This is a genomic window from Sandaracinaceae bacterium (assembly GCA_016706685.1).
GTDB lineage: Bacteria > Myxococcota_A > Polyangia > Polyangiales > Houyiibacteriaceae > JADJJE01.
In genome coordinates, this window is sequence record JADJJE010000036.1 from 1 (window position 1) to 56,851 (window position 56,851).

At 70.0% G+C, this 56,851-nt stretch carries 52 protein-coding genes (1 of these 52 cut by a window edge); 21 read left to right on the forward strand and 31 right to left on the reverse strand.

Features of this window, described 5'->3' with window-relative positions:
- The 3 genes from IPI43_28185 to IPI43_28195 form a co-directional block, all read right to left on the reverse strand.
- Window positions 1-363: hypothetical protein (locus tag IPI43_28185; GenBank protein ID MBK7777947.1), on the reverse strand; the 363-nt coding region annotated here is incomplete at its 3' end.
- A gap of 910 nt (window positions 364-1,273) precedes the next feature.
- Window positions 1,274-1,591 carry a hypothetical protein gene (locus IPI43_28190; GenBank protein MBK7777948.1) on the reverse strand — a complete coding sequence of 106 codons (318 nt, stop codon included), beginning with the start codon at window positions 1,589-1,591 and terminating at the stop codon, window positions 1,274-1,276.
- On the reverse strand, window positions 1,575-2,378 hold the full coding sequence (locus tag IPI43_28195; protein ID MBK7777949.1) for a hypothetical protein: 804 nt from the start codon (window positions 2,376-2,378) through the stop codon (window positions 1,575-1,577). The genes IPI43_28190 and IPI43_28195 overlap by 17 nt, the downstream gene beginning before the upstream one ends.
- Before the next feature lie 618 nt (window positions 2,379-2,996).
- Here IPI43_28195 and IPI43_28200 point away from each other — a divergent pair.
- The 6 genes from IPI43_28200 (at window position 2,997) to IPI43_28225 (ending at window position 7,676) form a co-directional block, all read left to right on the forward strand.
- On the forward strand, window positions 2,997-3,353 hold the full coding sequence (locus IPI43_28200; protein ID MBK7777950.1) for a helix-turn-helix transcriptional regulator: 357 nt from the start codon (window positions 2,997-2,999) through the stop codon (window positions 3,351-3,353).
- Window positions 3,354-3,543: 190 nt separating this feature from the next.
- The gene (locus IPI43_28205; GenBank protein ID MBK7777951.1) at window positions 3,544-4,713 is read left to right on the forward strand and encodes a putative metal-binding motif-containing protein; all 1,170 of its coding nucleotides are present in this window, start codon (window positions 3,544-3,546) and stop codon (window positions 4,711-4,713) included.
- Between the two features lie 306 nt (window positions 4,714-5,019).
- The gene (locus IPI43_28210; protein MBK7777952.1) at window positions 5,020-5,352 is read left to right on the forward strand and encodes a hypothetical protein; all 333 of its coding nucleotides are present in this window, start codon (window positions 5,020-5,022) and stop codon (window positions 5,350-5,352) included.
- A gap of 930 nt (window positions 5,353-6,282) precedes the next feature.
- Window positions 6,283-6,741 (forward strand): hypothetical protein, encoded by a 459-nt coding sequence (locus tag IPI43_28215; protein ID MBK7777953.1) that lies wholly within the window; start codon window positions 6,283-6,285, stop codon window positions 6,739-6,741.
- A complete protein-coding gene (locus IPI43_28220; protein ID MBK7777954.1) occupies window positions 6,738-7,046 on the forward strand; it encodes a hypothetical protein in 309 nt (102 codons plus the stop codon). The genes IPI43_28215 and IPI43_28220 overlap by 4 nt, the downstream gene beginning before the upstream one ends.
- Before the next feature lie 195 nt (window positions 7,047-7,241).
- Window positions 7,242-7,676: a helix-turn-helix transcriptional regulator gene (locus tag IPI43_28225; GenBank protein MBK7777955.1), complete on the forward strand. Its 435-nt coding sequence runs from the start codon at window positions 7,242-7,244 to the stop codon at window positions 7,674-7,676.
- Between the two features lie 91 nt (window positions 7,677-7,767).
- Here IPI43_28225 and IPI43_28230 read toward each other — a convergent pair whose 3' ends face one another.
- The 3 genes from IPI43_28230 to IPI43_28240 form a co-directional block, all read right to left on the reverse strand.
- Complete coding sequence (locus tag IPI43_28230; GenBank protein ID MBK7777956.1) at window positions 7,768-9,090, reverse strand: PEGA domain-containing protein; 1,323 nt, start codon at window positions 9,088-9,090, stop codon at window positions 7,768-7,770.
- Window positions 9,091-11,908: 2,818 nt separating this feature from the next.
- Complete coding sequence (locus IPI43_28235) at window positions 11,909-12,811, reverse strand: hypothetical protein (GenBank protein MBK7777957.1); 903 nt, start codon at window positions 12,809-12,811, stop codon at window positions 11,909-11,911.
- A 29-nt stretch (window positions 12,812-12,840) separates the two neighbouring features.
- Window positions 12,841-13,698 carry a hypothetical protein gene (locus IPI43_28240; GenBank protein ID MBK7777958.1) on the reverse strand — a complete coding sequence of 286 codons (858 nt, stop codon included), beginning with the start codon at window positions 13,696-13,698 and terminating at the stop codon, window positions 12,841-12,843.
- Between the two features lie 465 nt (window positions 13,699-14,163).
- On the opposite strand from IPI43_28240, the gene IPI43_28245 reads away from it, so the two are divergent.
- Entirely contained in the window at window positions 14,164-15,696 is a 1,533-nt protein-coding gene (locus IPI43_28245) for a sigma-54-dependent Fis family transcriptional regulator (protein MBK7777959.1), read from the forward strand.
- Here the strand turns inward: IPI43_28245 and IPI43_28250 are convergent.
- From IPI43_28250 to IPI43_28260, 3 genes are read right to left on the reverse strand one after another with little or no spacing between them, the layout of a single operon-like run.
- Window positions 15,659-16,666, reverse strand: a complete 1,008-nt coding sequence (locus IPI43_28250; protein ID MBK7777960.1) for a PEGA domain-containing protein — start codon at window positions 16,664-16,666, stop codon at window positions 15,659-15,661. The two genes, IPI43_28245 and IPI43_28250, sit on opposite strands and share 38 nt — an antisense overlap.
- 5 nt (window positions 16,667-16,671) lie before the next feature.
- Window positions 16,672-17,979, reverse strand: a complete 1,308-nt coding sequence (locus IPI43_28255) for a PEGA domain-containing protein (GenBank protein ID MBK7777961.1) — start codon at window positions 17,977-17,979, stop codon at window positions 16,672-16,674.
- Window positions 17,976-19,346, reverse strand: a complete 1,371-nt coding sequence (locus IPI43_28260; GenBank protein ID MBK7777962.1) for a serine/threonine protein kinase — start codon at window positions 19,344-19,346, stop codon at window positions 17,976-17,978. The genes IPI43_28255 and IPI43_28260 overlap by 4 nt, the downstream gene beginning before the upstream one ends.
- A gap of 240 nt (window positions 19,347-19,586) precedes the next feature.
- Here IPI43_28260 and IPI43_28265 point away from each other — a divergent pair, with 240 nt between their 5' ends.
- From IPI43_28265 to IPI43_28280, 4 genes are all read left to right on the forward strand, one after another.
- Window positions 19,587-21,329, forward strand: a complete 1,743-nt coding sequence (locus tag IPI43_28265; GenBank protein MBK7777963.1) for a hypothetical protein — start codon at window positions 19,587-19,589, stop codon at window positions 21,327-21,329.
- Window positions 21,330-21,343: 14 nt separating this feature from the next.
- On the forward strand, window positions 21,344-22,654 hold the full coding sequence (locus IPI43_28270; GenBank protein ID MBK7777964.1) for a DUF4215 domain-containing protein: 1,311 nt from the start codon (window positions 21,344-21,346) through the stop codon (window positions 22,652-22,654).
- A gap of 721 nt (window positions 22,655-23,375) precedes the next feature.
- A complete protein-coding gene (locus tag IPI43_28275; protein ID MBK7777965.1) occupies window positions 23,376-23,666 on the forward strand; it encodes a hypothetical protein in 291 nt (96 codons plus the stop codon).
- Window positions 23,667-23,827: 161 nt separating this feature from the next.
- Window positions 23,828-24,031 carry a hypothetical protein gene (locus tag IPI43_28280; protein MBK7777966.1) on the forward strand — a complete coding sequence of 68 codons (204 nt, stop codon included), beginning with the start codon at window positions 23,828-23,830 and terminating at the stop codon, window positions 24,029-24,031.
- Window positions 24,032-24,468: 437 nt separating this feature from the next.
- Here the strand turns inward: IPI43_28280 and IPI43_28285 are convergent, their stop codons facing one another.
- The 8 genes from IPI43_28285 to IPI43_28320 all read right to left on the reverse strand — a co-directional run bounded on the left by IPI43_28285 (window position 24,469) and on the right by IPI43_28320 (window position 34,089).
- Complete coding sequence (locus tag IPI43_28285; protein ID MBK7777967.1) at window positions 24,469-25,890, reverse strand: putative metal-binding motif-containing protein; 1,422 nt, start codon at window positions 25,888-25,890, stop codon at window positions 24,469-24,471.
- Entirely contained in the window at window positions 25,853-26,092 is a 240-nt protein-coding gene (locus IPI43_28290; protein ID MBK7777968.1) for a putative metal-binding motif-containing protein, read from the reverse strand. Before IPI43_28290 ends, IPI43_28285 begins: the two co-directional genes overlap by 38 nt.
- Window positions 26,055-26,474 (reverse strand): hypothetical protein, encoded by a 420-nt coding sequence (locus IPI43_28295; GenBank protein ID MBK7777969.1) that lies wholly within the window; start codon window positions 26,472-26,474, stop codon window positions 26,055-26,057. The genes IPI43_28290 and IPI43_28295 overlap by 38 nt, the downstream gene beginning before the upstream one ends.
- 314 nt (window positions 26,475-26,788) lie before the next feature.
- Entirely contained in the window at window positions 26,789-28,564 is a 1,776-nt protein-coding gene (locus IPI43_28300) for a HEAT repeat domain-containing protein (protein MBK7777970.1), read from the reverse strand.
- A complete protein-coding gene (locus IPI43_28305) occupies window positions 28,564-30,114 on the reverse strand; it encodes a hypothetical protein (protein ID MBK7777971.1) in 1,551 nt (516 codons plus the stop codon). The genes IPI43_28300 and IPI43_28305 overlap by 1 nt, the downstream gene beginning before the upstream one ends.
- A gap of 9 nt (window positions 30,115-30,123) precedes the next feature.
- Window positions 30,124-31,308, reverse strand: a complete 1,185-nt coding sequence (locus IPI43_28310; protein MBK7777972.1) for an AAA family ATPase — start codon at window positions 31,306-31,308, stop codon at window positions 30,124-30,126.
- Window positions 31,293-32,522, reverse strand: a complete 1,230-nt coding sequence (locus IPI43_28315; protein ID MBK7777973.1) for a hypothetical protein — start codon at window positions 32,520-32,522, stop codon at window positions 31,293-31,295. The genes IPI43_28310 and IPI43_28315 overlap by 16 nt, the downstream gene beginning before the upstream one ends.
- 1 nt (window position 32,523) lies before the next feature.
- A complete protein-coding gene (locus tag IPI43_28320) occupies window positions 32,524-34,089 on the reverse strand; it encodes a hypothetical protein (protein ID MBK7777974.1) in 1,566 nt (521 codons plus the stop codon).
- A gap of 702 nt (window positions 34,090-34,791) precedes the next feature.
- Between IPI43_28320 and IPI43_28325 the strand changes: the two genes are divergently transcribed.
- Window positions 34,792-35,262 carry a hypothetical protein gene (locus tag IPI43_28325; protein ID MBK7777975.1) on the forward strand — a complete coding sequence of 157 codons (471 nt, stop codon included), beginning with the start codon at window positions 34,792-34,794 and terminating at the stop codon, window positions 35,260-35,262.
- Window positions 35,263-35,693: 431 nt separating this feature from the next.
- Here IPI43_28325 and IPI43_28330 read toward each other — a convergent pair whose 3' ends face one another.
- Together IPI43_28330 and IPI43_28335 are read right to left on the reverse strand one after the other, a co-directional pair.
- Complete coding sequence (locus IPI43_28330; GenBank protein MBK7777976.1) at window positions 35,694-36,131, reverse strand: hypothetical protein; 438 nt, start codon at window positions 36,129-36,131, stop codon at window positions 35,694-35,696.
- A gap of 77 nt (window positions 36,132-36,208) precedes the next feature.
- Window positions 36,209-36,649, reverse strand: a complete 441-nt coding sequence (locus tag IPI43_28335) for a DUF3592 domain-containing protein (GenBank protein ID MBK7777977.1) — start codon at window positions 36,647-36,649, stop codon at window positions 36,209-36,211.
- 46 nt (window positions 36,650-36,695) lie between these two features.
- Between IPI43_28335 and IPI43_28340 the strand changes: the two genes are divergently transcribed.
- Together IPI43_28340 and IPI43_28345 are read left to right on the forward strand one after the other, a co-directional pair.
- Window positions 36,696-37,397, forward strand: a complete 702-nt coding sequence (locus tag IPI43_28340) for a two pore domain potassium channel family protein (protein MBK7777978.1) — start codon at window positions 36,696-36,698, stop codon at window positions 37,395-37,397.
- Window positions 37,398-37,407: 10 nt separating this feature from the next.
- Window positions 37,408-39,006 (forward strand): hypothetical protein, encoded by a 1,599-nt coding sequence (locus IPI43_28345; GenBank protein ID MBK7777979.1) that lies wholly within the window; start codon window positions 37,408-37,410, stop codon window positions 39,004-39,006.
- A gap of 18 nt (window positions 39,007-39,024) precedes the next feature.
- Here the strand turns inward: IPI43_28345 and IPI43_28350 are convergent, their stop codons facing one another.
- Together IPI43_28350 and IPI43_28355 are read right to left on the reverse strand one after the other, a co-directional pair.
- Window positions 39,025-41,202 carry a hypothetical protein gene (locus IPI43_28350; protein MBK7777980.1) on the reverse strand — a complete coding sequence of 726 codons (2,178 nt, stop codon included), beginning with the start codon at window positions 41,200-41,202 and terminating at the stop codon, window positions 39,025-39,027.
- Window positions 41,199-41,615, reverse strand: coding sequence for a hypothetical protein (locus tag IPI43_28355; GenBank protein ID MBK7777981.1), 417 nt, complete (start codon window positions 41,613-41,615; stop codon window positions 41,199-41,201). The genes IPI43_28350 and IPI43_28355 overlap by 4 nt, the downstream gene beginning before the upstream one ends.
- Before the next feature lie 120 nt (window positions 41,616-41,735).
- On the opposite strand from IPI43_28355, the gene IPI43_28360 reads away from it, so the two are divergent.
- Complete coding sequence (locus IPI43_28360) at window positions 41,736-42,650, forward strand: hypothetical protein (GenBank protein MBK7777982.1); 915 nt, start codon at window positions 41,736-41,738, stop codon at window positions 42,648-42,650.
- A gap of 10 nt (window positions 42,651-42,660) precedes the next feature.
- Here IPI43_28360 and IPI43_28365 read toward each other — a convergent pair whose 3' ends face one another.
- Window positions 42,661-43,383 carry a metallophosphoesterase gene (locus IPI43_28365; protein MBK7777983.1) on the reverse strand — a complete coding sequence of 241 codons (723 nt, stop codon included), beginning with the start codon at window positions 43,381-43,383 and terminating at the stop codon, window positions 42,661-42,663.
- Complete coding sequence (locus tag IPI43_28370; GenBank protein MBK7777984.1) at window positions 43,380-43,634, reverse strand: hypothetical protein; 255 nt, start codon at window positions 43,632-43,634, stop codon at window positions 43,380-43,382. Before IPI43_28370 ends, IPI43_28365 begins: the two co-directional genes overlap by 4 nt.
- Before the next feature lie 174 nt (window positions 43,635-43,808).
- Here IPI43_28370 and IPI43_28375 point away from each other — a divergent pair, with 174 nt between their 5' ends.
- The 3 genes from IPI43_28375 to IPI43_28385 all read left to right on the forward strand — a co-directional run bounded on the left by IPI43_28375 (window position 43,809) and on the right by IPI43_28385 (window position 46,057).
- Window positions 43,809-44,483 (forward strand): hypothetical protein, encoded by a 675-nt coding sequence (locus IPI43_28375; GenBank protein MBK7777985.1) that lies wholly within the window; start codon window positions 43,809-43,811, stop codon window positions 44,481-44,483.
- A complete protein-coding gene (locus IPI43_28380) occupies window positions 44,480-45,571 on the forward strand; it encodes a hypothetical protein (GenBank protein MBK7777986.1) in 1,092 nt (363 codons plus the stop codon). Before IPI43_28375 ends, IPI43_28380 begins: the two co-directional genes overlap by 4 nt.
- Window positions 45,572-45,703: 132 nt before the next feature.
- A complete protein-coding gene (locus IPI43_28385) occupies window positions 45,704-46,057 on the forward strand; it encodes a 4Fe-4S dicluster domain-containing protein (GenBank protein MBK7777987.1) in 354 nt (117 codons plus the stop codon).
- Window positions 46,058-46,168: 111 nt separating this feature from the next.
- Here IPI43_28385 and IPI43_28390 read toward each other — a convergent pair whose 3' ends face one another.
- From IPI43_28390 to ruvB, 7 genes are all read right to left on the reverse strand, one after another.
- The gene (locus IPI43_28390) at window positions 46,169-46,639 is read right to left on the reverse strand and encodes a hypothetical protein (protein ID MBK7777988.1); all 471 of its coding nucleotides are present in this window, start codon (window positions 46,637-46,639) and stop codon (window positions 46,169-46,171) included.
- 287 nt (window positions 46,640-46,926) lie between these two features.
- The gene (locus IPI43_28395) at window positions 46,927-47,415 is read right to left on the reverse strand and encodes a GNAT family N-acetyltransferase (GenBank protein MBK7777989.1); all 489 of its coding nucleotides are present in this window, start codon (window positions 47,413-47,415) and stop codon (window positions 46,927-46,929) included.
- Window positions 47,416-47,465: 50 nt separating this feature from the next.
- Window positions 47,466-47,813 (reverse strand): helix-hairpin-helix domain-containing protein, encoded by a 348-nt coding sequence (locus tag IPI43_28400; protein ID MBK7777990.1) that lies wholly within the window; start codon window positions 47,811-47,813, stop codon window positions 47,466-47,468.
- On the reverse strand, window positions 47,810-48,130 hold the full coding sequence (locus IPI43_28405; protein MBK7777991.1) for a hypothetical protein: 321 nt from the start codon (window positions 48,128-48,130) through the stop codon (window positions 47,810-47,812). The genes IPI43_28400 and IPI43_28405 overlap by 4 nt, the downstream gene beginning before the upstream one ends.
- A 159-nt stretch (window positions 48,131-48,289) precedes the next feature.
- The gene (locus IPI43_28410) at window positions 48,290-51,055 is read right to left on the reverse strand and encodes a sulfatase-like hydrolase/transferase (GenBank protein MBK7777992.1); all 2,766 of its coding nucleotides are present in this window, start codon (window positions 51,053-51,055) and stop codon (window positions 48,290-48,292) included.
- A gap of 29 nt (window positions 51,056-51,084) precedes the next feature.
- On the reverse strand, window positions 51,085-51,771 hold the full coding sequence (locus IPI43_28415; protein ID MBK7777993.1) for a hypothetical protein: 687 nt from the start codon (window positions 51,769-51,771) through the stop codon (window positions 51,085-51,087).
- Window positions 51,771-52,856, reverse strand: coding sequence for a Holliday junction branch migration DNA helicase RuvB (gene ruvB / locus IPI43_28420; protein MBK7777994.1), 1,086 nt, complete (start codon window positions 52,854-52,856; stop codon window positions 51,771-51,773). The genes IPI43_28415 and ruvB overlap by 1 nt, the downstream gene beginning before the upstream one ends.
- A gap of 261 nt (window positions 52,857-53,117) precedes the next feature.
- On the opposite strand from ruvB, the gene IPI43_28425 reads away from it, so the two are divergent.
- The 3 genes from IPI43_28425 (at window position 53,118) to IPI43_28435 (ending at window position 56,692) form a co-directional block, all read left to right on the forward strand.
- On the forward strand, window positions 53,118-54,041 hold the full coding sequence (locus IPI43_28425) for a DUF481 domain-containing protein (GenBank protein MBK7777995.1): 924 nt from the start codon (window positions 53,118-53,120) through the stop codon (window positions 54,039-54,041).
- A 27-nt stretch (window positions 54,042-54,068) separates the two neighbouring features.
- Window positions 54,069-54,854: a mechanosensitive ion channel gene (locus IPI43_28430; GenBank protein MBK7777996.1), complete on the forward strand. Its 786-nt coding sequence runs from the start codon at window positions 54,069-54,071 to the stop codon at window positions 54,852-54,854.
- A gap of 155 nt (window positions 54,855-55,009) precedes the next feature.
- Window positions 55,010-56,692 (forward strand): CotH kinase family protein, encoded by a 1,683-nt coding sequence (locus tag IPI43_28435; protein ID MBK7777997.1) that lies wholly within the window; start codon window positions 55,010-55,012, stop codon window positions 56,690-56,692.
- 34 nt (window positions 56,693-56,726) lie between these two features.
- On the opposite strand, the gene IPI43_28440 is transcribed toward IPI43_28435, so the two are convergent.
- Window positions 56,727-56,851, reverse strand: partial view of a hypothetical protein gene (locus IPI43_28440; protein MBK7777998.1) — the 3' portion only. It continues 322 nt past the right edge of the window; the window shows 125 of its 447 coding nt (coding positions 323-447); the start codon falls outside the window, past its right edge — the gene reads right to left on this strand; it ends in the stop codon at window positions 56,727-56,729.

The window sequence follows — 56,851 nt, forward strand, 5'->3', positions numbered from 1 at the left end:
TTCAGCGACATCGAAGCAGGTTCCATCGCCGCAGAATCCGATGTCCAGCGTCGCTGGGTTGCAGTCGTCATCCACGTTGTTCCCTAGGTCCTCCTCCGCACCCGGATTCACCTGGTAGTTTGTCTGGTTCGCAGTCCCCCGACTGATCGCTGACGGCATCTCCCAGCCCGCAAGCGAGTACCGCCTCGGTAGCGCCGGTCCGTAAGAAACGTCAAAATCGGATCGAAAGTACAGGGTCATCGTATCGAGGCCCTCGTCAACGGCGCCGTTGCAGTCGTCGTCGATGCCGTTGCAAGCCTCCGCGCCTCCGGCTCGGTGGGTGATCGTCTCTGCGCAGGTGCCGTCGCGGTTGGTGTCGGGCACTCGTTGCCCTCGTCACGGAAGCTTCGCCAATCGGCGCCATTCGACACACTCCCCGGACGAGCAGGTGAACCCCGAGGAACGGTCATCGGCCGTCACACTCGATAGCCTCGCAATGAAGTTTGTCCGTCGCCACGGCGAGAATCCCAGGGGGGCAGTCCTGCCGTCCGCCCATCTCGTGCGCCACTTCAAGGACTGGTCTGGCCCCTCCATGCGTATCCGCGTAGCGGAAGGTAGGACGTCATGCTGACGGAGTGGGATTGCAGCTCGCCGCATCATTGCACCAGCCGTCGGACCCGTCGCGGGTCGCCCCCTGTGAGGCGCAGCGTCCGGCAAGTACCAGCGCCGAACAAGGACAATCCCGCCTACGACCACCACCTCCTCCGGAGTCTAGAGTCTGCCCCGACGCCACAGCCAGCCCGACCAGCTGGAGGCCCACGTGTGGCTCCGGGCATGATCACCGCTCGAAGAAGCGTTGACCCGGAGGCGATGGGAGCGGGAGGACTGCTCCTGACAGGCGTCGACGCCCGAGCCGTTCGGCGCGCAGACAACAAGCCTGTCAACACCGGGCGTTACAGCGAGTCCTCGTGTGCGTGACAGGGCGTGGCCGAACGGACCCCCGGCACCGCCCATGCAAGTTCCGCGACGGGGCGTCCCGTCCCGGGGGTTCACGCGGTGGAGACCGACCTCGCTTTCGCGATGTCGCGCGCTCCTCCCGACAGCAGAGGAGGATGTCGGGTCCCGGAACCGTGGAATTCCCCGCGGATTGCGCTACGCAGCGCGACGGAAAAACCCTCCAAGTTGGCCGCGCAGTCCAGGCCAGGCACGAGTCATCGAGGACGTGGTTGGCACGCTCGAGATCGGGCGCGGCGCCAACCCGCCGACACACGGTCTCTGTCGATGGCCTCGGAACCTACTGGTGGATGTCTTCAGCACCCGGTTGGTGGCGGCGGGAAAAACACGTGTTGTATTCATCCAAGACAAGCTGGGTGAAAGCGGTGATGAATTCGTCTCGGTTCGTGACCGGTCCAGCCTCGCACACCCTTTCTTCATCCACGAGCCAGTCGCAGTCGTTGTCCACGCTGTCGCAGGTCTCGGTAGAGGCCGTGCAGGTCTTCGTGACCACCACGTAGATGCCGCCGCTGTCGGCTCCGAAGAGCGCCTGTCCGCCCGTGAACGTGGCTTCGACCACCTCCCAGGTGGTGTCGTCTTCGTCATCCAGGCGGATCACGGCGAGGTTCTGGCCGGCAGCGGGCAGGGTCACGTTGGCGTCCACGGCGAACGCTTGCGCGCTGGGGCTGAGGACCACCGGACGCCCCACGAAGGACTCGCCGGCCCCAAGGTCGGGCAAGGAACGCGGATGGATCTCGCCGATGGCCAAGGGCGTGGTGACGCTCAGCGCGCCAGCGGGGATCTGGACGGTGATGGTGCCGCCGCCCGTGGCGGTGGTGGTGAGCGTGCCGCCCGCGGCGCCGATGAGCTGGACGACGTCGCAGATGGGCAGCTCGTCCACGGTGGTGTTGCAGTTGTTGTCCGTCAGGTCGCAGATATCGAGCTGCGCGGGGTGCTCCTGCGCGGTGCCGTCGTCGCAGTCGGTGGAGGCCAGGCTGTGGCCGGCGACGGGGAGTGCAGCTGATCATGGGCGTCGTCGCGCTGCCAAAGCCATCACCGTCGCTGTCGAGGTACCAGGGGACGTCCTGCGTCTGCTCGTCGGTCCGGCCGTCGTCGTTGTCGGTGCTGTCGCAGAACTCCACCTGACCCGAGCGGCGGCGGATGGTCGTGTCATCGCAGTCGGTGCCGCAGTTCGGGCCGCTCGTGCCCATGTTGCAGCAACCCGCGGCGACCTCTCCGTCCCCGTCGCGGTCCGTTGTACCGAACGTCGCGGGGTCGCAGTCCTCGTCGTGCTGCCCGCTCGAACCGTCGTCGCAGGTCTCCGGGTTCCCGGGGAAGCGGTCGGCGTCGGTGTCGTCGCAGTCGTCTCCGCCACAAGCCACGGCGTCATGGCCGTCTCCGTCCATGTCCCCAGCCGTGCAGGTCGTGCCGCACTCATCGGCGGTCTCGTCGCATCATGTTGTGCGTGGCGCCGTACTCCCGCAACCGTCTGCGTTGCTGCCCCACTGCTGGGGTGCACTGCTCAGACCCCGTTGCAGGACAAGGCCGTCGTCACACTCGGTATGGGCTGAGCACGGTCCCTCCGCCGTCATCCATGGTGACGGGTCCATCGCCCCCGCAACCGCACGACTTGCCGCTGATCAGCATCGATAGATGGAGTCCGACTCGTCCGAGTCGTGTGGATGGGGTCCTCATGGGTGCCTGCTCCCGTGCGTCCCGGTCTGCCGAAGGACCGCCCTCACTTCGCGTTGAAGTGTCGTGGTGGGGTGCCTGGACTGTGGCCTCGAACGCACGGCGCGGACCATCTCTAACGGGGAGGCGCGTCGCGACTTGCCGTGGTGATAGATGGCGGCCATGCCGAGACAGCGCGTCCTGCGCTACCCCGCCGAGCACGCGCTGCTCTTCTGCCCGATGGCACGCTCGGGCGCGCATCCGTGGATGCAGCGAGCGCGCTGCACGGCAGGGACGCAACGTGTCTGAGCGAGCTGGTGCACGCAGCGGCGACGGCCACACAGGAAGAGGCCGTGGGCATCCACATGCTCCGTCGGAACGGCTCCTGCACGGGGGTCGCACGGATGGATGGGCTTCTCGGCGTGCGCTACCTGGTCACGGTACGGCACGCAGACTCTGGTGTTGGCGGCGTTACGGTCGCCAACCTGAGCCCTCGCCAGCATGCCATCGCGCGCCTTGCCGCGGCTGGGGCCACGGCACGAGAGACGGCTCGAGAGCTGGGCATCTCGCCACACACCGTCCGCCAACACCTGAAGGTGGCGTATCGAGCGCTTGGTGTGTCGAATCGCGTCGAGCTAGCTCGCGCGATGGACTCCGATGGCGCCCATCCCCCGATCGGGGATAGATCGCTAAGCTGCCCCGTCCGATAATTCCAAAATTATCCGTTCACACGGACGGTCTGCTCTTCGTTCCCCCATCCTCCGGACCGACATCGTGGAGATCTGGCCAGCGCTCTGCGCAGCCGTGTGTGCGATGTTGTCGCTCTCATGCGCTCCCTCCGGCGATGACGAGTCGCTTGACGGTGGTGGCGACGCGAGCGGCGCGGACGCTGGGCCCATCGTGTACCCCGACCTCGGGGACTGCGATCGGGACAACGACGGCGTGGCGGCGGTGGCATGTGGAGGCGCCGACTGTGACGACGGTGACCCTGAGCGTTTTGCGGGGAATCGAGAGCGCTGCGCGGGCCTGCTGGGGGACGGCCGGAGCGCAGCCGATCACGACGAGGACTGTGACCCGTGCACCGTGACCGGCCGGGGCATCGATGGTGACAACGATGGCGACTTCTACCTCTCGACCAGCTGCACCAACAGCTGGATGGAGGGCAACCCGCCGAGCGGCTGCGACCCCAACTACACCTTTGTGGATTCGGCTTACCAGGAAAGGTATCGAGGACGGACTGCAACGATGGGGACAGCAACGTTCATCCCAATCAGGCCGAGGTGTGTGGGGACGACGTCGACAACAATTGCTGACGGCGACTCCGACGTTGGCGTGTTGTTCCGCGACCTGGACCACGATGGACGAGGTGATCCCACGACCACCCGAACGGGGGACTGCGCCATCGGATGGGTCACCAACAGCGACGACTGCGATGACACCACCCCATGGACGTACGTGGGTGCGGCCGAGGTCTGCGACAACCGCGACAACGATTGCTCACTTCCGGGCACACTGGGCGGAGGTTTCGAGGTCGAAGATGGCGACGGCGACGGGGCGGTGGGCGCGCTCGCCACGTGCATCGCCAGAGGAGAGCCCGGGGTTCTGCCGTTCTGGCCCGTGATGCCGCGCACGGACTGCGACGATGACGACCCGGACGTGGGCCCGCACGGCGTCGAGACGTGCGGGAACGCCGTGGACGACGCTACAATGGCGTGGTGGACGACCAGATGCAGAGCTGGTGCCGCGACAGCGACAGTTGGCGGGGCCGGCAGCGCGAACGACCGGATAGCGATCGTGAACTGCGTTCCGGTGCCGGGGTACGTGCCGGACTGTGGCGACTGCGACGACACCAATCCAACCCGCTACCCCGAAACACCGGTGGTGCGACGGGTCGACAACAACTGCGACTTCATGTCGCCGCTGGCAGAGGACGTGGACCTCGGCAGGCACAGCAGCCCGAACAGCCCTTGTGTCGGCAGCGAAGCGTCAGGGGCGCCAGCTGGCGTGTATCCGAGGACGGTGCAACGACGCCGCGCAGAGCATCTACCCCGGCGCTCGAGAGCTGTGTGACGGGGTGGACTCCGACTGCTCGGAGAGCGGCAATGGGAACGAGAGCCGGATCGAGGACGCGGACGGCGACTTCCACTCACCCACGTCGGCCAGCTGCACCGGCGGCTTTCCACGCACCGACTGCGATGACTCGTCGAGCGCCGTCAACGCAGGAGTGACCGCCGTACAGGACACGAACGACTGCAACGGGATGGACAACGACTGCAACCCGGCCACGTCCGAGCTTCGGAACTGGTGCCCGACAGGGGAGGCTACTGTAGTGAGGCGGCGGTGTGCCGGCGGGGTCCCGCGATCATCGCCACGACAGTGGGCCGGTACCACACGTGCGCGCTGCTGGCGGAGGGCACCGTGCAGTGCTGGGGCGGCAACTCATGGGGCCAGCTCGGGGTCGGCCACACAACGCCCAGCGCTCGGCCCCTCGATGTGGTCGGACTCACGCGGGTTCGCGCCATCAGCGCCGGTGAAGCACACACCTGCGCGCTCATCAACGATGGCTCGGTGCTCTGCTGGGGCGGCAACAACAGCCGGCAGCTGGGTGACGGAACCGTCACCAGTCGCCTCACGCCCACGCCCGTCGTCGGCGTGTCGGGCGTAGTTGCGCTCGCCACGGGCGACATTGCGCCCTGCCCTGCGAAGTGACGGGACAGCCCGCTGTTGGGGAAGACCCCTCTGGACAACTCGGCGCAAGGAACGGCAACGTGCAGGTGGTTCCTGCCGCTGTCGTTGGCCTGACGCAGGCGGCATCCCTCTCCGCGGCGGGACGCGCACGTTGCGCCATCCACGGACCGCACGGTGTGGTGCTGAGGCAGCTCGCGGGGAAATCTGTTCAGGCTGTGCCGATCGGACACCACGGTACTTCCCCCCAGCTGGTGGGTCTGAACGTCGACGCCATCGCGCGCTCACGGCTTCGGCCTGCGTCCTGTTCAGGGCAGCGTCTGATGCTGGGGCCACTGCCTGGTCAGCTGGGGACGGCACCACCACGGACCGGTCACCCCAGCGCCGGTACGGCGTGTCGAACTCGCGCCATCACTGCCAGGGCTATCACGCTCCAGCACACTGGCGCCGGTCTCCTGTTGGAGAGCAATGGCGATGGGCAGGGGCGACGGCACGAACCGCACCTCGCCGGTCTCCCCATCCGGCTCCACGTGCGCCACAATCAGGCTGGGATCAGCCATACTTACTTCCACCGCTGGAGAACGGGTCCGTGCAATGCTGGGAGTGCAACTACCGGAGAGCTGGGTGATGGCACCACGACGCGCAGCAGCGTGCGCCAAGCCCGGTGCGAGACCTGGCTGGTGCCAGCCTGATCGCAACAGACCTCTTGTACTCCTGCGCCGTCGTGGGCGATGGCGAAAGGTGGTGCTGGGACGCCAACGTTTACCGGCTGGGAAACGGGACGAACACGCCTGCATGCACCCCGACACAGATCGTGGGACTCTGGGGGCATCCGTTCGCTGTCGACGTCGGAAGAATACGCCTGCGCCGCTCGCCGATGGGACGGCCTGGTGCTTAGGGAACCAACGGTGCGGGACATCTGAACATCGGCACGGCAGTCTCAGGCCCCCTGCCGTGCTCGTACCGGGACTGAGCGATGTGCGCGCCGTGGTCTGCGGCAGCCAACACTCATGCGCCCTGCGCGGCGACGGAGCGGTCTGGTGTTGGGGAGGGAACCCGAACGGCGAGGTCGGAAACGGCACGACCGACAACGCGCTGCTACCTACGAGCGTGTTGGGCGCGGGCAGCGCTGTCGCCATTGCCGCCGGCGCGAGCTCCACCTGTGCGCTCGGGATGGATGGCCGAGTTTGGTGCTGGGGAGAGAACCTCGGGAACGGCACCACGAACAAGAGCTCGACGCCCGTCCTCGTGGCCGGACTGCAAGACGTCACGGACGTCGCCACCAGCGGGGCGCACACGTGCGCCCTGCGGGCAGACCAAAGCATGGTGTGCTGGGGGCGCGGCTCGAGCGGTGAGCTCGGCAACGGGTCGCTGCTGACCAGTCTGGTTCCCACTCTCCCGTGTCGAACATGAGTGATGCGGCGGCGATCTACATGGGCCCCTGGGGCCGCACCTGTGCCATTCGAGGCGACGGCACCGCATGGTGCTGGGGGCGGAACGCCGACGGCGAGCTCGGCGACGGAACACAAACAGCCCGAGCCGTGCCGACGAGGGTCGCAGACTTCGACGACGTGACGGCGCTGGCGATGGGCGCGAGTCACACGTGCGCGCTGCGGGCCTCTGACACCATCGAGTGCTGGGGGGACAACCAACGCGGCCAGCTCGGTGACGGGACGACCAACTCCTCCCTCACTCCCGTCTCCATGTGGAACCTCTAGGCGTCGCTCCACGTCTGTCCGTTGCACCGGACACGCCGTCCGGCCCGAGTCCGGAGAACCGGACACGCCTGCCCGCTATCACCGGAAAATTCGTGCGGCACACCACATGCACTGCGGCCGTACATGGCCGTCATACAGGAGCAGTTTTGGGTGGTGGACGAGTCAGGGCGCGCCCTGTTTGGCAATGGTCCGGAGGTGCACTTTCGGCCGGAGTGGGGCGTCGTCGCAGAGCAGGCCCTGCGCGATGGGAGCACTGGCTCGGTGTCGCTCACCCTGGAGGAGGTGGTGTTGACGGCTTGGCGCCTCGTCCCCCAAGACGTCACGCCGGCCCTCGGTGCTCCGGGGGCCATGGCACTTCGCGTGCGCCCCGTGGCGCGGGCTACGCGATTCGACCGGCGGCCGAGACCGGTTGTGGCCGCGGGAGAACTCACACCCCGGCAGCTCGAGGTTTGCGAATACGCGGCCAGCGGCGCGACGGTGGATGAGATCGCAGCGCAGCTCGGCATCAGCGCGGGCACGGTGCGGACGCACCTGAAGACGGTCTACCGCAACTTGGACGTGGCCAATCGGGTGGAGTTGGCGCGCGCGCTCGGGCTGCTCGGCTCACGGGCCATCGTCGCAGCGGAGTGACGTCCGCCACCCGCCTGCGCTCAACAGGAGCACTGAACCCTTGCCCGGATCGTTCAGAACACCCGTTGAGCGCAGGAAGCGCGCGCTCCCGTCAGAGTTGAATGGAGAACCCGGCGAGCGCCGTCCACTCGCCCTCGGTCCTCAGGCCGTCGGTCTGGCAGACGACCCCACCAACCATGACGTCATTGCCGCAGACCTCGCTGGGCATGATGAGTCGGTACTGTCCCAGTACATCGAACGCGAAGCCGCGAGACATATAGAAACTGAGACCCAGCTCGAAGGGAACGGCCATCGCATCGACGGCGTCGCTGTTCGTGGTCGAACGCATCCGTCGGAATGGCTCGAAGCCTGCCCCGAAGAAGAGATCCACCGGACCTGGGTCCGTCAGCGAGCGAGTGTGAAAGTCCACGAAGAGACCAACGCTGTATGTCGCGAAGTCGCCCGACGTGGTTCCCTCCGAGGACCGGCCGAAATTGGTCGAAGGCCAGCCCGAGTAGTGCTGCACCTGCGTCGTACTGGCGCCGACCTCGATGGCGAAGAAGCGATGTACTCGGTACCCGAGACGAAGTGCGGCGTTCACGCCGAAGTCCGGACCGTCACCGAGGTCGTACGCGTCGTCGCGAAAGAGCGTGCTGTCCTGGGTCACGTACTGGGTGACGCCGCCCCACATGGAGAGCCGAAACCCGTGCGAGCGATATGCCACCTGGCTTGGGAGATCGTCGCGCCACTCCATGCAACCGTCGGGTCCCGGACTGAGTGGCTCGGGGCAGCTTGGCTCCCCAACACACGTGCGCCGTTCGCTGGACCATGATTGTCCGGGCCAGCAACAGGCCTGGGCGTCACCCACGCGGACCATTCCGGCAGACTCGCATGCGATGGCTGTGAGCTGGATACGACGCTCGAGCCGTGTCCCTGGCGCGACTTCGAGGGCCTCTTCATGGACGGTGAATCCCTCCATGGAGACACGCAGCGCGTGAGTCCCCTGACCGAGGCGCACCGAGCGCGAGCCTTCACCGGCCACCACGTCACCGTCGACCTCCACCACCGCGCCCGCGGGGTCGACGTCGATCTGGAGGACGCTGAGCTCACGAGCGACGAGCCCCATGGCAGTGTTCAACGCCGTCCGATTCGCGGTGACCCACGGGTCTGGATCCCCATCGAGCGCCACCCGAAGCGCCGCTTCAGCCTCGACGAGGCGCCCGAGGCGCAGCAGCAACAGACCATGCTCGGCCGCCACACGTGGCGTCCCCAGCGTCCGAGCGGCACGCAACGTCTGCTCTGCCGCGTCGAGGTCGCCAGCGTCGATCAGCGTTCTTGCGCGCTCGAGCGTGCTCTCGTCTTGTGCGAGGAGCGGGGAGGTCCAAGCACCCACCGCTGCCAGGATCATGGGAACGAGGAATCGGGCGTGCTTCATTCGGTCACCGGCTGAGTCGGGCAGGCGCTTGCAACGCCAGCGGCGCAAGCGCCTGCGAGACCCTCGCATGCGTTGAGGCGCCCGCGGAGACAGAGGGTGGCGAGGCCCCGACAACCCTCCGTGGTCTCCGAGGTGCAAGCCATGCGGTAGTTCTGGATCGCGGCGTTCTCACGCGCGGGCTGAGAAACCAAGAGGTCGCCCAGCACTGCACAGGCAGGGCCGAGCCCGCCCACGCATGCTTGACCCAACCACCCCTCCGCTCGTTCCCGGTTCGGCGCTGGAGCGCTGACCTCGAGCGTGCCAGCGCTCGCGCACGCCACCAAGTCGCCGTCTGCGCACCCCTGTGCGAGTAGAGGCATGAGACGTGCGCGGTCCTCCGTGCCCTGGCGCCGCATCAGTTCGACCGCGATGGAGCAGACCGTTCGCTCTCCACCCAGGCAGGCACGCTCGAGCAGGTCGAGCGCGCGGACCTCGTCGCGTTCTATTCCGTCACTCCCCATCAGCGCGCGCCCATGACGAGCGCACGCCGACGCGTCCTGGTGCTCACAGCCCCACTGCTCGAGCCTGAGTCCCTCTGCAGTGACGACGCGGCTCGCGGGGTGCTGCTGCGTGAACTCGAAGCCCGCTCGGCACGCAGCCTCGTTCTCCGGCCCGCAAGCATTCGCGAAGAGGCCTGCAATGCGATGCAGCTGGTCCTCACCCGCAGCTGGCTGCGCGGACAAGAGCAGAGCGAGTTGATGCTGACTTGCCCCATCTCCGAGCGCCGCCCCTCGCTCCAAGACGTGTTGACGGACGAGGGCTGCGCGAGCGCCCTGAGCGCCAACCAACGCAGCCGCAGCCATCGAGCAGCTGACCGCCGAACCCGCTTCGCAGGCCCGAGCCAAGAAAGCACCACCCTCGCGCTGGCCCGATGCGCCGAGCGCCACCAGCGCACCTCCCAGCGAAGCGCACGCAACGGCATCGTTCGCATCACAAGCTCGCGAGAGGAATCTCCGCGCGCCACGCATGTCGTTCGCCTCGAGGGCGGCGTGACCCGCGACAACACACGCCGACATGTCCCCGCGACGCTGGCATGCCTGCGTCGGTGTCAGCTCGACCGGCGGCGGCGCCACGACCGCAGGCCGCGGCGGCTCAGCGTCCTGGCGCGGCGTCGTGGGTGTCGAGGGAGTCGTGGGTGTGGTGGCCACGGCCGTCGCTGCCGTGAGCACTTCGGGCTGTGCGGGAGGACCTACGACCAGCGGCGCGCTAGGCGGTGCGAGACGGCGCTGAATCTCGCCCCGGAGCTCACACCCGCGCCCATTGCCTGCGGAGCAGGCGTGCTCAGCGGCCGTCAGGGCGTCAGGGAGAGTCTCATCGCGAGTGCTCCGGTCGCCGAGCAGCAACGTTGCGAGCGCGACACAGACATCGGGGCGGCTCGGGGCGCATGCGCGCTCCAGCAACGGCCGGGCTCGCCCTGGGTCTCGTGGAGCACTGGCTATCCCGAGGACGCCACAGCTGTCCAGGTTCCCCAGCTCGCACGCGCGGGCGAAGAACACTTCGGACTGCCGTCCGCGAAGTGACCCCGCGAGCGCCGTGCACGACGCCGCGCTCCCGGCCTCGCAGGCGTCGGTGAGAATGCCCTGAGCAGCACGACGATCGTGAGGGAGCAAGGCCAGGGCAGCCGCCTCACACGTCTCGGTCCGGCCAGCGCGGCAAGCCGCGAGACGGTACCGCGCACCCGCCACCGGTTCTGGCGTACCAAGGCGTCCGGTCTCGTAGACGGTCGCCAAGTGCAGGCACGCGTCCGCGTCGCCTCCCTCGCAAGAGCGCTGCAGATGTGGAAGTGCCCCGCGCACGTCGCCTCGCGTCAGGAGGACGAGACCGAGTGACTCGCACGCGCGCAGGAGACCCCCCTCACATCCGCGCTGCAGGTTCGGTGGAATCGATTCATCGGTGGGTCTGCTGCGCATCAGGAGGAGCGCGAGCTGCCCACACGACGTCGAGGAGTTCGCCAGACACGCGAGGCGAAACGCCTCGGCCGCGCCACGCAAGTCCACGCTGCCCGTCAGCCCATTGAGGCGGCTGTTGCCAAGCGCCTCACACGCCGCGGCACGCCCTTCACCGCAGCCCGCCACGAGGTGAGGGAAGGCCGCGGCATGATCACCGGCTTCCGTCCGCCAGACCCCGATCATCCCGCAAGCCTCAGCGTCCTGGAGGCGGCAGCCGTACTCCGCGGCTTCCTCTGCGCGTGTACGGTCCGCTGCCCGTGGGCGCGCATGGAGCAGCCGCGCCAGGGCCGCGCACGCAGGACCCGACCGTAGACGGCAGGCACGCTGATACGTCGCCGCGGCGGTGGTCGCGTTGGCCCGCTCGCCAACGCCCTGCTCTTGCGCGTAGGCGAGCGCGAGGCAGCCGTCCGCTATGCCTTCGTTGCACGCGTGGTCGAGGGCGCTCCGCGCTTGGGGCTGAGCTCGTGCCGCGGTGCGGTCGTGCACGAAGTCGCCGGCGAAGATCTCACAGCTCGGCCGATAACCCGTGACGCATGACCGCACGAGAAGCTGGTTGATCTCGCCATGCTCCATCCCCAGCTCCGGGCGTAGGCGCCCGACCGCAGCTAGGCGACCGCAGCTCGATGCGATGTTGCCTGCACAGCCGCGCCGGAAGAATTCGGAGGCGGTGCGGTAGTCGCCCCGGGTGCGAATATGCCAATCGCCCACGGCCTCGCACGTCTCTATGCTTCCCGTTTCGCAGGTCTGAGCGCTGACGACACCCGCCGGAACCGTGGAGACGACCACCGAGAAAACGGCGAGGCCTGCCGCATGGAGTCCGCCGTATCGCATCAGAAGCGAATTCCCGCAGTCAGTGAGTAGAGGGGGCCGGTCCCGTAGACGTCACCAATGATCGCGCTGAACTTGACCATGGGCGAGAAGCGTCGCCGCAGGAACTGGGCGCCGACCTCGAGCGACAGACCGGCATCCTTTCCGCATGCCCCACCATCGTCGTCGTAGTCGGTGGACAAGCACACACGTGGTCCCCCCGCGATCCCAAGCGCTAGATGGGCCCGCAACCGATTCCATGAGAGGGCGGCGGTCGCCTGCCCCTGCAGGAAGATGTAGGCGAAGCCGTCAAGGTCGAAGGATGCATGCATGCCGACCATGCCGCCCACGGCGAGCCGTCCGCGTCCGACCTGAACCACGTGTCGTTCGAAGCCGAGCTCACCAAGCACGGAAATGCCGCGGGAGAATGGGAGGTGCCCGAAGCCGAAGCCGATGCCGGCGTAGAAGCCGATGTCCGGCGCTGGGACGTAGGCGTCTTGCTCTGGCGGGGGTAGTGCGATGGCTTCACGCGTCTGTGCCGCTCCTGTGGGGCGCAGGTCGCTGGCGGGCGACGGCGAGACCTCTACGGTCACGGTGCTGTTGGGTCCAGGGGCTGCAGCTGTGGCGGTGGAGGTCGCCGGTTGGGCGGGGGTGGCCGGCGTCGGTCGTCGTGTGCCGCTCCCCGGCGCGGTGTACCCGCCATAGCGATCGGGACGTGGCTCTCGCTCGAGCGGACGGTCGTAGCCCCCCGTCGACGGGGGAGACACGGTGTCACCCGGACGGGTCGGTACATCGTAGCCCATCGCCCGGAGCTGCATCTCGCGCTCGCTCGTCTGGCTGGCGGTCGGTGGCGTCGCAGCGCGCCGTCTCGCCGCGAAGCAGCCCGTGTCGGCGGCCAGCGCGATGTAGAGCGCGAGCAGCCCCATGGTGTGGGTGAGCGTCCTCATGCAACGCCTCACCGCATCCACTCAGGCGCGTCGCCCGATGGAGGGGGTGTGGTGCTCGGCGCGGTGCTCGGCGCCGTGGCCGCGCCGCTCGTGTCGCGACCGGTGGCTGTCCGCGTCGCCTCCGCGCGGCTGGCGGTGCCGGTGCGGAAGCTCAGCGCCACGTCGTCCATGAGCTGTCCCAGGATGCTTCGCCAGATGTACTCGCGGTTTTGTTCGTCACCGGCGTCGATCACCACCGTGTCCTCGCTGCCCGAGCGAGGAGGACGCCGGTCCTCGGCAGGCTGCGCTCGAGGCGTCTCGGCACGACAGCTCCAGAGGCGTCCTCCACCCACCACGGCACGCTCCCCACAGGAAACGAAGTAGCGTCGCTCGGCCTCCTCCGAGGTGGTCCAGGTGCGCGTCTCACGGTAGAAGAAGAAGCTCTCGTGGTCGTGCTGCTCGTTGTCGAGAAAGTGCGCCGTGATGTCGACCGAGACCGAGGGGAGTACTTGGCGCGAAATCTCGACTTCCTGACCACGCAGGAAGACGTCCATGGCGTCGGCCAGCGGGGCCTCGGCGTCGAGCGCTCCGAGCTCGGCTCCGCTTGGAGTGGCGCGGTAGTAGCTGCGCCGCCACACGGCACGAGCAGCCACTGTCGAAATGCCCCACTCGAGGGAGTTCACGGTAATGAGAGCCTGAACGCCCATCTCCGCCGCGACGGTCTCGAGCGTGTCCCCCTCTGAAGGCGTGTAGGTCACGGGACAGGCGCCCTCCGCGGTGCAGGCGACCTCCGGACGAGGTCTCCGCTGTTCGGCGCGACGTTCGATCGCGGACCAGTAGATGATGCGGTAGCCCTCTCTTGCGAACGCGCTCTCGAGAGCTGCCATGGGGACACCGCAGCGAAGGTGGAGAAGATGAGCGACCTCCTCCGACTCACCCGCGGCGGAGTTGTAGTCGCGGCACTCAGGGTCCGGACGAATCGCGATCGTCCGAATTCGTGCAAGATACTCGGCGCCAGTGGGCGACGAGACCGCGCGCGCCTGTCGTCCCGCGTCTCGCTCGACCTCGAACGCTGTGTGCAGGCTGAAGTAGTTGTTGGATGTTCCGCCACATCCGGCGACAAGCAGGACGAGTAGCGAAGCGTAACGCGTGGAAATGGTCACTAACGGTTTCTCCTATGTGGCGCAGCGCGCAGAGATTCGTGGAGCCGTTGGCGCACCACAATCCCCCGAACGGGGGAGTGGCCGTGGTGCGGACATGGAGGCCATTGATGCTCTTGATGACGGTGGTTGACCGAAAAGGCTGGCGCGCGGAGCTGCCCAGCACTCCGACCTCGGAGTACCCTCGCGCCGATGACCGACACCCCCGGGGACACCCACGTCACCGTCGAGCACACCGCACGGGAGCGCGACCTGTATCGTGCCCTGCTCGAGCTGGGCGAGGCCGAGCCGGACGTGCCCGCGTTGCTCCATGGCGTGCTGGACATCTTGCGCGGGCTCACCGGCGCGGAGCGTCTGTACGTGCAGGCGGGCAGTGACCTCCACGGCGCACCGCCCTACTGGGCCACACTGGGGTCCACCTCCACCGACCTCGATGAAGTACGCGCGCACCTCTCGCTCAGCATCCTGCGCGCAGCCCTGGACCAAGGCCAGACCGTGGAGACAGCGTGTGCGCTGCGTGACCAGCGCTTCGACACCGCGGGGAGCGTGCAGGCCAACCGCGTGGGCGCCGTGATCTGCGCGGCCATCGGCGGCCAAGCCGAGCACGGTGTGCTCTATGTTCAGGGGGAGCGTGGTGGCCAGGGCCTTCACCGCGACGCGGCCCGCATCGTGGGCACCACGGCGCGCGCCATCGCGCCAACGCTGGCCCGGGAGGTGGCCCGCGCCCGGCATCGCGCGCAGTCCCAGGCGACGGACGCCACGGCACGCATTCGAAGTCGCTTTCCCTGCCCCGAGCTGGTGGGCCGCTCGCCGGCGCTGGCCACCGTGCTGGAGCTGGCTTCGCTCGCGGCCCAAGCCGACAGCCCCGTGCTGCTCACGGGCCCGTCCGGTACGGGCAAGTCGCTGCTGGCGCGGGCGATCACGCGCGGGGGCACGCGTCGCAACGCGCCCTTCGTGGAGCTCAACTGCGCAGCGCTGCCCAGCGAGCTCATCGAGAGCGAGCTCTTTGGCGCAACCCGGGGGGCACACTCCACCGCGTCATCGGCACGCGCGGGCTTGGTGGCGGCGGCTGAGGGGGGCACGCTCTTTCTGGACGAGATCGCCGAGCTGCCCAGCGCGGCGCAGGCCAAGCTGTTGCACCTCACGCAGACGGGGTCCTACCGCCGCCTGGGAGACGACGCCCCGCAGCGCGCCAACATCCGCATCATGGCGGCCACCAACGTTGACGTCTCCGGAACGGCCGACCCGCAGAAGCTGCGGCGCGACCTCTACTACCGTCTGGCGGTGGTGGAGATCGAGATGCCGACGCTGGACGCACGCAGCGAGGACGTGCCGCTGCTGGCGCAGGCGCTGGTCACGGACATCGCCCACACCCTGGGTATTCGCGCGCCGGAGCTCACGCTGGGAGCCAGCGCGTTCCTCGAGCGGAGGCGCTGGCCTGGGAACGTGCGCGAGCTGCGCAACGCCATCGAGCTGGCCATGCTGCGCGCGCGCGCCGATGACTCCCGTGTGCTGCGCGAGGAACACTTCGCGGCCGGCGGCCAGCCGGGCTCAGCGCCCGAGTCGCTGCAAGACCGCACGCGTGCGTTCCAGCGTCGGGCTATCGAAGACGCTCTGAGCGAAGCGGGAGGCCGCGCCACGGCCGCGGCGTCTGCGCTGGGCATGTCGCGCTCGCACCTCTATCACCTCATTGCGTCGCTGGGGATCGAGCGCGCGGCAGAGTGACGTCCAGGCGTGTGGCCTGGTTGGCATGCACCTCCACCCAGCCCAGCCACGGCGCGTGCCCGCGCGCGCGCAGCTCCACGCGGTGCCGCCCCGCAGAAAGCCCCGTCAGCACCACGGGAGCACGCGCCCGCGGCGTGCCGTCTACGAAGAGCGTGGCGTCCGGGCCCGACCGCACCACCAAGCGACCTGTGGCCCTCTGTCGTTCGATGGGCACGAGCGGGAGGCGCACGGTGCCCCCCTCTGCCACGTGCAGCTCGACCGGCTCCTGCCGCCACCCCGCCGCGACCAGCGTGGCGCGGTAGGTCCCCACCAGCAGGGCATGTGCGCCGTCCATCAGGCTCTCCACCACGCCGCCATCGTCGCGCACCAGCGTCACGTGTCCGCCGGTGGGCACTCCCGAGATCACCACCGTGCCAACACGCGGGGTCAGCTCGACGTGAACCTGCGTAAGCCCTCCCGCGTTGCCTCCCACCGTGCGGGTCTCACCGATGTGGCGCTCGGCGTGCACCAAGAGGTGGTGGGCACCCGCCGCCACGGCGATGCGCAGCGGAGTGCGCCCGCCGTGCCCATGCTCCACGCGGTCCAAGAAGACCTCGGCGCCAATGGGAGAGCTCGTGATGTCCACCACGTGCACCGCCGCACCCAGGCGCTGCTGCCGAAGCGTGGCGTCGGCGCGCAGTCGGTGGTCCGACGGCGCCTCGGCCAAGAAGCCCTCGAAGGTGTTCCATGCCAAGAGCGGGCGGCCGGCCAGGTCCGCCGTGAGCGCCACGTTGTAGGCCGTGGCCAGCGAGGGGGCGATGGTGTGCGCGCGCAGGAACGCCCGCAGCGCAGCGTGAAAGTCCCCCTCCTGATACAGGGCGCGGCCACGCGCATCGAAGAAGCGTGCGTCGAGCGCGTCGTCCGCACGCACCCGGTGACCGGACGACGCCAGGCACATCCAGACCAACAGCCATGCCACCGAGCGCTTCATGACCGTCATCGCGGGCGGAACGAGACCGAGGCCTCGGAGGGATGGTCCCGCGGGTCATCCAACACGAACCAGAGCGTGATGCCGATGCCGAGCGCGCCGAGGCCCATCCCCAGCAGCGCGTCGCTGGTGCGGTTGAGCACGCGGCCCCGCGCCCGTGCGTTGGCGGCGCCGACCGCGTCTTGGTCCCGCAGCGCCTGGAAGTCTTGATGCGCACGGTACGCCATGGGCACCGTGACCACGAGGCTGAGCAGGGCCGCAGCACCGAGGGCGCCCACGATGTAGCCCGCCGGCGAGCGGCGCGGTGGCCCGCTCTCGCGCAGCGTGGCGGTCACCCAGGTGCGCTCGCGCTCGCGCACGTCCACATCGCCCTCCCACGCGTCGTGCCCGGGCACCTCGATGCGCAGCGTGCGCGTCCCGAGCGTGAGATTGGGGAGCAGCACGGGCGCGAAGCCGGCTTCCACACCGTCCACCAACACCAGAGCACCCTGCACGTTGGAGGTGATGGTGGCCTCTCCCGTGATGGCGGGTCGGGGCACGAGCGTGAGCTCGGCACGCGTGGTCTCACCCGCCGCCACGCGCACGATGGCGGACTCGACGCGGTGGCGCTCGTTCCCACCGGTCACGGTGTAGACCCCTGGAGGGAGGCGGTGCTCGCTGGGCGCGGTGGCCTCCAGCACCACCTGTTCTCGGACGTCACGCAGTACCAGCGGCGTGGGCGCGATGGCCTCGAAGCGCACGGTGCCGACGATCTGGGAGAGCACCGCGTGAACCTCCACGGAGCGGCCGCGCTCGAGCACCACCGTCTGGGTCACGCGCTCGTAGCCGCTGGCCACGAAGGTGAGCGTGTGCTCGCCCACGGGCAACGCCAGCGTGCGCGGCGAGAGGCCGTAGGCGCCGTGCTCCTCGGTGTCCACGTACAGCGTGGCCCCGGCGGGCTCGCTGCTCACCACCACCAGCGCCACCGCGCTGCGCATGTCGTTCAGATAGCGTGCGGCCTCGGTTCGCCGTTCCTCTGCACCCTCGGCGCTGTCGTCGCTGGTCATGTACTCGGAGAAGTACGAATAGGCGTTCTCGAGGTCACCCAGCTGCAGGAAGCACAGCGCCACGTTGAAGCCCACGCGGGGGTTGGGTGCGATGCGGTTGGACCAGAGGAACTCCTCGATGGCCTCGGCAAAGCGGCGCGCGCGGAAGTGGTCGCGCGCCTGCTCGTCATGGAAGCGAGCTTCGGTGGCCGTGTCGGCCGCGGCCGAGCGGGGAGACACCACAGTCAGCGCCAGGGCGCCAATGAGAGAGAGCGTTCGAAGACAGGTCATCGGGGGGCCAAGGCAGGAAGCGAAGTGGGCTCGCGCGTGCGACGCGTGGTCCGGACGGTGCTGCGCGGGAGCGTTACCTCCACCGTGGCAGGACCCGCCGCGCTCACCTCGAGCGAGGCGCTGTTGTGCCCCACCAAGCGCAGCTCGAGCGGCAACGGACGCGGCGACGCCGGCAGCAGCAGCGGGGTTACGCCGAGCGTGGCACCGTCTGCGCCCACCACGGTGGCACCCGACGGAATGGAGTGGATCATCTGCTGCAAGGGGTTAGCGGCGGGCGGCTGCGGTGGGGCTTCGGCCACCGCAGCGGCCTCCGTGCCCGCCGGGCGAGTGGGGGTGCCCACGCTCACCCGGGGCTCCGCGCGCTGGGGCGCGGTGGGCCGTGAGCCGAACCCGCCTAGCGACCATGCGAGCGCCACCGCGGCGACGCCCACCACGACCAGCACGCCCACCGGGCCGACGACGCCAGCGCGATGTGTGGAGGGCGGCTGCGCCACAGGCTCGTCCTTGTCCCAGACGCCGCTCGCCAGTGCCCCCTCGCGGTGTGTCGCCGCCGACGCCCAGGCGTCGCTCCACGCACGGCGCAGCTCGCGCGCGTCGGCAAAGCGATCCGCGGGGTCCTTGGCGAGGCACCGGTGGACCACGCGGACCACCGGGAGAGGAAGGTCTGCCCGGAGCTCCTCGAGCGGCGGCGGCGCCTGGAGCGCGTGACTCAGCACGCAGGCATAGAGCGTCTCCGCGGGAAACGGCACGCGCCCCGCGAGCATCTCGTAGGCCACCACGCCCAGCGAGTACACGTCCGAGCGCGCATCCACGCCGGCCTGCTTGCTCTGCTCCGGTGCCATGTAGAGCGGCGTGCCCACCAGCTCACCCGTGCGGGTGACGTGCACCTCGGCGTCGCGGCTGCGAGACATGCCGAAGTCCAGCACCTTGACCTCCACGCTGCCACGCCGCTCCGCCAAGAAGATGTTCGCGGGCTTCAGGTCGCGGTGGACGACGCCCGCCTCGTGAGCGGCTGCCACTCCGTCCAGCGCCGCCGCGAAGAGTGCCTGGGCCTCTTCGAACGGTAGACCCGTGCCCTCCACACGTTGGAGCCGCCCTTGCAGGTCCTCACCCGCCAATAGATCCATCACCACGAAGTGCCGGCCCGCTTCGTCGCGGCCGAGGTGCACCACGTCCACGATGTTGGGGTGGGCCAGCGACGACGCGATCTTGGCCTCTTGCACGAAGCGCCAGGCGGCATCGGGCTCGGCACCCGCGCGCAGCACCTTGACCGCGAACGCGCGCCCCAGCTCCACGTGGACGGCGCGGTAGACCACACCGCCGCCGCCTTCGCCCAGCAGGCCCTCGATGCGGTACGTGCCGGCCACGAACGAACCCATAGGCAGGTGCTGCCGCTCCACCCCCGAGGGATGCGCGTCTGCTCCCGTGGGCGCGTTGTCACGCGTCGTGCTCGTTCTCGCCATGCAGCTCCTGCGCGGACCCTACCACCCAGGCACGCAAACGTCAGTCTCCGTCTCACGGAGAGCATGAAGCGTGAGGCGCGGTGACACGGGCTGAGGTACTCTCCGGGCGCGATGACTCGAAGCTGTGGGAGGCCAGGACTTCTGATGACTCTGTTGGCCACGGTCGCCCCGTTGGGCGCGGGCTGCACGGCCATCTTCGGCTTCCCCGAGGCGGCTTCCGAGTCGTCCATCGCCCTCTGCTCGAATGGCGTGGACGACGACTTCGACGGGGTCTTCGACTGCGAGGACGAGTCCTGCGACGGGTCGTGCCCCGAGGCCGAACAGCAGTGCTCTGACGGACGCGACAACGACGGTGACTCGCCGGATGGGGTCGCACTGGTGGACGCGGCCGACGCCGAGTGCTGGGGCAGCCCCATGCTGGCGGAGCGCTGCGCGTTCGTGCCGGGCGGGCGCATCGAGTCGTGGCGGCGCACCGCCACCGAGGCGTTTCCGGGGCCCGACTGGGTGACCTCGGGCGATGTCGTCTTGTTCAGACCCTACTCGGAGTTCGCGGACTTGATCCGCCTCTTTCCCGGCGAGTTCATGGAGTCGCGGCTCCCGCTCCGCGGCACCATCGATGCCATGGGCATCAACGTGGCGGTAGAGCTGCGGGCCGGTGCCGAGCTGCGCATCAGCCTCGTCTCGGAGCGCCTGGGTGAGGTGGTGGCCGCCACACTCCGCACCCCAGTGTTCCGCGAGCTCGAGGCGTGGGTCGAGGCGGCCGACGGTGCCCGCACGCCGGTGCTGGAGATCACTCACCCCGACCAAGGCTACCAGGTGTGGGAGTACGACTTGGTGGGAGCGAACGGCGCGTGGCACCTCGAAGGCCTCGACGACCGGGCAACCGAGCGACTCCCGTTTTCGCCCACCCTGCCGCTCGACGAGCCGTTGTTCGTGCGCTTCGAGTCCCGTGGCGAGGGCTCCGCGTACCTTCGCCTCGGGCAGCTCTCGGCGGCGCGCGACTCGTTCGACACGTGCGGGCGGTCGTTCGCGTCACCGCTCATCAACTCGGCGGCTCTGCGCGCGGCGGCCGAAGGCAACGGCACGCGCTGCGTGGTGTTGGCCGAGCAAGCCTACCGCTCGAGGGACGGGTCTCGCTGGAGTGGGTCGCGCTCCCCCATTCGCGCCGGGACCGTGGGCATGGCGTGGGTGCCCACGTTCGAGCGCTTCGAGGGGGTCCGACTGGACGCGGACACGGGAGGCCTGCGGTTCTTCGCCTCGGACACGTGTGACGTGTTCCGCGAGTCGGAGCCCGTGAGCGTGTCTTCGCTGGTGGCGCTCTCAGCGGCGCAGGTGGTGGGCTTCGACTTCGTCCCTGGCGCTGAAGGTGGCGAGCGGCGCTTGTGGCTGCTGGGGTCGCCCGCTGCCGACTCGGACCAGCTGGAGCTGGTGGAGCTCGCGTCGGCCACCGGCCTGCCCGAGTCGTACCAGGTGGTGGCGCGCTTTGACTGGGAGCTGCCCACGTGGGCCACGAACGCACCCCTGAGTGCCACGCGGGTGGGTCACGAGGCCATCGTGCTGGGGCCCGGCGCGAACCCGGATGCCATCGCCGCGCATGTGCTGAGGGTCGCGGAGGGCGAGGGTGCGCGGGTGAACACCGTGGATCCGCTGGTGGAGCCCTCCGGCACCACGGGCACGTTCGACCGCTTCCGCGTGAGTCACGGGCTGATCGTTCCGCAGGCGCCTGCGCTCCCCGAGGGCGACGCTCCGGCGCTCGACATGGGCGGGCTTCCGCTGCGTGTCTACTACTTTGGCGAGCTGCTGCCCGGAGAGCCTGGGTACTCGAGCGCTCCCGTGCGTTCAGGCGCCGGCTGGGCCGACCTGGTGTTCGGGGGGAGCGCGCCATGAGGTGTGCACCGCGCATGCTCGCGTTCAGCGCAGCGCTCATGGTGCTCCTGCACGGCTGCAGCCGGGGCTCTGCCACGCCGGATGCGGGGCCACTCGACGCGGGGCCGCCGTTCGACTGGACGCTCGAGGGGCTGCCCCCGGAGGCCATGGGCTGCGGCGACGGCATCTTGGAGCAGGGCGAGAGCTGCGATGACGCCAACCACGAAGGCGCAGACGGCTGCGACGCGTGCCAGTGGGCCGCGCTGTGCGGCAACGGCGTCATCGAGGGGGAAGAAGCGTGCGACGACGGCAACCGGCGCAACGGCGATGGCTGCCGCGCGTCGTGCGAGGAGGAGGTGTGCGGAGACGGCGCGGTGGATGCCCCTGCCGAGGCCTGCGACGGTGACGGCGCCTGTGTTGCGTGTGCGCCCACGGTTGGGTGCGGCGACGGCGAGTTGGCCGCCAACGAGGGCTGCGATGATGGCAACGCGGCCTCGTGGGACGGGTGCTCGGGCGGGTGCACGCCCGAGTCAGTCTACCTGCTGGACGACCTCGAGTTCCTCACGCTGGCGTCCGCGGGCTGCGACTTCAACGCGGCCGGCGCGCCGCAGAACGCCATCGGGCGCGCGTTCACCACCACCGCGTTTGCATGGAACGCCTACCTGGATGACGAGTTCCGCGACGTGGAGCAGCGCCCCGTCTTCGCCCTGAGCGGGTTCGTCCCGGCCGCTGGCGGCAGTCCGTTCCGCGTTGGCCTGGTGGACGCCACGGTCACCGACCCGCTGCTGCGTCAGGTCACGCCCGCCGCGGGCGACTTCGACTACGCCCACGCGCGTGTGGTGGGCGACGTGATCGTGTCGGACCCCGCAGCCATCCGCCTCCAAGCGGGGGGGGCCGTGATCGTGGACCAGCCCCTCCAGCGCGCCCAGTTCCGCGTGCGAGCGTATCCCGACATCTTCGAGCCCACTCGCATCGAGGCGACCCTGTGTGGTGTGATCGAAGCGAGCGCGCTGGCCACTGCGCAAGACCTCTTCGCTTCGCCTGGCCCCGAGCAGGCCGTGCCGTGCGGTCCCATCGACCGCCTGATCAGCATGACCGACCTGGTCGCGGGCGGGCGCAGGCTCGGGTTCGTGGCCGTGCCGGTGGACGTGGACTTGGATGGCGACGGGCTCGAGTCGCTGGTCGTGGCGGGGGTCCCCACGGATCGATGCCTGCCGGTGGTGGTGGGCTGCGTGGAGGGCGACGGGACGGTGATCGAGGATCCGAACTGCGTGTTCGACTTCGATGACGGGTGGTCGGTGGCGTTCGGGTTCAGCGCGGACCGGGCGAGCTTTGCGGCGCCTTGAGCGGGTGCGACGGGCGTCGCACGCAGTTGACTCTGAGGGAGAAGTCGCTGCGAAGCCAGCGTTCGCAACTCGGCGTGCGGAGACCCATACACCTCAGCGACTGCTGGTCACGTGGGTCAACTCGGTCACGCCCCCCACGTCCCCCTTTCGGGGGATTTCGACTTTCGGCAAGCATCGCGATGATGTTGCTGAGTCGATCGTGATCACTGAGCGACTCAGAAAGGTGAAGATACAACGATGCCAACGATGCCAGACAACACGGCTGAGAACGAGTATTGGACAGACAGTGAGGACTTCGAACGCGACATGGTCGAGGAAGATCTTCCGGAAGGAACCATCACACAATCGCGTAGTGGGTCACGCACTCTACGCGTGGAGCGTGAGCTGAAGAGGGAGCTGGAGTGGAGTCAGCGGGTGCAACGACCCGGCGATCGCGAGGCGGGTTCTTCACCAGAACATCAAGCGTTCATGCGCGATGTGCTTCTTGAGTATCGTCATCTTCGCTACCTCAACAGTGCGGCGCATGCGACTGGTTACCGTGTCGAGCGTGGCTCTCGTGGGTTCCCAGACGACCGGCGCTGGTGCAGGGGACAGCTCGTCAGGGCAAGAGCGTGGGCAACGTTTGAGTACTAACGGCCCGTTTAAGAACTGAGCAGCGCGCCAGGGCAGTCTAGTCAGTCTAGTCTGGCGGCTCCATCGAGGGCCGTCGATCGAAGCGGCGGTGACGGATGCCCCGACACTGTTCGGAGCGGTCCACGACGTCGACCCCCTCCCTCGGCGATTGGGCGCTCCTGACACGAAAGTGGGGCAAGTGGGCAGCCGTGGGCTCGTCGCCGCGTTTCTTCACTTGGCCGAGGCCGACGTCGTCGACGACGCGGAGGTCTGCGCGTGCCCACCCCTTGAGGCGCTTCGGATAGGTGCCGTCGGCGAGGTCGGCGTGGAGGTCATCGAGCAGGTCGACGCAGCGCGCGTAGCGGACGACCGCCTAGGTGTTAGCGAGCACGTCTGCTGATGCCGATCCCCGCCCCTGCTGAGCAGTGGGCATGATGGCAGTGGCCTGCGCGAGTTCGCGATGGGTCTCGAGGCGTGTCGGTCATTTCACCCTCGCTCCGGGCTCGGGGTAGACGGCGTTGCAGGAGCCCCGAGGACACTGCGCAGTACATCGAGTACCGCGTGCGCGCCGTCGGCGGGGACGGTAGCCCCTTCTCGAGCGACGCCATCGCCATCCTCCACGAGGCCTCCTCCGGTCGCCTCCGCGACATCGACCGCCTCGCCACCAACGCCCTCCGCCACGCCGCCGCCCGCAAGGTCCGCATCGTCGACCGCTCCATCGTCGGCAAGGTCCTCGGGGACCACCTCAACGACCCCATCGCCTGACAGAATGCAGACCCGTGATGGCCATCATCCCGCCGCGCAAAGCGCGTCACCCAGATGGTGGCCATCACGCGTCGCGCGTCCATGCGCGACGACGCGATGGACATCGCCGGCGTGGCCGGCGGCGCGCATCACGCGTCGCCCATCAGACTCCGTGACGCGAGGCCCATCGCGGGGCGTGCTCGGTAACACTACGCCCTGCTCGCGGGCGCCTCGAGAACGTGGCTCTTGCCGTTGTTGGACTTGCCGGTGATGACGCGATCTACGTGACGCTCACCACCGGCAACGGGATGGACCTCTACAAAACTCGGCGGCATCGGTCTCGGTGTAGCGGCTCTTCACGGCAGGCAGCCTATTACTCGGGGTGCGTGCGCCCCAGCGCCAGCCACAGCTGGGTGGCGGTTCCCACCGTCGGCCACAGGAGGCAGGTCGCGACTGGGTCACTCGCAGTCTGAGGGGCAGGACGTTGAGTTCTCCGATCCGATGCACTGACCGTTGCCGCAGCAGTCCTCCATGCACGGCGCATCCCACACCTCCCACCAACTGCACGTCTGGTCGCCGCAGGTACCGCGGCAGTCCTCCTCACAGGCACCGTCTTCGGACCAATGGCAGGTGTCATCGCCGCAGACGACTTCTTCGCAGACCGTATCGCCGCCCGCGGGGTCGTCGCCGGCCGGGTTCATGGAGTCGACGTCACAGAAGACGCACTCCCCGTCGATGACATGCGAGTCCTGACGGCATCCGCACGCTGTATTCGCACCCGTCGGGTCATCTCCAGCTTCGTTCGTGGAGTTGGAGGGGCACAACACGCACGCGTTGCCGACCACGTGCCAGTCAGTGGCGCAGGGGGCACCGATGACCGGACCGCATTCAAACAGGTCTGGCACGTAGGGTGTGCCAGCACAGGAACTGGGTGGTGATGCTATGCGTCGGAGCACTTCGTATTCCGTCTCGGACCCGGACCCCCATACCAGGATCAGATACTCTTCGTCTGCGCCGTCGAAGTAGACGAGGGAGTACGTCTCGATCTGCGCGTTGGCGGTTCCCTCGCACTCGTGAAGGCTCACGGTCGACTCGGTCGGGGTCGACCACGGACCAAAGCCCCGGCACTCGCTGTTAGAGAAACCTCCGCTCGTGCCATCAGCAGCGAACCACATGAAGCTCTCTTCTGCGTTGGCGCAGGCCGACTGGATGAGCTGCGTGGTGGGCGCTTGCACCTCGAACTCGTCGCAGTAGTTCCACCAACCCACGATGCGTTCGGCAAGCGTCTCGCTGGAACTGCACACCCCCTCTTCATCCACGAGCCAGTCGCAGTCGTTGTCCACGCTGTCGCAGGTCTCGGTAGAGGCCGTGCAGGTCTTCGTGACCACCACGTAGATGCCGCCGCTGTCGGCTCCGAAGAGCGCCTGGCCGCCCGTGAACGTGGCCTCCACCACTTCCCAGGTGGTGTCGTCTTCGTCATCGAGCCGCAGCACCACGAGGTTCTGGCCTGCCGCCGGGAGCGTCACATTCGCTGGGATGGTGAAGACCTGTTCAACCGGGCTGATGACCACGGGGCGCCCCACGAAGGACGACCGCACCCAAGTCGGGCAACGTGCGCGGGTGAAGTTCACCGATGGAGTCGGTGAACTGCTGCCCAGCGCGCCTGCGGGGATCTCTACACGGATGGTGCCGCCGCCCGTGGCGGTGGCGGTCAGCGTGCCGCCCGCAGCACCGACGAACTGGACGACGTCGCAAATCGGGAGCTCGTCCACGGTGGTGTTGCAGTTGTTGTCGCTCAGGTCGCAGATATCGAGCTGCGCCGGGTGCTCCTGCGCGCTCGCGTCATCGCAGTCGGTCGCCGCCAGGCTGTGGCCCGCCACCGGCGTGCAGCTGACCGTGGCCGTGCCCGTCGAGCCGTCGCCATCGGTATGGGCTCGGGATACCAGGGCACGTCCTGCGTCTCTTCATCGGTCTGCCGTCGCAGTCGTTGTCGGTGCTGTCGCAGAACTCCACTTGCCCAGAGCGCCGGCGGATGGTGGTGTCGTCACAGTCCGTGCCGCAGTTCGGTCCGCTGGTGCCCATGTTGCAGCAGCTGGAGCCACCTCGCCGTCGCCGTCGCGGTCCGTAGTGCCGAACGTGGCGGCGTCGCGATCCTCGTCGTGCTGCCCGCCCGCGCGCCGTCATCGCAGGTCTCGGGGTTTCCCGGGAAGCGGTCCGCGTCCGTATCGTCGCAGTCGTCGCCACCGCAGGCCACGGCGTCGTGGCCATCACCGTCCATGTCGCCGTCGGTGCAGGCCGTGCCGCAGGTGTCGGCCGCCTCGTCACACGTCATGTTCGCGATGCACGGTGCCACACCCACCACGCAGCCATCTGCGCCCGCTGCCGTGCTGCTCGGCATGCAACGCTCGGCACCGTTGCAGAACACTCCGTCGTCGCAGTCCGTGTTCGCTGTGCACAGCGTCACCCCGCGTCGTCCGTCATCGGCGTGGCATCGCCGCCACAGCCGCGAACAGCGTGGCCAATGTCATGGAGGCGTAGAGTCCGACTCCAGCGAGTCGTGTGGATGGGGTCCTCATGCTGACTGCTCCCTTGCGTCCCGTGAGCGGGCACGCGCACCTCGCTCCGAAGTGGCACGGTGTGCGTGCCCGACTCTGGCTGCCTCGGGGGTGCCTGCGGTATCCCCCGAACGGAGGAACTCGGTGGAGGTGCGGTCCGAACGGTTGGGGGAGCGCCTCGGGACTCCCTCCCGCAAGGCCCCCAGTCAGGGATTCTTGGACTTCACCGCCCCCGCGCCTGCAGCACCTGCGCGATGCGCCCCTTCATCTCGCCCGTCTCGTCCCCGTGCGCGCGCTGCAGCATGGCCAGCACGTCGGGGTGGTCGGCGCGCTTGAGCAAGTCCCCCGCCTGCTGGCGCTCCGCCGGGGTCCCGTGCGAGAGCACCTCGAGCAGCAGCTCGGCGGCCTCGAGGTTCGGGATCTTGCCAATCGCCCCGAGCGCAGCGCTGCGCACGGCGGCGTCTTGCGAGTCTCGGAAGATGCGCTGCAGCGGATCGAACGCGTGCCCGAAGTGCAGCGTGCTCACCGCCGCCAGGGCCTCTTGGCGCACGCTCGCGTCGGGGTCCGCCAACCCGCGCATCACCAGCACGAACGAGCGCTTGAAGTACAGCTGGCGCACGGCGCGCAGCACCGCGGCGCGCACCGATGGGTCTTCGTGCTCCACCATGGTCTCGAGCGGTGCGAGGCACGCGTAGATGCCCACGCGGCCCAGGCTCTCGGCCAGCGCGATGAGGGCAGCCGGGGTGGCGCCATTCACCTCGCCCAGCTGCCGCAGCCGGCACAGCAGCGCGTGGCGCCGGATGTAGTCGGGCGTCTTCGGGTCTTCCAGCACCTGGCCCATGGTCTCGACGGCGTCGCCGGCCTGCTCCCACTCGATGACGTCCAAGCGCCAGATCTCGGGGTAGGCCGTGTCCATGCGCAGGTAGTCCGGGAAGCCCACCGCGTTGAGCGGCTCGTCGGGCATCCCGCTCAGCCGCTCGGCCAGGCGCGCATAGCGGGCGCGCCGCTTCTCGGGCAGCGGCAGCGCGGCCAGGCGCTGGTAGACCCCGCGCACGCTCGAGTAGAGGCCGAGGTCGTTGTAGCCGTCGATGGCCGCCGAGAACGCGTTCTCCGCCATCTCGGGCATGCCGCCGTCCTCGAGCAGCTTGGTGGCCGCCTGCTCTTGCGTTTGCGCGCCGCGCTGGCGGTAGTGCGCCTCGTACGGCAGGCGGTTGCGCCGGCAGAACTGCGCGGCCTCGCGCAGCAGGGTGGCCGCCGTGTGCAGCTCACCGCGCTCCACGGCCAGCTTGGCAAAATCTTCGAAGTACTGGAGCACGTAGTACTTGAGGTGGTCGGCCGTGAGGATGCGGATGCAGCCCAGGTAGCCCTCGGCCAGGTTCTCGAACGCGCCCTCCTTGCCGATGTTGAGCAGCACCTGGTAGCAGTCGAACGCGCGCTCGCGCTGCCCGATGGTCTCGAATCCGTCGGCCGCCGCCTCGATGGCCTGCATGCTGAGCACGCGCTCGCGGCGCGCGGCGGCGTGGTCCTCCAGCTGCTGACAGGCGCGGCTCAGGTTGAAGCGCACCAGGCCCAGGATGTAGAGGTTCTGCCGCAGCCGCGGGTCTTGCGTGAGCCGCTCCCACAGCAGGCGCGCCGTGCGCAGGTCGCCGGCGTTCTCTTGCTGGATGGCGGCGTGGCCCAGCCAGCCCGCCTCCTCGAAGGCGCGCGCGGCCTGCACAGGGTCCTTGCCCATCACGCGCAGGCGCGCTCGGTCGAGCGGCGCGTCCTGCACCAGGCTCTGGGCGCCGGCCAGGTCGCCCCGGAACATGCGCAGCGTGGCCACCGCGCGCTTGCGCCCGAGCGCCGTGTACGCGCGGTCCGCCAGCGCCAGCCCCGTGCGCAGCTCCTCGTCGCTCATGTGGCTGCGGCTCAGCAGCGCCCACAGCGGCACCAGCGCTCCCTGCGCGTTGCCCGCGTCCAGCTGCTCGGTGGTCCTGCGGTGCGCCTCGCGCGCGTCCATCAGCGCCGGCCTCCCGCGCGTGGGCTGGTCATCAGGCTGGTGGTGCTGGACCCGCCGCCGCCGCCGTGCGGGCCGCTGGGGGCACCCGGCACCAGGCTCTCGCGCGCGGCGTCCTCCACGATGTCGAGCGCCCGCTTGGCACGCTGATCCTTGAGGCGCAGCGCCTGCTCGTCCACCACCTGCACGGTGTGCAAGCGGTGCAGGTAGTCGAGCTCCAGCTTGCCCGTGGAGGGCAGCATGAACACGCCGTAGAGCTTCGCCACGCGCCGCATGTTCTCGATGGTCTCGAGCGGCACGTGGCACTCCGCGTGCGTGAGCAGGTACACCATGGGCGTGCGGCGCTCACGCCGCTCGAGGCGCGACAGCTCGTTGGCCAGCAGCCCGAAGACCTTCGCGTAGTTGCGCCCGTGCTCGCCCTTGAAGCGCAGCAGGTAGGGCACGCTGATGCCGCCGTGGTCGTCCGTGCGCCCGGGGCGCGTGCGCTGCACGTCGTACAGCCGCGAGTCGAAGAAGCGGAAGTAGACGTCCTCGCCGCGCAGCGAGAGCTTCTTGATGAGCGTGAGCGCCAGGCCCCGCGCAAACGTGGCGCGCTGCCCGCGCATGGAGGCGCTGGCGTCCACTAGGATGTAGTGCAGGCGCCGCTCCTGGTCGTTCTCCTTCTCGCGCGCGTAGTAGAAGACCTCGTTCTCCACGAAGCGGCGCACGAACAGGTCCGGGTCGAAGGCCAGCTCGGACAGCACCAAGGAGTCGATGGTGCCGCGGCGCTGCACGCCGGAGTAGCCGTCCACGCTGAAGCTCTGCGAGCCGGCCGCGCGCTTGGTCTCGAGCACGCTGGGCAAGAGATCCAGCGAGAAGTTCACCACGTCGTTGGCCTCGGGGCTCTCGAACACGCCCAGCAGGTCCAGCATGTTCTCGGTGCCGTTGGCCCCGCTGCCCGCGCCGAACATGCCCACCAGGCGCAGCGTGTCGAGGTCGATCTGCTCGAACGACGTGACCAGCCGCAGGCTGGAGCGGGCCAGGTACTCGAGGAACGCGAGGTCCACGCTGCGGTCCGCGCTGCGCCACAGGGCCGGCAGCTCCGGCTCGAGCGCGGCATACACCTCGGCGTCGAGCGGCAGCGCGGTGGGCTCACGCCGCTCGGTGGGCGTGGCGAAGCGCTCGAACAGCGGCGCCAGCACCTTCAGCAAGATGACCGCCAGCAGCGGGTCCTCGAGGCGCCACTGCCGCGCCTTCTCCATGACCTCGCACTCGCCGATCTCGCGCAGCGTGTTGGTGAGCGTGGTGAGCGCCGCCAGCTGCGGCTGGGTCAGCCCCATGGAGCCCAGCGCCGCGCGCGGCTCGATGAGCACGTCGGCGGGGGCCAGCAGCGCCAGCATGCCGATGTCGTGCACCGCCCAGAACGGCACCTCCACCCCCACGCGGCTGAGCGTGCGGTGCCACTGCGCCGCGCGCAGCGAGAGCATGGCGTTGTCGTGCCGCACGAGGCTCAGCAAGAGCCCCCCGAGCTGACGGCCCACGGGCCCTTCGCGATGCTGTGGCAAGAGGCTCACGCGGTGCCTTTACTGCGCGAACTTGCCGCTCTGGAACACGTGCCCCAGCAGCTGCTCCACCCGGGTGAGCGCGTCGCGCGCGGGCTTGGTGCCCAGGCTCTCGAGCGCGGCCTTGATCTCGTTGAGGGCCTTCAGGTGACTGAAGAGCTGGATGTCGCTCATGGGCCGGTCGGAGGTGAGCAGGTCGCGGATGCGGTTCAGCTCGGCGACCAGCGCGTCGATGCCCACGTCCGTGGCGCCGAAGCGGCGCGCCTCGGGGTGTTCGCGGTACCAGGCTTCGAGCACGGGGCCCACCACGCCGTCCAGGATCTCGGCCTGGTCCAGGTTGTTCCACGTGTGCTTGAGCACGAAGAAGTCGCTCGGGTCTGCCGTGGGGCGCCCGTCGAGCGCCGCGCTCGCCGCGAACAGCTTCAGCATCTTGATGGCGCGGCGGTCGGAGAGCGACACGCCCTCGCTGCGGATCTGGAAGACCAGCCCCTTGTAGGCCGCCAGGAAGTCCTCTGTGAAGTTCATGCGCGGCGCGAAGCCCGCGTGCAGCGCGTGCAGGTCGGCCGCGCTCAAGAGCGGCTGCAGGCGGTCGTAGCTGCCGTCGATCTTGCCCACCTCGTGCGCCACGCCCTTCAGCAACAGGTCGTGGAAGTGGTAGCTATCCAGGTTGTCGCTGTGTACGCGCAGCAGGAAGCGGTCGAACACCGCCATCAGGTTCTCGTCGTTGGGCACCTCGTTGGAGGCCGCGAACGCGCTCATGAGCGGCACCTTCACCACGTCGGCGCCCACGGTGTACACGCGCTCGTTCAGCACGCTCAGCAGCGAGTTGAGGATGGCGCTGTTGGCCTTGAAGACCTCGTCCAGGAACACGATCTCCGACTCCGGCATCATGCCCTCGGTGCGCCGCTTGTAGGCGCCGTCGCGGAAGGCCTGGATGTCGATGGGCCCGAAGATCTCGTTGGGCTCCGTGAAGCGCGTGAGCAGGTACTCGAAGTACTTGGCCTGAACCAGCTTCGCGAAGAGCCGGATGATGGCGCTCTTGGCGGTGCCGGGCGGGCCCACCAGCACCATGTGCTCACCGGCCACGATGGCGATGAGCATCAGGCGGATGGTCTCGCTCTTGCCGAGGAAGGTGGCCTCGAGGCGCTGGGCGACTTGGGTGAGGCGGCGGAGAGTCTGGGCGTCTTGGGTCACGAGGGGCTCCATACAGAGGCAACGGAAGCGACAACGGAGGCAGCAGGGCCAGAGGCGGGCTGCGTGGCGGTGAGCGGCAGGGCCACGCGCTGAAAGAGGGTGTGCGCGAGGTGCGCGGTGTCGGGGTCCAGCTGCGCGGCCACGGTCACGGCCCACTCCCCCAGGCGGCGGCGGTCGCTGGGCGGCACCACCTCGAGCGGGTCGAGCGCGTCGTGGCCACCGAGCGCCTCGGGCAGCACGGCCCAGAAGAGGCGCGCGTCCATGTCGCTGCAGTTGGGCGCCGCCTCACTGGCCTGCCGGTCGAGCGCGGCCATCATGGCGGTCTCCATGACGAACGCGGTGGCGGTGCCCAGCAGCGCGGGGGGCGCACCCACGGCGGTGAGCTCACGCAAGGCGGCCCCAATGCGCGCCGCGGCGGTGCCGAGGCCCGTGCGCACCAGGTGATGCGCCACGCCGTGACGCAAGGCCGGGTCGCTGAGCACGGCCAGCATGGTGGACGTGAAGCGAAAGTCCGGCGTGTCCCCGAGGCCCAGCAGCGCGGTGAGCGGCGAGCGCGCGGCCAGCCGCTGCATGCTCTGGTGCAGGCCCGCCATGTCCTCGTCGAGGTCCGGCGCCGACCAGAACGACGAGAGCGGCGTCTGCGACACGGTCTCGCGCACGAAGCGCACCCTGGGCAGCGCCACCACGTTGGCGGGCGCCTGTCGGCCCCAGTAGCGGTAGGTGTAGGCCCAGTTCTTGATGACGCGGTCCTCACGCTGCAGCGCCGTCACGCGCAGCAGCAGCGCGTGCCGCAGCAGCGCCTCGCCGCGCGTCATGGGCTCGCCGGCGGCCTCGATCAGCTGGTCGGCCCAGCCGCGCACCACGGCACGCGAGGAGCGCCGAAAGGCCGCGTCCAGCAGCGGGTCGGTGAGCGTGGCCAGGTTGTGCGCGGCCATGGCCAGCGCCCACGTGCCGCGGTCCGGATAGGGCAGGGTGCCCACGGGCGCGACCTGCGCGGCGATGCGGTGGAACGCCTCGTAGAGCCGCCGGTCCGCGTCCATGTCCGTGGGGCGGCTGTGCGCGAACGTGTCGAGCGCATGCGGCGGCAGCGCGCGCGTGGCCTTGGCGACGCCACCGCTCATGAGCGGCGAGAGCCAGCCCACCGAGAACCCGTGGAACAGCTCCCCGAAGACGCGGAGCGTCTTGTCGTCCAAGCGCAGCGCCTTGTCGTCGAGGCCCCCCGCCATGTCAGCCTGCTCCACCCGTGCCGCCCGCGTCGCCCGGGGGCAGCGGCACGCCACGCAGCGGGAAGCGGCGCAGCTCGTCGTACTCCATGACCGGCAGCGGCGGGTCGAAGCGCTCGGGCGCGTCGGCATGCACGGCGCGCGCGGCCACGTGGTCGATCATGGAGCGCGTCACCAAGCCGAAGGCCGCGTTGGCCACGCGCCGCGGGATGGTCTCCTCGGGGTGGAAGAACACGTGGTCCTCGCCCTGCGGGTGCACCAGGTCCTTCAGCACGTCGGGCGCCACGGCCGGCACCAGCGTGAGCCCGGCGGGCACGTAGATGCGCGTGGCCACCTCGCTGAAGAAGCGTCCGAGCGGGAGCCCCTCGATGCCGGAAGGGTCCAGCACGTAGATGTGCTTCTCGCCGATGGCCACGCGCAGCGCGCTGAGCGTCTTGGGTGGCAGCACGTAGAGCATGCGCGCCAGGTACTCGCGCTCCTCGATGGGCACCGCCGTGGCGTTCACGCGCCGGAAGGGCTCGCTGGTCTGCGCGAGGCGCAGCGTGAGCGGCTTCTGGCCCGCGTTGCCCACGGGGATGGGCGGCCGCTCGCCGTGCGCCAGCGCGGTGGCCTCGAGGTTGGCGCGCACCAGCGAGCGCACGGGAGCGAAGGCGGGCAGCGGGTCGAACTGCAGCACCTCGTGCGCGGAGCCGATGCTGTTGCTCTGCCCAGCCTCCGCCAGCTTTGGCGCGTGTGGCCCCGACACCAGCGTGAGCCCCTGCTGGAAGAGCGACGCGCACGAGTCGAGCGAGATGGGGTGGCGGTAGCCCAGCTCCACGGCCACGCCGTTGGCGATGGGCTCGTAGACGCGCACGCCCGGCAGGTCGCGCAGCAAGCCCAGGATGCGCTCGGGCGCCTCGGTGAGCTCGAACAGGTAGAGCCGCCGCGGCGCGTCGTCGAAGGACGACTGACTGGGCCACTCGGCGAAGCCTGCGCGCGCGTCCACCTGCCAGCGGAAGAGGTAGCCGATGAGCGCGTGGCCGATGCCCACCTCGGCCGTGACCCAGGCTTGCTCGGCGGCGCGCCCGAGGCCCTGCGACGCCACGCGGTGCGGCGTGAGGGTGAGCAGCAGCTCACGGAAGCCGAGCTCGCGCTCCACCGTGTAGGTCTGCTCGAAGGTGTCGTGGTAGAGGATGGCGTCGTCCTCGCGGTCCTTCAGCTCGAGCACGTCGTAGCCCAGCGGCGACGTGGCGTCGCGGTACTGCACGAAGTGCCGCTGCGTGCCCGTGAACACCATGCCGCCGGCCAGCTTGGCGATGCTGGCCACGCGGTCCATGCGGTAGGACGACTCGGCGTCCAGGTAGAGCAACAGCTCGCGCGTGCGCAGCGCGGTGGTCACCCGGCGGATGGCCATGCCGCCCAGCAGCTCGTCCAGCGAGCCCTCGTCCGAGTAGGCCCGGAAGAAGGCCACCAGGCGGTCGAGCGAGGAGAAGAGCACGACGCCCTTCTGGCCGAGGAGCACGCCGCGCGCGTCGGGCCCGACCCCTGGCGTGCGAAAGCGGTTTTGATGGAGCGCGACTCTTTCCAGCACAGCGCGGGAGGCTACCAGGGTGCGGCTTCGAATGCATGGCTGGTTCTACGGGGGTGATCGCGAGGAGGGGGCGGGGCACCCGGGTCTGCGGGGCCGGTCGCGCTGGCGCTCCCTCGGGTGCCTCCCCCATTTCGTCGCGTCGTTCCGACGCTAGAAATGGGGCCCCCCCCACCCCCGCTGACCCGGGCGCCCCGCCCCCTCCATGGGGCCGCATGGACTCGCGGTGGGCATGGCGTGCTGCCGACGCGTGGTAGGGGTGGGGGCGCGCCGGGGGCTCGACTGGGCGCGACGAAGCGTGAGGGTGTGGGGGCGGGCGGGTTGGAGTGGCGCTCGGCGGGCACAGGGGTGTGACGCGGCGGCACACTCGGTGTTGGCGGGCGGCGGAAATTGCGGGTGATGTTGACCCCGGAGGCCATGGCATGAGTCGTGCGTCGCTTGCGGAGCATGGCTGCTGCATCTCGCTCCTCGGTCGCGCTCGCGCTGCTCGCTCTGGTTGGTGGATGTGCGTGGGCCACGAATCCGGACGCGCGGTTCGAGCGAGACGAAGTCTTGCTCTACCCGGGTGGTTGCTTCGACGCGGAGATGAGCGGCATCGATAGCTTTCGTGACCTTCGGGCTCGGAGTGATGGCGCCATCGCGACTCACGAGCTGATCTCGAGCGAGTCGTGGTTCGCCACACGGACATACGCGAGGGTCTGCGGGGTGGAGCTCGGGACGACGGAGGTTCATCTCGTGAACGGGCGCCGCGTGGTCGACTCGCTCCTCGTCGAGGTCGCGGAGGTGGCGAGCCTGACGCTGGCCGCGGCGCAGGACGAGTTCCGCGACCGGTACCCCGCCGTGCCGCGGCCTGTTGGGCTCCTCGTGGGACGGCGAGCGTTCCTCTACGTGGCTGCCGTCGCCGCCGACGGGCGAAGCTTCGAAGGTGCCTTCGAGGACGCGTTCGATATCATCGTCGAGCCACCGGTCGAGGTGTCGTATGTGCTCGCCGGTGTCCTGTTCGATCCGAGGTCACTCGAGCCGGGCGTGTTTCCGGTCGGTGTGATGGGACGAGAAGAAGTGCGGACCGTCGAGTTGGTCGTGGTCGCGCCCGAGGACATCGAGCACATCGAGGTCGCGGGTGTCGTCAACGGCGAGGGGGGCGGCGGCTACTCCGTGACCGGCGTCACGAGCTGACGGCTTCCACATCCTGGGCCTGGATGCAGAGCCCACCATCAGTGGGGCGAGGCGAAGAGGGCCGCTGGCTGTTCCGCGGGCGCCGTGGTGGCGCGGTGGACGGACTCGCAGGCGACACCGAGACTGATAGCCACCACGCCACGGGGCCCGCGCCCGTGTTTGAGCCGGGGCGACGCGCGAGGCTTTCACGCGGATCGTTCTCCAGATGACGCGGCGCAAGTCTCAGGGTGTCCGTGGTGGCACGGCGCCCTGGAATGGACTCGCAGGCGACCGCACAAGCGGGCGACGGCCACCAGACCCACTGGTGCCGCCGTTGACCGAAAGCCGGATAGGGGTGGACGTTGGGCGCTGCCTGACGTTGTGCCGCAACTGAGGGTGGCAACCGCCGAGGCCGCAGACGAACAGGGCTGGCCGGGTCCGCACAGGCCGGCTCACCCGCGCAGCGTGTCCAGCTTGGCCTTCCAGGCCTCCGGGTCGGGCACGCGCCAGGCGATGGCGTCTTCGCCGTCCGGCGTGGTGAAGGCCACGTGCAGGAGCTTCACGCCGCCGGTCTTGCCCAGGTGGCCGCGCGGGTGGGAGATGGCCGTGATGTCCGCGAGTGGGATGCGCAGCTCGCGCTCGGGGACGTAGAGCAGAAAGAAGATCTCTCCGGTGGTGAGCGCCAGCGCGCCGTTGCCGCGGGCTTGCGTGGCGCCGCGCGACTGCTGTCCGTAGGACTGGGCCAGCGTCTCGGCGAGCAGCACCTCGGCCGCTGGGAAGCGCCTGTCGATCTCCGCGCGGCCGCGCTTCCGCAGCGTCTTCGCCACGTACATCACGGCCAGGACCAATGCCACGAGGGAGGCAGCTCCGAGGAGGATCGCGGGGATCATGGCTGCCAGTGTATCGAAAGCGGCGCGCCAAGGGGGCGCGACCCGCGCCACGCCAACTTGGAGCGCGCCGACCACCGTCAGCGCGAGAGCGCCGACTCGGCGGGGTTGCTCGGGTCGTAGAACACGGTGACCTCGCTGCCGGCGGGGTAGAGGTCCACCGTGTCGTATGCCTGACGGGAGCTGTAGGAGGTCATGAACTTGTCCCCGGCGCGGATCTGCTGACCCTCGTAGCGTTGGCCCGCCACCATGTACTCGTAGAGCACGTAGGGGCGAACGCTGGCGTGGTCCCCTCCCTGCACCTCCACGCGTGACTTGAGCACGCGCCCCACGGTCCCCGGCCAGCGTGCGCTCTCGGCGCGCAGCGTGTCGGCCTCGGTCTTGCGCTTCCGGACGAACCAGAAGATCGCCGCGATGGGTGCGATGGTGCACACCAGGGAGCCCAGGATGGAGAGCGCGATGGTCACGCCGAGGGCAACGGCGCCACCACCGAAGAGCCACGCGGCGTCATCAGGGTTCACGCTCGCGAGGCTAGCAGAAGTGACCGTCTGACCGCACCCTTCCGCCATGGAGAGCACCACGTCCAGCAGCACGACCCAAGGCGGCCTGCCCGCCCTGCTCGAGCGGCGCAAGTACGAGTTCCTGTTGGCCGCGCTGATGCAGCACCTCTTCATCGCCGTGCTGCTTCCGGACCTCGCGTTCTATGCGCGCGTCGTGTGGCCGCTCAACATGGTGGTGCTCGGCGTCTTCAGCGTGGGCATCTTCGCGCAGCGCTCGGCGGTGCACCGCGCGTTCAAGAACGGCATGACGCTGGCCGTCATCGCCATCCCCGCGGCGCTCGCGTTCTTCCCACCCGGGGCCACCGCCATGTTGGGCCTCAGCGTCTGCTACGTGCTGTTCTTCCTGGTCATCTTGGTGGAGGTGTTTCGCCACTTGCTGCGTCCCCGCTACATCGACGCCGACCTCGTGTCGGCCGCCATCTGCGGGTACTTCCTGCTGCTCGAGACCGGCATCTTCCTGATGCAGGCGCTCTACTACGCGGTGCCCAACAGCTTCCGGGGTGTCGACACGAGCTCGTTCCCCAGCATCTACCTCGACCTCGTGTACTTCTGCTCCATCGTGCTCACCAGCATCGGCTTCGGCGACATCACGCCGGCCCATCACGTCACCAAGCTCGCCACCGCGCTGCTCGGCATCACGGGCCAGACCTACTCGGTGGTGCTGGTGGGCATCTTGATCAGCAAGTACACCTCGGCCAACACCAAGTAGGCGGGGACCGATGGGGGAGACCGAGCTTCACGACACGGATGACGACGCGGGAGCCCTGAACGACGCGGAGCGCGAGTTCGAGGACCGCTTGCGGGCGTCTCGGCGGAGGTCTCGGGTGGCGCTGCTGCTCCTGGCTCTGGCGCTCGGGGCGGGTGTCTTCGCGTGGCTTCTCGCACCGCGGGCCTACGAGGGCCTCACCCTGCTCGAGCCCGTCAGCGAGCACGCCTACACCACGGGCGGGCGGCCCAGCCCCGGCACCAGCGCTCAGCTCACGTTCTTCGAGCACGCGCTCCCCACCTTCTTCATCGCGCTCGACCATGACGAGGCGCCCCAGGCGGCGGCCGTCGCGCTCGAGGCCGAGGTGGCGGAGGCCGAGCTTCCCGCACCCGTGCTGGAGGCGGTGCGTACCTTCGCGCGCGCCTGTGCAGACGCTCGGCTGTCTGCCGACCCCGCGCTCGCTCCGCCCGTGCAGCGCGCCGCGGCCAACCTGAACCAGGCGCTCGCGCACGCAGAGCTGGGCTACTACGTGGACGCGCAGGTCATGGCACGGCGCACGGGCACGCTGCGGGTCTTCGCGCAGACCTTCGTGGTGGAGCACGTGGGTCACTACCAGCTGGGCCCGCACCGTGAGCGCGCGCTCTCCATCCGGCGCCTGGACCACACCAACGTCGCGCAGCCCACGCTGGGCTTCACGCGCCCCGAGGCCAGCGAGGGGCTGGTGCAAGTGGACCGCATCGAGGAGCACCTGGTGGCGCACCTGCTGCCCACGCTCGCCCCGGGCGTGAGCTTCCGCTACGCCGAGCCCCACGTGCGGCGCTCGGAGGCCCTTACGCGGCTCGAGCAGCTCGCCGGACAAGTCATTCGCGAGGAGCTCATGGCCGCGCTCGATGAGGCGGCAGGCGCCACGCTGGGCACCACGCTGCATGCACGGCGCGCGCTCTTCGAGCGCTGGCAGAACCTGGCCAGCGGGCGCGAGGCGGTCTTCTACGCGCCCACCACCTACGAGGTGGACATGCAGCAGCTCGAGCCGCACCGCTGGCAGCTGGATGGCTTTCAGCAGCTGCGCGAGGCGCACCGCGTGCTGGGTGAGCCCGCCATCGTCTCGGCCTACCTGCGCGCCCACACTGCGCTCGTGCGGTCCGTGGAGCGGCACGAGCTGCAGCACCGCTTCGACTACCGCGAGGGCGTGCTGGACACCACACCCGCGGGGCTGGCCGGGACGCTGCTGCCGCTCGACGTGGGCGCGCCGCTCGAGGGCGACCTGCGCGTGGTGGTGGCCGAGCTGTCCGCGTACTGCGCCGCCATGGCCGACGGCCCCGTCACCAAGACCGAGCTCGCGCTGCTGACCCGGCACCTGCTGGGCCTCGGCGGCGGCCGGCGCCACGAGGCGCGCGCGGGCGGCTTCCTGCTGGCTGAGCTGGACGCTGCGCTCGCTCCGGACGGGCCCATCGTCGGCGACCGGCCCACTCACCACGCAGCGCGCGCGGAGCGGCTCTTGGCGGTGCCCACCGAGCGCCTGCGCAGCACGCTACGGATGCTGTGGGAGCGCTGGTTCGGGCGCGCGCTGCCGGTGATGCAGAGTGCGTCTGCAGCCGCGCAGACCCACTGACCACGGGCCACCCGGCGCTCAGATCGGGCCGTCTTCGTAGTAGTCGGACATCTCGTGCTCGAAGTCGTTGCCTTCGCCGTAGCCCTGCTCGTCCCCAGAGCCGTATCCATCCTCGGCCTCCTGGGGCCCTGGGCCGCACTCCAGCGTGACAGGCAGCTCGGGCTCCGCGGTGGTGTTCGAGATCTCGGTCAGCGCGATGCGCAGCATGGGCGGGACCACTCCGAACTGCGAGCGCCGGTTCCTGCCCCAGCACTGGACGCTGCCGCTCTCGCTGCGCGCGCACAAGTACTCGCCGCCCGAGGCCAGCTCCACCACGCCGCTCACGCCGGGGACCGGATCGCCGAGCGACACCTGGCGACCTTCGAAGCGCAAGCAGCGCACCTGGCCCGCTTGCAGCGCACAGATGTCCCGTCCGTAGGTGACCAACTCCGCGACCCCCGTGATGTCCCCCTGCTGCGGGTCATGGCCGTCCCAGCACGAGACCTCACCGCCGCGGCGCAGCACGCATGTCCGGTCCGAGTACAGCGCCACGCTGCGGGCGTCCGTGAGGCTCACGCCGGGGCCTGCCGAGTGCGTCAGCGAGCTCTGGTCCACTGTCCAGCACGACAGGCCTCCGTGCGCGGTCACCACACAGCCGCGGCGCCCGAGGAGTGCCAGACTCTCCGCGCCCGTGATGCCGGGCACCTCGGTGGGAGGGCTGTCGGAGCGTCCGCGCGACCAGCACAGCACCTTCTGGTCCTGGCTGATGACGCACACCGTGTTGCCCGCGGTCGCAAAGCCGCGTGTGTCGCGCAGCTCGACGGGCGCCGCCCCGCCGCTGCCGGCCGGCGCATCGCAGCGGACGCGACCGGTGCTCCAGCGTCGACAGCGGACCAAGGGGTTGTTGCTGCTCACGTGCGTGAGCATGGCCTCGTCCAAGTCGTTCAACGGCCAGCCCGCTGCGGCCTCTTGGTGCCCGCGCCGCAGATAGCCGCCGTCGCCGTAGCAGGTGACGCCATCGCTCCGCAGGACGCACGCCTCGCCTTCGGCCAGCAACAGGCGCGACACCGGGCCGCCGGGCAGGCGCTGCGGCGGCATCACGTCCACGTCGTTGCCGGGCAGCAGCGGGGTGAAGTCGCCCGCGCAGCGTGTCTCGCCGCTGGCGAAGCGCGCGCACAGCGCATCGGCGCCCAGCGCCACGTCCACGGCGCCATCGAGCGCGGGCACGTGCGTGGGCACGTCCACCGCGCGGGTGTGGCCGAGGCCGAGCTGACCCGCGTGGTTGTCGCCCCAGCAGTACGACTTGCCGTCCTGACTGCGCGCGCACACGGTGCTCTCGCCCGCCACCAGGTCCACGGCGCGCAGGTCGGGGAGCGGCCGCGGGCGGAAGTGGTCGTCGCCATCGTCCGGGCCGAGGCCGAGCGTGCCGGCCATGTCGTAGCCCCAACAGAACACGCGCTGGTCGGCGCTGCGGGCGCACGCGAACGACTCACCGGCCACCACCTGCACGGGCTGGGGAACGCTCACCCGGTAGCTCTCGCCGGGAGGCAGCGGATCGGCCTCGATCGGTCGCCCCACGGGCTCGCCCCAGCAGCGGATGCCTTCGGTAGTGAGCGCACACCCGAGGCCCGACCCCACCGCGAGGCCGTGCGCGTCCTCGGCCACGGTGTAGAGCGTGAGGTCGTCCGGGTCGTCGAGCGCCAGCGTCCAGCCCCAGCAGCGCACCTGTCGCTCTTCCGTGATCGCGCAGCCGCCGTCCTCGGACATGGCCAGCTCACGCACGCCGGTGAGACCGTAGAACGTGTGCTCCGAACAGTAGGGGGCGCTGAGGTCGCCCGAGTCGGAAACGTACTGCAGGCTCGGATCTTCGCCCCAGCAGACCACGCGTCCGTCGCGCAGGCCGCACACCGCGGCCCCCGCCAGCGTCACGTCGCGGAAGCCGTCGGCATAGGGCATCCACGCCTCGGCATCCATCCCAACGGGGTGGAGTCCGCGGCACCGCAGGCGCCCCTCGGGAGACTCGCACAGCATGTAGTAGTTCATGGCGAGGGCGTGCTGGTAGCCCTGCGCGCCGCCGCTCACCGGCACCGCGATGGTGGGGCCCGTGGTGGAGCGCCCGCCGCAGCCGCTGCTCAACAGCAGGCACGTGACGAGTACGGAGCAGAGACTCCTGCGAGCCCCCTCGAAGCCAGCAGCGCGAACACGACGTGGTGTCATTTGGCTGGGACGTTAGCCCGCTTGGCGCGCGCTTCAAGCTCGCTGCGCAGCCAGGCCTCGGCGTCGGCGCGGTTGGAGAACACCTTCATGGGGCAGGGTGATCGCGTCATCCACAGCACCCCCGTGAGGATGTGCGCCTGAATGTTCGAGTCGATCACCACGGCGTGGGCCACCAGCCGCTGCGCGAGGACGTCGAAGTTCTTCTGCGTCCAGCTGGCGAACCGCTTGCGGCGCCCAGCGTCGGGCTCCGTGCCGCGCAGGTCGTGCAGCGTGGCGAACGGCTCGCGTCGCGCGAGGATGCGCTCCACCTCCGCGTAGAAGCTGTCCTGGTCGATCTGGCTCGGCGGCAGCGACCCGGGTGAGTCGAAGATCACGAGCGGCAGGAGCGATTCGTCGATGCGGTAGCGGAACACGAGCGGAGTGTAGCGCGGGGTCGCGGCGATTTCGCGAGTGGCACCGAGGGACAGTTTACCCCTGAAAACGAGTCTGATTTGTGGGTGCCCATGCGCTGTGACTTCCTGTACGGTCGCCCGATGAGCAGTAGGAACGCCACCTCTCGCGGTGCGGCCATCGGCCGTTCCGTCCGTTTCGGATTCACAGGAGCGCTCGTCATCGCGCTGATGCTGCCCAGCGCTGCGGTGCGCGCGCAGAGCATCGACCTCTGCGTGCACGAGATGAGCGACGATCAGATCGACTCCCACACGCAGCTCATCGTGGGGGCGCTGCGCGACCACCGAACGCATGCACGCGCGTGGCGCTTCGGCTGGCTCGCGGCCTACACCGCCATCGCCGTGGGCGCGCTGGCCATCATCGCGCCGGGCATCGACCGCAGCACCGACGACGGCCAGGCGCGCTGGCTCGGCTACATCGGGGCAGGCACGGCGGCCAGCGTGGCGGCGGCGCGGCTCGCGTTTTATCCCATGCCCGATGTCTGGGGTGTGCGGCGCATCGAGCGCATGCCCAGCGGCACGCGCGAGGAGCGCATCGCCCAGGCGCGCTACGCCGAGTCGGTGCTCTCGAGCGCGGGCGACTGGCAGAAGCTGATGACGGGCACCACCTCGTACGCCATCGCCCTCGGCTGGGGCATCGCGTGGGGTACCGCGCTGTCCATCAAGTACGACAACGCCTTCACCAGCGCGTTGGCCTTCGTGGGCAGCCCGGTCCTGGGCATCGCCACCGTGCTCACGGCCCCCAACTGGGCCGCCGTGTACGCGGACAATCTGCGCGGCGGCGTGTGCGGTCACTCGTATGTCGAGGTCCGTGAAGGAGCCATGGTCGAGGACGAAGGCCTCGAGGGCGAAGAAGAGGTCGAAGAGGAGGACGACTGGCAGCCCCCCGAGGACCTCGAAGAGGAGGCGCCACTCGATGCGCTGGGCACCTCCAGCGGGAGCCCCACCGTGATGGTCTACCCCACCTTCGGCGGCGCCGGCCTGAACGTCACGTTCTGATCGCGTTCCCTCAGCGCGTCATCGTGGTCTCGAAATTCAGCGTCCCGTAGCGGTCGTAGAAGCGGGCGCGCAGGGTGTCGCCGTCGATCTCGCCCCAGAAGAAGCCGGCCGTGTCGTCCTCGTTGTAGGGCCCGTTGTGGCGCAGTCCGCCCACGATGGCGCGCTCACGGAACCCCGTGGTCTTGGCGGCGGCGCCCGACACCACCAGCTGCGTGTCGCAGGCGCGCGGCAGCCACTGGCGGTTGTGGTCGTGGCCCGAGAAGTAGAGGTCCACGCGGCCGCAGATCTCGTCGTCGAAGAAGCTCTTCACGCTGCCCCCGCTCAGGATCGGGATGCCCGGGATGCCCTCGTAGGCGCCGGCGTCACCGTGCTTGCCGTTGCTGATGTAGGGGTGGTGTCCGAAGGCGATCACCCACGGGGTCGTTGCGGCGTCGATCGTGTCGGCCACGAACTCACGCTGCTCGCTGACCTGGTGGCCCCACATGAGCGCGTTGGTGTCGAGCCCCACGAAGGTAACGTGCTCCTGCACGAACGCGTAGTACTCGTTGGGCATGGTCCACTTGTCGCTGACGTTGGTGTAGTCCACCTGGATCGCGCCGCGCCAGAACTCGAAGCCCGCGCCGCCGAGCCCGCCCGAGTCGTGGTTGCCGAGCACCACGTAGAACGGGATGTCGAGGTCGGCGTAGGGCAGCTCGAACTTGGTGTCGAACTGCATGTCTTCGAGGCTACTCACGCCGTCGTCGTAGGGACTGCGGTGTCCGTGATGTCGCCGAGGTCCGCGCCCAGGTCGATGGGTGGGCTGCCGAGGGCCACGGGCCCGGCGCCCTGGTCCTCACGGGCGCCCGCGTCGGGGCTCACACCCCCGTCCGGCGAGGGCACCATGACGTCCGCGTCCGCGCCGGGCGCCAGGTCCGGACCTGCTCCATCGCAGCCGATGATGAGGGCTGCTGAGAGCAGCGTGACCGTGATCGCGAACCGATGCATGGCGCGAACCCTACCGAAGCTCTGTCAGCAGGCTCGCGACAGCTGGGTGGTGCTCCGCGAAGATCACGTGCGAGCACGTGTCGTGCGGGTGACGACGCGCTCCATGCCGCGCGCACCGGCAACGGATGGTGCTGCGCTTGCCTCGTGTGACCGCGCGTGATTTCCTGCCCACCGATGCGCACCACCAACCGAGCTCCACGTCTCATGCGCTGGGGCGTCTCGCTCGCCGCGACCGGGCTGCTCAGCCTGGGTGGCGTGTGGGTCAGCGCGCAGGACGCGGAGCACCCCGCTCAGGATCCTGTGCCGGCGGGTGCGCGTGCGGCCTCACCCGCCACGGTGGCAGCGGACTCCGCAGGGGCACAGGCGCCTGCACCACCGCCGGGCCGAGAGCACGTGCCCACGGTCGCGGAGCTCCAGGCTCAGCTCACGGGACTGCGCCGCGACACCCTCACGAGCGTGGGCGGGCCGGCCCTCGAGCACGCCGCGCTGGCCCTCGGGCGAGCGCGCCAAGCAGAGGGTGAGCGCGACGCCGGCAGCGCGGGGGCTGCCAACGACGCGCTGCGGGCTCGACGCATCGCCCATGCGGCGCTCACCCTGGTGGTGGCGCAGCGCGAACGCGAGCAGGCGCGGCTGCTGCGCGACGAAGCCGCCCAGGCGCGCCAAGCCGCCGACGGGGCCGCGCGCACTGCCGAAGAGGCCCTGCGTGTGGCGCGCGCCAACGCTGCTGCGGTGGCGAGCGCTCCGGCCACCGCGACCACGGCGCCCGCAGCGCCTCCGGCAGTGACAGCCCCTGCCGGATCGACCACGGCTGAGCCCGCTGGGCCGAGCACCACGGAGGAAACCCCGTGAGCGCGCGACTTCGCCCGACCTCGCCGCGCATCCGCGCTGCGCGTCCCGGCTTCCGGGCCGCCGCGCTGGTGGCCCTGCTGGCGACGGGCGGCTGCGGCGCTGGCAGCGCGCCCCCCGCCCAGACGCTCACACCGCTCTTCGAGGGCTCGCGCGTGGACGAGGCGCGCGCCACAGCGCCTCACCTCATGGCGCAGGCCGACGCGGCGCGCGAGGCCGCGGCCAGCGCCGAGCGTGCGGGGCGGACCGACGAAGCCGCCGAGCTCGCCACCGAGGCCCGCCTCTGGCTAGCGGCTGCGCTGGCCGTCACGGACCAGCAGGCCTTCGAGCGCGAGCGCGAGGCCGACGTGGCGGCCACCGACGTGGCCAGGCAGCGCGCCGTGGCGCTCCAGCTCGAGCGCGAGACCGTGGTGGAGGAGGAGGCCACGGCGCGTGCCGCAGCCCTCGCCAGCGAGAGCGCGCAGCGGGCATTCGAACATGCGGCCGGCTACGAGGCGCGCCGCTTGCGCCGCGACGACCCCGAGACGCGCACGCTCTACCGAGAGACCAGCCGAGCGCTGCTGGAGCGGAGCGCCGCCCTGATCGCCGCGAGCCGAGCGCTGGGCGCCCCCGGCAGCGCGGCTGGTGCGCTCGAGGAACGCCTTACGGCGCTGCGCCGCGCTCCCCGGCCCGAGCTGGTGGTGACCGAGGCCGACGTGCTGCTGAGCGACGCCATGGCCCTGCTGGGCCGGGCGCGCGCTGCGCTCCCTGTGAGCGCGACCGAGGCGGCTGCGCTGCTGGAGGCGGCCCGCGAGCGTGGGCTCAGCCCCACCCGGGGGGAGCGTGGCATCGAGCTGCGCGGGGCTCCGCTCGAGCGTCCCACGGCGGCGGGGCTCCGGCAGGTGGCCGCGCTGCTCAACGCGCATCCGCAGGGAGGCGTGCAGATCCTGATGGTGGGCCCGGTGGCCCAGCGCAGCGCCGGCCGGCGACGGGCGGCCAGCCTGCGAGCGGGTCTGCTGGCGGGCGGCGTGCCGCCCGAGCGCCTGAGCGTGGTGGAGGTCACGGTGGACGTCGAGACCCCCGGTCTAGGCCTTCTGCTGCCGGCGTATTGACCCGCCCTGCTTCGCCCGCGACGGCCCGATGTGATTTCGGGGTCGCCCCGGCATTTTTCTGCTACGGTCCAACGCGTTTGGGCCACTGCACGGTCCAGAGAGCCCCCTTTCGAACACCAACCTGGAGTTTCCATGGCCTGGGTCATTACGCGCCTTTGCCGCGACTGCGTCGATCAAGCTTGTGTGGATGTCTGCCCCGTCGAGTGCATCTATGCCTACACGGGTGACGACGCGAGCAAGTTCCCGAACCAGCTGTACATCCACCCGGAGGAGTGCATCGACTGCGGTGCGTGTGAGCCGGAGTGCCCCTGGGAAGCCATCTTCGAAGACGCGAGCGTCCCCGAGGTGTTTTCGGCGGACACTGCGCACAACGCGAAGATCGTCGGCGAGATGGACAACTTCGAGGTGCCCACGCGCGAAGATCACGACCAGCCGTCTCCGGACAAGGTCGTCGCGAACAAGGCCAAGTGGGGCTACGCGGGCTGATGTGACCCATGAGGGGCGGCCAGTCGGTCGCCTCTCGTGCGTTTCCCGGAGGCGGCCAGTCGGTCGCCTTTCGCGTTTCGGAGCCGCAGCCAGGGCTGCCCCCGGTGCGTTTCAGCGCTCGCGAACGGGGAACTCGAGGTGGAAGTGGGGCGGGCGGCCCTCCTCCAGCACGCGCACCCCACGCTGGCGCGCCGCGACGGTGCGGAACGTGCGCCGCTCTCGGCTGCTCATGTCGCGGCTGCGCACGTCCACGGCGCCGCTGTAGAGGTGCCGCGAGATGTACAGCCCGCGCGCGATCTGCCCCATGAGCACGCGCGTCATCGCGGCCACGCAGCGCGCTCGCCCGCTTCGGCGCGCGTGCTGGTAGGCCTGCTCGATCTGCCGTGCGGCCTCGTAGTCGCGGTAGAGCCCGGTCAGCGTGCCTCCGCTGGCCAGCTTGTCGAACATGGCCTCGGCCTGCTCGAGCGGGGTGCGCACGCCGCTCGTCACATGGAACGTGCGCCCCGAGGCCGCTCGGAACGCCACGGCGAGCTGCGCCACCGTGCTGCGCAGCGCCGGGCTGAGCACCACGTCGGGCTCCATGGTGAAGGGCGCGTCGGGGCCGTCAGCGGCAGCGCGCCCGGCAAAGACCGGTGTCAGCCACCCATGCGCGCGCGAACGGTCAGGCTGCACACCCCCCGTGGGGGCTCGTTCCGTGTGGCCCCGCGGTCCCGCGGGCCAGCCCACGCTGACGGCCACGAGCAACACCGCGCACCCGAGCAGGGCTTGCTCGCAGCGGGCTCGCGACGCAGACGACAAGGCAAACACGCTGAGTAGGGTATCAGCGTGCCGCCGGCGCTCGAAGTTCTCGGCAGCCCGGGGCCCCACGGTCACCGCAGCGGCTTTCGGAAGCGGACCTGGTAGGCCTCGAACCCGAGCGACCGGTGGGCCTGCACGGCGCCTTCGTTGAAGGACCAGGTGGCCGACTCGATCAGGTCGCAGCCCGCCTCGCGGAAGACCGCCTCGAGGGTGGCCATCAGCGCGGCGCCCAGGCGCTCCCCGCGAGCGGCGGGTTCCACGTACCAGTCCTCCACCACGCCGCGGCGTGGCATGCGGCGCTCGGGCTCCTCTTCGATGTGCCCGGTGATGTAGCCCAGCACCGCCCCCTCACGCTCGGCCACCAGCACCACGGCGTTCGGGTGCTCGATCAGGCCGTCGATGTCGTCGCGCAGCACGCGCTCGAAGTCGCGGTACGCGAGCAGCGGCGCGATGGCGGGCGGCACGATGCTCTCGTGGTGATCGATGTACAGCGCGCGATGCAGCGCGCGCAGCGAGGCGCGGTCGGCGCGCGAGGCGCGTCGTAGGGTGGCCTGGGACACGGCTACGACATACTACGCGCGCGGCGACCGCGCCCGGCGACCTTCTGGCCTCAACGCGGGGCGAGCGTGGTCGGCCCGTCCAGCGTCAGCAGCGGCCGCAGGCGTCGGAAGGTCTTCCTCCCGATGCCGCGGATGCGCATGAGCTCCTCCACCCGTCGAAAGGGGTGCCGCTCGCGGTACTCCACGATGGCCACGGCCCGCGACGGACCGACCCCCGGCAGGCGCTGCAGCTCCTCGGCACTGGCGGTGTTGAGGTTCACCTGACCGGACGGCGCCGCCGGTGCTTCGGCGGACACCTCCGCCGTCTGCGCGCCCGCCGCGGGCACGGGCGCCAGCACCGCCAGCAGCAGCGCCAGCAGCGCGAGGCGCACCCCGCGCGGCAGGACGCTCGCGCTCATCGCTCCTGCTCCTCGCGCTCGCCGTCCTGCTGGCGCTCCTCGGCGCTCTTGCTCTCGCGAATGTGGAGCTGCCCGTTGGTCGGCATCGCGTCCAGCTTCACGTGCAGGCTGCCGTCGCGGTTGGGGAAGGCCGCGCCGATCTTCAGCCAGAACTTGTGGCCGTCGCGCTCGCGCTCGACAATGGTGTAGACGGTCTGGAAGGGCTTCGCCCCCTCGCTGCGCACCTCGGGCGCGGCCGCAGGCGGCTCGCTCGAGCGCTGCTGACGGGCTTCGCGGCGGGAGGCGCTGCGGGTGGTGGTGGTGGTGGTCTCGGACATTGCGGTTCTCTCCATGGTGGGCCCAGCGGGCCGGTTGATGGAGAGCACCCTTCGCAAGTTGCCGGCCGGCCGCGCACCCCTCGAGATCCGCGCTGGCCGAGCACCCCATGCTGGCGCGCCGCCACTCGAGGTGTGGCGGCCGCCGGCCTCACGGGGGACTCAGGGGGCTGCAGGGACGCGGGGCGTGGGCCGATCCAGCAGGAACGCGCGGCTGGCTAGGTAGGCATCGGGGGCCACCCCGCCTGCCATCAGGCGCAGCACGGCGCCCGGTCCGGTGACGCCCGTGAGGCCCACACGCACGCCCCAGCGCTGCGCCGTCTCCAGCAGCTCGGTGCTCACGGCGGTGGGCGGCAGGTACAGCCATGGCACGCCGATGGCGCGCGCCGTCTGGAGCCACGCGAGCCCCCCTTCCACACCTTCCGGCGCCTCCACCAGCGCGATGTCGACACCCGCTTCGCGCAGCGCTCCCACCAGCAAGCCCGCGATCACCGGGTCGTAGGTGGCGAGCGTCACGCGCTCGGCGGGCAGCTCACGGAACGTGGTCACCAGGGTGTGGAACCACGCCTCGCGCAGCTCGGGCCGCGCTGGCGTGTGGACGTGGAACACGAAGCTCATCTGGGGGTGCTGCTGCAGCAGCTCTTGCACGGTGGGCGCCGGCCGCCGCAGCGTCTCGAGCTGTTGGCGCGTCACGTCTTCCACGTTGACGTTGATGCCGTTGCCCAGCTGCAGCAGCTCGGTCGCACCGATGGTGACTAGGGCACGCTCCGTGGTCATCTGCAGGTCGAGCGTGATGGTCTCGAAGCCTGCGGCGGCGGCGGCCTCCACCTCGGGGTGCGATTGGCGAAGGGGCTCTGCGCCCGCGGCCGGCGGACCGGCCAGCAACCCGCGGTCGTTGATGCGCAGCGGCTGCGTGCGCGTGCGGCGCTCGCCCTCGGGGAGCTCCGGCACGGGCATGTAGCGCCGGTGCCGGCGCAGGTAGCGCTGCGTGGCGAGATACGAGAGCAGGTACTCGCGCATGCGTGGCAGCTCGGGGTCGTCCTCGCTGAAGAGGTCACGCTCGAACCGCGGATCGGCGGCGCGGTCGTGGATGCGCACGCCGCGCGTGAGCGTGTTGTAGAGCCAGCGGATGTCGCCGTCGTGCGCCACCAGGAACTGCCGCGAGTCACCGCCGAACGAGAGCGGGGCGCGCCGTACGGGCCACTCGCCGTCGGCGAACAGGTCTCGCCCGAAGTAACAGCCGATGCGCGTGTCGCGCGCCAGCCCGAGCAGCGTGCGGGGCAGGTCGGTCTGCGCGCCCAGCCGTGAGCTCCTCTCGCGCAGCGCGCGCTCCTGCGCCGCCGGCACGCCCGTCACGAAGAGCGGGACGCGGAAGTGCAGCTCGTGTCCGTCCACCGTGGTGGGGGTCTCGGGGTCGCCCGGGAACTCCACCGGGCTCGGGTGGTCGCCCATCACCAGCAGCACCGTCCCGCGCGGCCGCTCGTTCTCCGCGTACCAAGTGTAGAACGCCTCGAGCTGGGCGTCGGCATAGGCCAGCCGCGCGCGCAGCGTGTCCATGTCGTCGGGGGTGGTGCCGAGCGCCAGCTGGTCGGCCGAGCGTCCGAGGCCGTGCATCACGGCAAAGCGCGAGCGACCCGCCGGCTGCGACGCCAGCCACGACTGCAGGTGCGCATACGTCTCTTCGTCCGTGCGCCGCGCCGGACCGCCCAGGGGCGGGACGTCCAGCGTGGTGAAGCCCGCCATCCGCAGGTAGGTCTGTCGGTAGGTGCGCAGGTCGCGCGAGCCGTCGAAGAACGCGGTCTCGTAGCCCACGTCGCGCAGGTCGCGCGCGACGCCCGGCAGGTAGGGCAGCGCCGGGTCCGCCATGACGGGGGTCTCCGGGCTCGGGGGCTGTCCGCTCAGCACGGCCAGCAGCACGTCCTCGTCGGTCTCGCCGGCCGCCATGACGTCGTCAAACAGCACGGCCTCCTCCGAGAGGCGCCGCAGCAGCGGCATGACGGGCGCGCCGTTCGCCTGGTTCACCTCCAGCTCCCGCATGCCCACGTCGCGCAGCAGCAGCACGATGATGCTGGGCGCCGCCTCGCCGGGGGGCAGGTTCGTGCGCGCCCGCTCCACGCACAACGGATACGCCGTGTCGGGCACCGGCTCGAGGGCGTCGCCCTGATGCAGCACGGCGGTCATCACACGCACGTCGCCGGGCGGGCGACCGTCGGTGGAGGGCGGGTCGTCGTGCAGCACCATGCGGTCGCCGGGCGAGTAGCGCGTCTGCGGACGGTCGCCGTGCTCGTGCTCGTGCTCACCCTCGTGCTCGTGCCCCGCGTGGCGCTCTTCCTGCACCGGGTCGGCTGCGGGCGTCTCGCGCCCCTCCGGCTCGAGCGCCAAGTGCCAGGCCGGGTGCACTGCGCCTGCGTAGAGGTCGTCGTACGCGCCCACGCTCGCGCCGATCGACAAGCATGCGAGCAGCCCCAGCGCCACGGCGTCGGCCACGCGCCCAGCGCGCGTCGCGTAGCGCTTCTCGAGGCGCGCTGCGAGCGGCGTGACCAGCGCCAGGAGCCCAGCGCCGAGCATGAGCCCAGCGCCCAGCGCCTGCAGGCCGCTCAGCTCCAGCTGTGCGCGCGAGACGGCGCCCGGCAGGCGGGGGGTCACCGCCACGTGCAGCGCGAGCAGCAAGATGGCCAGCACACCGCTCACCAGGCGCGCGCCGAAGGCCGCTGGTTTCCGCCCGATGGGCCACGCCAGCAGCGCCCCCAACAGCATGTCGAAGGGCAGCGCCACGGCGGCGCCCGCGTAGTACGCGAGGTCGGGCGCCACCCCGATGGGGCGGGCCAGCACCGTCCGGGCGATGCCAGCGCACAGCGCGTAGAGCATGCCGAAGGCGGCGACGTGAGCAGCCCGCGTGGCGGGCGAGGAGGCGTTGGGTTCGGACATCGGATCGTTCGGGCGTTCTGCGACGGCGCTCACTCGAGACCGTCGGGCGGGGGGGCAAAGGCCTCGGGGCGCAGGCGCAGCAGGCGCGCCCCGCCGAGGACGGAGACCACGCCCAGGACGAGCAGCAGCGCCACCATGGGCCAGCGCATGGACTCGCGCCGGGCGTGCAGCTCTTCGTGCTTGGCGCGCTCACCGAGGTAGGTGCGGAGCGCGACCCCATCGCGCACCTCCACCAGCACGGCGTCGCCGGGGCGCAGCGCGCGCACGCGCACGTGGAAGGGCGGGTTCAGGCGGCGCTCGGTGTCCACGTCGCCCACCAGCGGCAGCCGCGCCAAGGACATGACTTCGCGGACGTCGTCGCGATCGGGGGCGTCCACCCGCCACGCTTCGGGCGAGTTGAACTGCACGCGCACCACCTCACCCGAGGCCTGCCGCACGGCCAGCGTGGGCTCCCCGTAGTTGCCGCGGTGATGCGGCGCATTCGGGCCGGGCTGGTCCGCCACGCGCACCTCTCCATAGAGGAAGGGGTCCCCGGCGGGCGACGGCGTGAGGGGGCCGTCCTCGAGCGTGCCCTCGACGCTCTGCTCGGGGGAGGGGAGGTCCGGCTCGGCCCCGTTCAGCGCCACGTCGAGGCCGAGCGCAGCGCAGCCCAGGCCGACCAGGATCATGACCACCGCGCCCACGCGCGCGAACGTACGGGCTCGCGAAGACATCATCAGAAGAGCTCGCCCTGGGGCTCGGCGTCGCCGGGGCCACGTCGCCGCGTGGGCATCGTCTTCTTCAGGTGCTCGTAGGCGTGCCGTGTGGCCACGCGGCCTCGGGCGGTGCGCGCCAGGTAGCCCTGCTGCAGCAGGAACGGCTCGTACACGTCCTCGAGCGTGTCGCGCGGCTCGCTCAGGGCCGCAGCCAGCGTCTCGATGCCCACGGGGCCGCCATCGTAGTGGTCGATGATCACGCGCAGGAACTTGCGGTCCATCTCGTCGAGACCCGCGTGGTCCACGTCCAGCCGCTCGAGCGACTCGCGCGCGGTGGCGAGGTCCAGCGCCCCGTCCGAGAGCACCTCGGCGAAGTCACGCGCCCGGCGCAGCAGCCGGTTGGCGATGCGCGGCGTGCCCCGAGAGCGCCGCGCCACCTCTTCCGAGGCATCGTGCGAGACCGACAGACCCAGCAGCCCCGCGCTGCGCCGCACGATGCGCGCCAGCTCCTCGGCGCTGTAGTAGTCGAGCCGCGCGGGATACCCGAAGCGCGTGCGCATGGGGTTGGTGAGCAGGCCCGTGCGCGTGGTGGCCGCCACCAGCGTGAACGGGTTCAGGTTGAGCGACAGGGTCTGCGCGTAGGCGCCGTCCCCGTTCACGATGTCGATGCGGAAGTCCTCGACGGCCGTGTAGAGGTTCTCCTCCACCACGGCGCTCAGCCGGTGGATCTCGTCGATGAACAGCACGTCGTTGCGCTCGAGCTTGGTGAGCAGCGCGGCGAGCTGCCCCTTGTGCTCGATGGCCGGACCCGACGCCATGTGCAGCGCCACCCCGCGCTCCTCGGCCAGGATCATGGCCAGCGTGGTCTTGCCCAGACCCGGCGGTCCGCAGAAGAGGACATGGTCCACGGGGTCCCCGCGCCGGCGCGCCGCCTCCACCATGATGCGCAGGTTGTCCTTGATCTTCTCCTGCCCCACGAAGTCGTCGAAGCTCGAAGGGCGCAGCGTGATCTCGTAGGGGCGCTCCTCCGCGCGCGGGGTGGCGTCGACCTCGCGATCGGCGTCGTCTTCGGCTTCGCGGCCGGGGCTGGCAGGGCGTGGGGGCATGCGGAGGCTGGAGTGTGCCGCCTCCTGCGCGCTGCGCCAAGTTGGCGCACCGCGTGCGTGTGGCCTCGAGCCCACAACGCCGGGTTGCGCCCACGCCACCGTTCTGGGACCAAGCGCTCGGGCGGCCGCCGCCCCCTGCACATCCCCCTTGTTTGACCCTCCCGTGGGGCTCGGATACTTCCATGGCTGGGTGACCAGGCGCGGCACGCGGGTTGCTTAGGGCCCGCGCCGCAGGGGACCTTCACTTCGAGGAGACACACGATGAACCTTCATACTTCCCACAACGCTCGCCTGGCCGGCGTAGTCACGGCCCTCCTCCTGGGCCTCACGGCCCGCCCCGTCTCGGCGCAGGCGGTGCCCGAGGTCACTCAGCACACCGAAGACGTGGTCGCGGAGATCCCTGCCGAGGTCGAAGACGAGACCACCTGGAACATCGCCGCCGGCGCCAACATCTCGACGGGTAACACCCGCGCTCGCAACTTCAACGCGGGCACCGACTTCTACGTGCTGCGCGACATCCACGCGCTCAGCTTCCGCACGGCCTTCGTGTTCGGCCAGGCCGACGTGGACGGCGGCGGGCCGGGCAACTACGTGATCAACTCGCGCAACCTCAACTCGCGCCTGCGCTACGACATCTTCCTCACGGACAACGACGCGCTCTTCATCGCCGTGGCGCATCGCTGGGACAGCTTCGCGGGTCTCCAGACGCGCGTGCAGTTCCAGGCTGGCTACCTGCGCAACCTGATCAAGAACGAGAGCACGCGGGTCTGGCTCGAGGCCGGCTACGACTTCACCTTCGACAACCGCCAGAACAGCGCCAACCAGCGCGTCATCTGCAGCGAGGCCGACGTCGCCAACCCGTTGCTCCCCGAGTGCACGCGCGTGGTCCGCAACTTCCAGGACATCCACGCTCTGCGCCTCTTCTACGGGGCCACCCACGCGTTCAACGAGAACGTGACCGGCGCCACCGGGGTCGAGTTCCTGGTGAACTTGAACGAGCTCGCCGGTGGCGAAGCCGACCGCTTCGACGACATCCGCCTCAACTGGGAAGCCAGCCTGAACGCGCGCCTGGTGGAAAATCTGGCCATCGAGGTGAAGTTCCGCCTGCAGTACGACCGCGTGCCGGCTGCCTCCGAGGAGCTCGACACCAACACGCTCATCAGCCTGATCTACACGTTGCTCTGAGCCGGGCCGTCCTGTAGGACGCAGCCCATGGACATCGAGAAGCTGCTCGAGGCGCTGGAAGCCGCCGCCACCCAGTGGGGCATGAAGGGCATTGGCGTCCTGCTGGCCGTGCTGGCCGGCTGGGCGGTCGCCAACTCGGTGTCCAACCGGCTGCGGCGCGCGCTCGAGGCACGCAACTTCGACCTCACGCTCACGCGCTTCTTCGCCAACCTGGTGCGCTACAGCATCCTGGTCAGCGTCGGGGTGGCCTGCTTGGGTGTCTTCGGCGTGCAGACCATCAGCTTCGCCGGCCTCATCGCGGCGGCCGGTCTGGCCATCGGCCTCGCGCTGCAGGGCACGCTCACCAACTTCGCGTCGGGCGTCATGCTGCTCATCTTCCGGCCCTTCAAGGTGGGCGACCACGTGAAGGTGGCCGGCGTGGACGGCGTGGTGGAGGCCATCGACCTCTTCACCTGCGAGTTCAAGTCGTCCGACAACCGCCGGCTGATCGTCCCCAACAACGCCATCTTCGGCGCCACCATCGACAACGTCACGCACTTCCCCGAGCGGCGCGTGGACGTGAGCATCAGCAGCCCCTACGACGCCGACCTCGACGCCACGCGCGTGGCCCTCGAGAAGGTGGCCGGCTTGGTCCCCGGTGTGTTGGTGGAGCCCGCGCCGCAGGTGTTCCTGGCAGGCCTCGGGGGCAGCACGGTCAACTGGCAGCTGCGCCTCTGGTGCGCGCGCGAGGACTACTGGGACGTGTACCAAGCCACCATCCGTGAGGCCAAGCTGCAGCTGGAGGGCACCCGCATCCAGACCACCGCGAGCTAGTCGGCGACGGCGCGGCAACGCCCGTCGCCGACAACGTTCACGACAACGCCCACGTGCGGCAGCGTGGACCTGTCTAAATCACTGCGACGAGTTACTAGAGATGCCGGTCGGGCTGGGCAGGTGACAAGGCCCGCGCAGCCGGCGAAGATGCTGGGATGCTCGCTCCGCCCACCCCGGGCACCCACCGGTTCGCGCTCGCGCTGCTGACGCTCGGCCTTACGGCGTGCGCCGCCGACCGCAGCGACTTCACCCGCGCAACAGACCCCACCGACGCCGCCTTCGACCCCGACCACGTGCTGCAGGTGGACGTGGAGCTCACCGATCCGGACTGGGCCGAGCTGCGCGACCAGGGCCGCACGCTCGCAGACCTGTGCTCCAACGAGAGCCCCTACGAGTACTTCACGGCCACGGTCACGGTGGACGGCATGCGCTTCGAGAACGTGGAGGTCCGCAAGAAGGGCTTCTTCGGCTCGCTGAGCAGCGCGCGACCGTCGCTCAAGCTGCGCTTCGCCGAGGACCTCGGGCCCTATGGGCTCGAGCGCATGACGCTCAACAACGACAACCAGGACCCGAGCCACCTGCGCACGTGCCTGACCTACCGCGTGATGGACGCAGCCGGGGTGCCCGCGCCGCGCTGCAACCACGCGCGGGTGAGCGTGAACGGCGAAGACCTGGGCGTGTTCACGCACGTGGACAGCATGAACAAGCCCTTCCTGCGGCTGTACTTCGAGGACGAAGACGGCGCGCTCTTCGAGGGCCAGCTGGGCGACTTCACGGCGCCGTACCTGGGCGGGATACAGAGCAAGACCGAGGAGCAGCCGGACCGGGAGTTCCTGGCGGACCTGCAAGAGGCGCTCGAGCGCTCCGACGAGGGCGACATGCTCAGCGGCGTCAGCGCGCGCGTGGACGTGGACGCGTTCCTGTCGTTCTGGTCGGCCGAGGCGCTGGTGGGCCAGTGGGACGGCTACAGCAACAACCGCAACAACTGGTTTGCCTACCGCGACCCGATCAACAGCAAGCTCTACTTCATGCCGTGGGGCCCCGACGCGGCCTTCGCGCCGCTGCGCCAGAACCAGGGTCTCGGGTCCATCAACGGTCCGCTGCGCTCGGTGTTCACCACGGGGCGGCTGAGCGCGCGCCTCTTCGAGGTGCCCAGCATCCGGCGGCGCTACGAAGCCCGCATGCAGCACCTGCTGGACACGGCGTGGGACGAAGACGCGCTGCTGGCCGAGGTGGCGCGCGTCACGGCGCTGCTGGGCGCCGACGTGGCCCCCGAGTCGGTGGCCCAGGTGCAGGACTACATCCGCACTGCGCGGGCGGACATCGAGGCCGAGCTCGAAGGCGGACTCCCCGCGCAGCGTGCTGGCCTCGTGGACGCGCCCATCTGCCTGTTCGCCGTGGCCAACGTGAGCGGCACCTTCGACACCACCTTCGACACGCTGGACCTCACCGCCATCACCGAGGAGCGCGCCACCGTCACGTGGTCGAGCGACCCGCCCACCGTGAACCTCCCGCAGGCCTTCGACGCCGTGGCCGGCGTGGACCCCGAGCTGATGAACGCCACCACCATCCGCGTGCTGGGCGTTCGACCTTCGGGCCAGGTGCTGGTGCTGGGCTTCGTCATCGACCCGGCGCTCTTCGAGAGCGGCGCCATCATCCCGCTGGGCGGCCTCACCAACTTCGCCGCCGTGGTGGAGCTGACCTTCCGCCCCACGGGCCCGCTGCTGCGCCCGCTGGGCCTGCTGACCGATGGCGTGCTGACGCTGGACGAGATCGAGCCCGTGTCCGGGGGCCGCATCTCGGGCAGCTTCAGCGGGGTGTTCTACGAGCAGCGCTGACGCGCGGCGGCTCGCAGGCGCACAGACCGTGCGGTCAGCGACCCGTCCCGAAGGACCACCAACAGTCGGCCCCTGTCTGGTCGGGGTCGAGTTCGAAGCGCACGCGCTCGAGCAAATCGCGCATGCCGAGCACGATGGGACTTTGCCATTCGGGCGCCA

What these genes read in the sequence shown, in the direction of transcription:
- IPI43_28195 (MBK7777949.1), bottom strand. Translation starts at nt 2,378, where the DNA reads ATGGACGGAGACGGCCATGACGCCGTGGCTTGTGGCGGAGACGACTGC.
- IPI43_28220 (MBK7777954.1), top strand. Translation starts at nt 6,738, where the DNA reads ATGAGTGATGCGGCGGCGATCTACATGGGCCCCTGGGGCCGCACCTGT.
- IPI43_28230 (MBK7777956.1), bottom strand. Translation starts at nt 9,090, where the DNA reads ATGAAGCACGCCCGATTCCTCGTTCCCATGATCCTGGCAGCGGTGGGT.
- IPI43_28235 (MBK7777957.1), bottom strand. Translation starts at nt 12,811, where the DNA reads ATGGGGCTGCTCGCGCTCTACATCGCGCTGGCCGCCGACACGGGCTGC.
- IPI43_28240 (MBK7777958.1), bottom strand. Translation starts at nt 13,698, where the DNA reads ATGGCAGCTCTCGAGAGCGCGTTCGCAAGAGAGGGCTACCGCATCATC.
- IPI43_28245 (MBK7777959.1), top strand. Translation starts at nt 14,164, where the DNA reads ATGACCGACACCCCCGGGGACACCCACGTCACCGTCGAGCACACCGCA.
- IPI43_28250 (MBK7777960.1), bottom strand. Translation starts at nt 16,666, where the DNA reads ATGAAGCGCTCGGTGGCATGGCTGTTGGTCTGGATGTGCCTGGCGTCG.
- IPI43_28255 (MBK7777961.1), bottom strand. Translation starts at nt 17,979, where the DNA reads ATGACCTGTCTTCGAACGCTCTCTCTCATTGGCGCCCTGGCGCTGACT.
- IPI43_28265 (MBK7777963.1), top strand. Translation starts at nt 19,587, where the DNA reads ATGACTCTGTTGGCCACGGTCGCCCCGTTGGGCGCGGGCTGCACGGCC.
- IPI43_28270 (MBK7777964.1), top strand. Translation starts at nt 21,344, where the DNA reads ATGCTCGCGTTCAGCGCAGCGCTCATGGTGCTCCTGCACGGCTGCAGC.
- IPI43_28290 (MBK7777968.1), bottom strand. Translation starts at nt 26,092, where the DNA reads ATGGGCACCAGCGGACCGAACTGCGGCACGGACTGTGACGACACCACC.
- IPI43_28300 (MBK7777970.1), bottom strand. Translation starts at nt 28,564, where the DNA reads ATGGACGCGCGCGAGGCGCACCGCAGGACCACCGAGCAGCTGGACGCG.
- IPI43_28310 (MBK7777972.1), bottom strand. Translation starts at nt 31,308, where the DNA reads ATGGAGCCCCTCGTGACCCAAGACGCCCAGACTCTCCGCCGCCTCACC.
- IPI43_28315 (MBK7777973.1), bottom strand. Translation starts at nt 32,522, where the DNA reads ATGGCGGGGGGCCTCGACGACAAGGCGCTGCGCTTGGACGACAAGACG.
- IPI43_28330 (MBK7777976.1), bottom strand. Translation starts at nt 36,131, where the DNA reads ATGATCCCCGCGATCCTCCTCGGAGCTGCCTCCCTCGTGGCATTGGTC.
- IPI43_28340 (MBK7777978.1), top strand. Translation starts at nt 36,696, where the DNA reads ATGGAGAGCACCACGTCCAGCAGCACGACCCAAGGCGGCCTGCCCGCC.
- IPI43_28345 (MBK7777979.1), top strand. Translation starts at nt 37,408, where the DNA reads ATGGGGGAGACCGAGCTTCACGACACGGATGACGACGCGGGAGCCCTG.
- IPI43_28350 (MBK7777980.1), bottom strand. Translation starts at nt 41,202, where the DNA reads ATGACACCACGTCGTGTTCGCGCTGCTGGCTTCGAGGGGGCTCGCAGG.
- IPI43_28360 (MBK7777982.1), top strand. Translation starts at nt 41,736, where the DNA reads ATGAGCAGTAGGAACGCCACCTCTCGCGGTGCGGCCATCGGCCGTTCC.
- IPI43_28370 (MBK7777984.1), bottom strand. Translation starts at nt 43,634, where the DNA reads ATGCATCGGTTCGCGATCACGGTCACGCTGCTCTCAGCAGCCCTCATC.
- IPI43_28375 (MBK7777985.1), top strand. Translation starts at nt 43,809, where the DNA reads ATGCGCACCACCAACCGAGCTCCACGTCTCATGCGCTGGGGCGTCTCG.
- IPI43_28385 (MBK7777987.1), top strand. Translation starts at nt 45,704, where the DNA reads ATGGCCTGGGTCATTACGCGCCTTTGCCGCGACTGCGTCGATCAAGCT.
- IPI43_28390 (MBK7777988.1), bottom strand. Translation starts at nt 46,639, where the DNA reads ATGGAGCCCGACGTGGTGCTCAGCCCGGCGCTGCGCAGCACGGTGGCG.
- IPI43_28400 (MBK7777990.1), bottom strand. Translation starts at nt 47,813, where the DNA reads ATGAGCGCGAGCGTCCTGCCGCGCGGGGTGCGCCTCGCGCTGCTGGCG.
- IPI43_28405 (MBK7777991.1), bottom strand. Translation starts at nt 48,130, where the DNA reads ATGTCCGAGACCACCACCACCACCACCCGCAGCGCCTCCCGCCGCGAA.
- IPI43_28410 (MBK7777992.1), bottom strand. Translation starts at nt 51,055, where the DNA reads ATGTCCGAACCCAACGCCTCCTCGCCCGCCACGCGGGCTGCTCACGTC.
- IPI43_28415 (MBK7777993.1), bottom strand. Translation starts at nt 51,771, where the DNA reads ATGATGTCTTCGCGAGCCCGTACGTTCGCGCGCGTGGGCGCGGTGGTC.
- ruvB (MBK7777994.1), bottom strand. Translation starts at nt 52,856, where the DNA reads ATGCCCCCACGCCCTGCCAGCCCCGGCCGCGAAGCCGAAGACGACGCC.
- IPI43_28425 (MBK7777995.1), top strand. Translation starts at nt 53,118, where the DNA reads ATGAACCTTCATACTTCCCACAACGCTCGCCTGGCCGGCGTAGTCACG.
- IPI43_28430 (MBK7777996.1), top strand. Translation starts at nt 54,069, where the DNA reads ATGGACATCGAGAAGCTGCTCGAGGCGCTGGAAGCCGCCGCCACCCAG.
- IPI43_28435 (MBK7777997.1), top strand. Translation starts at nt 55,010, where the DNA reads ATGCTCGCTCCGCCCACCCCGGGCACCCACCGGTTCGCGCTCGCGCTG.